At 57.3% G+C, this 57,671-nt stretch carries 47 protein-coding genes (1 of these 47 running past the window's edge); 33 read left to right on the top strand and 14 right to left on the bottom strand.

Translation table 11 applies throughout. From position 1 onward, the window contains the following. The 6 genes from G565_RS23660 to G565_RS0109615 form a co-directional block, all read left to right on the top strand. Window positions 1-272 carry the 3' portion of a GIY-YIG nuclease family protein gene (locus G565_RS23660; protein ID WP_245584161.1) on the top strand. 115 nt of this gene lie to the left of the window's left edge, so the window shows 272 of its 387 coding nt (coding positions 116-387); its start codon lies beyond the left edge, outside the window; it ends in the stop codon at window positions 270-272. A gap of 330 nt (window positions 273-602) precedes the next feature. Further along, window positions 603-2,165: a bifunctional UDP-sugar hydrolase/5'-nucleotidase UshA gene (ushA, locus tag G565_RS0109635; RefSeq protein ID WP_211227154.1), complete on the top strand. Its 1,563-nt coding sequence runs from the start codon at window positions 603-605 to the stop codon at window positions 2,163-2,165. Window positions 2,166-2,350: 185 nt separating this feature from the next. After that, complete coding sequence (locus tag G565_RS0109630) at window positions 2,351-2,728, top strand: DUF2750 domain-containing protein (protein ID WP_028670736.1); 378 nt, start codon at window positions 2,351-2,353, stop codon at window positions 2,726-2,728. A 244-nt stretch (window positions 2,729-2,972) separates the two neighbouring features. Beyond that, window positions 2,973-4,235 (top strand): serine hydroxymethyltransferase, encoded by a 1,263-nt coding sequence (glyA, locus tag G565_RS0109625; protein ID WP_028670735.1) that lies wholly within the window; start codon window positions 2,973-2,975, stop codon window positions 4,233-4,235. A gap of 280 nt (window positions 4,236-4,515) precedes the next feature. Beyond that, window positions 4,516-5,427 (top strand): DMT family transporter, encoded by a 912-nt coding sequence (locus G565_RS0109620; protein WP_028670734.1) that lies wholly within the window; start codon window positions 4,516-4,518, stop codon window positions 5,425-5,427. A gap of 133 nt (window positions 5,428-5,560) precedes the next feature. Then, a complete protein-coding gene (locus G565_RS0109615) occupies window positions 5,561-6,946 on the top strand; it encodes an L-serine ammonia-lyase (protein ID WP_028670733.1) in 1,386 nt (461 codons plus the stop codon). A gap of 301 nt (window positions 6,947-7,247) precedes the next feature. Here the strand turns inward: G565_RS0109615 and G565_RS0109610 are convergent, their stop codons facing one another. Further along, the gene (locus G565_RS0109610; RefSeq protein ID WP_028670732.1) at window positions 7,248-8,177 is read right to left on the bottom strand and encodes a hypothetical protein; all 930 of its coding nucleotides are present in this window, start codon (window positions 8,175-8,177) and stop codon (window positions 7,248-7,250) included. A gap of 168 nt (window positions 8,178-8,345) precedes the next feature. On the opposite strand from G565_RS0109610, the gene G565_RS0109605 reads away from it, so the two are divergent. The 6 genes from G565_RS0109605 to nusB all read left to right on the top strand — a co-directional run bounded on the left by G565_RS0109605 (window position 8,346) and on the right by nusB (window position 13,049). Then, complete coding sequence (locus G565_RS0109605; protein ID WP_028670731.1) at window positions 8,346-8,672, top strand: c-type cytochrome; 327 nt, start codon at window positions 8,346-8,348, stop codon at window positions 8,670-8,672. Between the two features lie 499 nt (window positions 8,673-9,171). Then, a complete protein-coding gene (nrdR, locus tag G565_RS0109600) occupies window positions 9,172-9,633 on the top strand; it encodes a transcriptional regulator NrdR (RefSeq protein ID WP_028670730.1) in 462 nt (153 codons plus the stop codon). A 7-nt stretch (window positions 9,634-9,640) separates the two neighbouring features. After that, a complete protein-coding gene (gene ribD, locus G565_RS0109595; RefSeq protein ID WP_028670729.1) occupies window positions 9,641-10,747 on the top strand; it encodes a bifunctional diaminohydroxyphosphoribosylaminopyrimidine deaminase/5-amino-6-(5-phosphoribosylamino)uracil reductase RibD in 1,107 nt (368 codons plus the stop codon). A gap of 126 nt (window positions 10,748-10,873) precedes the next feature. Continuing rightward, window positions 10,874-12,007: a bifunctional 3,4-dihydroxy-2-butanone-4-phosphate synthase/GTP cyclohydrolase II gene (gene ribBA / locus G565_RS0109590; RefSeq protein WP_028670728.1), complete on the top strand. Its 1,134-nt coding sequence runs from the start codon at window positions 10,874-10,876 to the stop codon at window positions 12,005-12,007. Between the two features lie 94 nt (window positions 12,008-12,101). After that, window positions 12,102-12,590, top strand: a complete 489-nt coding sequence (ribH, locus tag G565_RS0109585) for a 6,7-dimethyl-8-ribityllumazine synthase (RefSeq protein WP_425413970.1) — start codon at window positions 12,102-12,104, stop codon at window positions 12,588-12,590. Between the two features lie 3 nt (window positions 12,591-12,593). Next, window positions 12,594-13,049: a transcription antitermination factor NusB gene (nusB, locus tag G565_RS0109580; RefSeq protein ID WP_028670726.1), complete on the top strand. Its 456-nt coding sequence runs from the start codon at window positions 12,594-12,596 to the stop codon at window positions 13,047-13,049. 180 nt (window positions 13,050-13,229) lie between these two features. Here the strand turns inward: nusB and G565_RS0109575 are convergent, their stop codons facing one another. From G565_RS0109575 to G565_RS25990, 3 genes are all read right to left on the bottom strand, one after another. Beyond that, window positions 13,230-15,017: a hypothetical protein gene (locus G565_RS0109575; RefSeq protein ID WP_157600045.1), complete on the bottom strand. Its 1,788-nt coding sequence runs from the start codon at window positions 15,015-15,017 to the stop codon at window positions 13,230-13,232. 303 nt (window positions 15,018-15,320) lie between these two features. Beyond that, window positions 15,321-16,292, bottom strand: a complete 972-nt coding sequence (locus tag G565_RS0109570; RefSeq protein ID WP_028670724.1) for a serine/threonine protein kinase — start codon at window positions 16,290-16,292, stop codon at window positions 15,321-15,323. Between the two features lie 192 nt (window positions 16,293-16,484). Further along, window positions 16,485-17,207 carry a ComF family protein gene (locus G565_RS25990; RefSeq protein WP_051207706.1) on the bottom strand — a complete coding sequence of 241 codons (723 nt, stop codon included), beginning with the start codon at window positions 17,205-17,207 and terminating at the stop codon, window positions 16,485-16,487. Between the two features lie 242 nt (window positions 17,208-17,449). On the opposite strand from G565_RS25990, the gene G565_RS0109560 reads away from it, so the two are divergent. Both G565_RS0109560 and G565_RS25985 read left to right on the top strand, forming a co-directional pair. Further along, window positions 17,450-17,686, top strand: coding sequence for a hypothetical protein (locus G565_RS0109560; RefSeq protein WP_037338574.1), 237 nt, complete (start codon window positions 17,450-17,452; stop codon window positions 17,684-17,686). A gap of 40 nt (window positions 17,687-17,726) precedes the next feature. After that, window positions 17,727-18,671 (top strand): putative metalloprotease CJM1_0395 family protein, encoded by a 945-nt coding sequence (locus tag G565_RS25985; RefSeq protein ID WP_051207704.1) that lies wholly within the window; start codon window positions 17,727-17,729, stop codon window positions 18,669-18,671. A 58-nt stretch (window positions 18,672-18,729) separates the two neighbouring features. Here G565_RS25985 and G565_RS0109550 read toward each other — a convergent pair whose 3' ends face one another. Then, entirely contained in the window at window positions 18,730-19,485 is a 756-nt protein-coding gene (locus G565_RS0109550) for a helix-turn-helix domain-containing protein (RefSeq protein ID WP_028670722.1), read from the bottom strand. Between the two features lie 213 nt (window positions 19,486-19,698). On the opposite strand from G565_RS0109550, the gene G565_RS0109545 reads away from it, so the two are divergent. From G565_RS0109545 to G565_RS23645, 7 genes are all read left to right on the top strand, one after another. After that, complete coding sequence (locus tag G565_RS0109545; protein WP_157600043.1) at window positions 19,699-20,691, top strand: hypothetical protein; 993 nt, start codon at window positions 19,699-19,701, stop codon at window positions 20,689-20,691. Between the two features lie 409 nt (window positions 20,692-21,100). Then, complete coding sequence (gene carA, locus G565_RS0109540) at window positions 21,101-22,237, top strand: glutamine-hydrolyzing carbamoyl-phosphate synthase small subunit (RefSeq protein ID WP_028670720.1); 1,137 nt, start codon at window positions 21,101-21,103, stop codon at window positions 22,235-22,237. Window positions 22,238-22,308: 71 nt separating this feature from the next. Beyond that, the gene (carB, locus tag G565_RS0109535; RefSeq protein WP_028670719.1) at window positions 22,309-25,536 is read left to right on the top strand and encodes a carbamoyl-phosphate synthase large subunit; all 3,228 of its coding nucleotides are present in this window, start codon (window positions 22,309-22,311) and stop codon (window positions 25,534-25,536) included. Window positions 25,537-25,684: 148 nt separating this feature from the next. Then, complete coding sequence (gene greA / locus G565_RS0109530) at window positions 25,685-26,161, top strand: transcription elongation factor GreA (protein ID WP_028670718.1); 477 nt, start codon at window positions 25,685-25,687, stop codon at window positions 26,159-26,161. A gap of 221 nt (window positions 26,162-26,382) precedes the next feature. Next, window positions 26,383-27,495 (top strand): 3-oxoacyl-[acyl-carrier-protein] synthase III C-terminal domain-containing protein, encoded by a 1,113-nt coding sequence (locus G565_RS0109525; protein WP_028670717.1) that lies wholly within the window; start codon window positions 26,383-26,385, stop codon window positions 27,493-27,495. Window positions 27,496-27,793: 298 nt separating this feature from the next. After that, window positions 27,794-28,486, top strand: a complete 693-nt coding sequence (locus G565_RS0109520; protein WP_028670716.1) for an iron-containing redox enzyme family protein — start codon at window positions 27,794-27,796, stop codon at window positions 28,484-28,486. Continuing rightward, window positions 28,483-29,388, top strand: a complete 906-nt coding sequence (locus G565_RS23645; protein ID WP_051207702.1) for a DUF6999 family protein — start codon at window positions 28,483-28,485, stop codon at window positions 29,386-29,388. Before G565_RS0109520 ends, G565_RS23645 begins: the two co-directional genes overlap by 4 nt. On the opposite strand, the gene G565_RS0109510 is transcribed toward G565_RS23645, so the two are convergent. Further along, on the bottom strand, window positions 29,359-30,237 hold the full coding sequence (locus tag G565_RS0109510) for a helix-turn-helix domain-containing protein (RefSeq protein ID WP_028670715.1): 879 nt from the start codon (window positions 30,235-30,237) through the stop codon (window positions 29,359-29,361). The two genes, G565_RS23645 and G565_RS0109510, sit on opposite strands and share 30 nt — an antisense overlap. Window positions 30,238-30,491: 254 nt before the next feature. Here G565_RS0109510 and G565_RS0109505 point away from each other — a divergent pair, with 254 nt between their 5' ends. Beyond that, window positions 30,492-30,950: an NfeD family protein gene (locus G565_RS0109505; RefSeq protein WP_028670714.1), complete on the top strand. Its 459-nt coding sequence runs from the start codon at window positions 30,492-30,494 to the stop codon at window positions 30,948-30,950. 41 nt (window positions 30,951-30,991) lie between these two features. After that, window positions 30,992-31,924 carry an SPFH domain-containing protein gene (locus G565_RS0109500; RefSeq protein ID WP_028670713.1) on the top strand — a complete coding sequence of 311 codons (933 nt, stop codon included), beginning with the start codon at window positions 30,992-30,994 and terminating at the stop codon, window positions 31,922-31,924. A 526-nt stretch (window positions 31,925-32,450) separates the two neighbouring features. Here G565_RS0109500 and G565_RS0109495 read toward each other — a convergent pair. Beyond that, on the bottom strand, window positions 32,451-33,782 hold the full coding sequence (locus tag G565_RS0109495) for a deoxyguanosinetriphosphate triphosphohydrolase (RefSeq protein WP_028670712.1): 1,332 nt from the start codon (window positions 33,780-33,782) through the stop codon (window positions 32,451-32,453). Between the two features lie 127 nt (window positions 33,783-33,909). Here G565_RS0109495 and radA point away from each other — a divergent pair, with 127 nt between their 5' ends. Further along, window positions 33,910-35,295, top strand: a complete 1,386-nt coding sequence (gene radA / locus G565_RS0109490) for a DNA repair protein RadA (protein WP_028670711.1) — start codon at window positions 33,910-33,912, stop codon at window positions 35,293-35,295. A 73-nt stretch (window positions 35,296-35,368) separates the two neighbouring features. Here radA and G565_RS0109485 read toward each other — a convergent pair whose 3' ends face one another. Beyond that, window positions 35,369-35,650 carry a PA4642 family protein gene (locus tag G565_RS0109485; protein WP_028670710.1) on the bottom strand — a complete coding sequence of 94 codons (282 nt, stop codon included), beginning with the start codon at window positions 35,648-35,650 and terminating at the stop codon, window positions 35,369-35,371. Window positions 35,651-35,990: 340 nt separating this feature from the next. Here G565_RS0109485 and G565_RS0109480 point away from each other — a divergent pair, with 340 nt between their 5' ends. Next, window positions 35,991-37,730 (top strand): autotransporter assembly complex protein TamA, encoded by a 1,740-nt coding sequence (locus G565_RS0109480; protein ID WP_028670709.1) that lies wholly within the window; start codon window positions 35,991-35,993, stop codon window positions 37,728-37,730. After that, window positions 37,730-42,409 (top strand): translocation/assembly module TamB domain-containing protein, encoded by a 4,680-nt coding sequence (locus G565_RS23640; protein ID WP_037338569.1) that lies wholly within the window; start codon window positions 37,730-37,732, stop codon window positions 42,407-42,409. Before G565_RS0109480 ends, G565_RS23640 begins: the two co-directional genes overlap by 1 nt. A 38-nt stretch (window positions 42,410-42,447) precedes the next feature. Here the strand turns inward: G565_RS23640 and G565_RS0109470 are convergent, their stop codons facing one another. Next, window positions 42,448-42,645 carry a hypothetical protein gene (locus G565_RS0109470; protein WP_028670708.1) on the bottom strand — a complete coding sequence of 66 codons (198 nt, stop codon included), beginning with the start codon at window positions 42,643-42,645 and terminating at the stop codon, window positions 42,448-42,450. A gap of 377 nt (window positions 42,646-43,022) precedes the next feature. On the opposite strand from G565_RS0109470, the gene G565_RS0109465 reads away from it, so the two are divergent. From G565_RS0109465 to cydB, 5 genes are all read left to right on the top strand, one after another. Continuing rightward, a complete protein-coding gene (locus G565_RS0109465) occupies window positions 43,023-44,768 on the top strand; it encodes an ABC transporter transmembrane domain-containing protein (protein WP_028670707.1) in 1,746 nt (581 codons plus the stop codon). Next, entirely contained in the window at window positions 44,765-46,510 is a 1,746-nt protein-coding gene (locus G565_RS0109460; RefSeq protein WP_028670706.1) for an ABC transporter ATP-binding protein, read from the top strand. Before G565_RS0109465 ends, G565_RS0109460 begins: the two co-directional genes overlap by 4 nt. A 535-nt stretch (window positions 46,511-47,045) precedes the next feature. Beyond that, window positions 47,046-47,615, top strand: a complete 570-nt coding sequence (locus tag G565_RS0109455) for a GbsR/MarR family transcriptional regulator (RefSeq protein WP_028670705.1) — start codon at window positions 47,046-47,048, stop codon at window positions 47,613-47,615. A gap of 217 nt (window positions 47,616-47,832) precedes the next feature. After that, a complete protein-coding gene (locus tag G565_RS0109450; RefSeq protein WP_028670704.1) occupies window positions 47,833-49,242 on the top strand; it encodes a cytochrome ubiquinol oxidase subunit I in 1,410 nt (469 codons plus the stop codon). Next, a complete protein-coding gene (cydB, locus tag G565_RS0109445; RefSeq protein ID WP_211227153.1) occupies window positions 49,242-50,240 on the top strand; it encodes a cytochrome d ubiquinol oxidase subunit II in 999 nt (332 codons plus the stop codon). Before G565_RS0109450 ends, cydB begins: the two co-directional genes overlap by 1 nt. Before the next feature lie 26 nt (window positions 50,241-50,266). Here cydB and G565_RS0109440 read toward each other — a convergent pair whose 3' ends face one another. Further along, the gene (locus G565_RS0109440; RefSeq protein ID WP_051207700.1) at window positions 50,267-50,977 is read right to left on the bottom strand and encodes a cupin domain-containing protein; all 711 of its coding nucleotides are present in this window, start codon (window positions 50,975-50,977) and stop codon (window positions 50,267-50,269) included. A 92-nt stretch (window positions 50,978-51,069) separates the two neighbouring features. Next, window positions 51,070-52,074, bottom strand: coding sequence for a metal-dependent hydrolase (locus G565_RS0109435; protein ID WP_028670701.1), 1,005 nt, complete (start codon window positions 52,072-52,074; stop codon window positions 51,070-51,072). A gap of 222 nt (window positions 52,075-52,296) precedes the next feature. Between G565_RS0109435 and G565_RS0109430 the strand changes: the two genes are divergently transcribed. Continuing rightward, window positions 52,297-52,947 (top strand): response regulator, encoded by a 651-nt coding sequence (locus tag G565_RS0109430; RefSeq protein WP_028670700.1) that lies wholly within the window; start codon window positions 52,297-52,299, stop codon window positions 52,945-52,947. Continuing rightward, window positions 52,940-55,132, top strand: a complete 2,193-nt coding sequence (locus G565_RS0109425; RefSeq protein ID WP_028670699.1) for a sensor histidine kinase — start codon at window positions 52,940-52,942, stop codon at window positions 55,130-55,132. The genes G565_RS0109430 and G565_RS0109425 overlap by 8 nt, the downstream gene beginning before the upstream one ends. Before the next feature lie 3 nt (window positions 55,133-55,135). Here G565_RS0109425 and G565_RS0109420 read toward each other — a convergent pair whose 3' ends face one another. The 3 genes from G565_RS0109420 to G565_RS0109410 all read right to left on the bottom strand — a co-directional run. After that, window positions 55,136-56,653 (bottom strand): hypothetical protein, encoded by a 1,518-nt coding sequence (locus tag G565_RS0109420; RefSeq protein ID WP_169579635.1) that lies wholly within the window; start codon window positions 56,651-56,653, stop codon window positions 55,136-55,138. 159 nt (window positions 56,654-56,812) lie between these two features. Continuing rightward, on the bottom strand, window positions 56,813-57,346 hold the full coding sequence (locus G565_RS0109415) for a hypothetical protein (protein WP_157600042.1): 534 nt from the start codon (window positions 57,344-57,346) through the stop codon (window positions 56,813-56,815). A gap of 59 nt (window positions 57,347-57,405) precedes the next feature. Beyond that, window positions 57,406-57,671: integrase core domain-containing protein (locus G565_RS0109410; RefSeq protein ID WP_028670696.1), on the bottom strand; the 266-nt coding region annotated here is incomplete at its 5' end.

The following is a 57,671-nucleotide window of genomic DNA, read 5'->3' as shown; positions in this document are numbered from 1 at the left end:
AATGCGTCGACGGCACCCTCTATGCGGGCATCACCACCGACCTGGCGCGTCGATTGCGGCAACACAATGGCGAACTGGTCGGGGGTGCCCGTTATACGCGCCCCCGACGACCGGTTGTACTCGTTTACCGGGAAGCCTGCCGCGATCGAAGCCACGCTGGCCAGCGCGAGGCCGCCCTGCGCAAACTCACCCGCACTGGCAAGCAGGCACTGCTGGCGGGGCAGGAAAGCCCGATTCCGGCATCGCCCGAGCCTGTCACCCGAAAGACATAATTGTCAGTTAGCGTGCTGGCACTGGCGGGGTTCTTGCCTACACTCTGTGAGTGATCTGGCTGCTATGCGGCCAAAGTCGGGGGTGCCTGACTTTGGCCGGTGATGCTATCGGGGCCCAACCGAACGGTGCGGCTCGTCGAACGCACACCGTTAACCCGGGCACAGCACCGGAATGGGGCTGGATACCCGGTTTTTTGCACTGTTCTGGCGCCCGACTCAGACGCGTTGATTTTCGGGTTTCGGTTTGTCACAGAACGGGTTAAAGTGGAAATTCAGGGTTGACCAAAAGGTCAGGTCCTGCCAAAAAAAAGAATGAAAGGAGACTCAAACATGAAAACGCTAGTACCTGCCTCGCTGGGCTTGGCGGTCGTCCTCCTGAGCGGCTGCGCCATGATGGGTCCGAGCTATGAGCCGGACACTGACTATCAATTGACCATTTTGCACACCAACGATCACCACGGCCGCTTCTGGCGCAATGGAGACGGCGAATACGGTATGTCTGCCCGTAAGACGCTCATCGACTCCATCCGCGCTGAAGTTGAAGCCAGCGGTGGTGAGGTATTGCTGCTGTCCGGCGGTGATATCAACACCGGCGTGCCTGAGTCGGATTTACAGGATGCGGAACCTGATTTCAGGGGCATGGCGATGCTCGAATACGATGCCATGGCCGTGGGCAACCACGAATTCGACAACCCGCGCGACGTTCTGATGGAGCAAGCAGACTGGGCCGGTTTCCCGTTCCTGTCCGCCAATATTGTCTACAAAGACAACGGCCGTACTTTGTTTGAACCCTATGAAATGTTCAATGTTCAGGGTAACCGGGTAGCGGTTGTCGGCTTTACGACCGAAGATACGGTCAAAATTGGTAACCCGGAGTACATTGGCGATCTCGACTTCCTGAGTCCGTCGACCGTCGGCCGGACGTTGATTCCCGAGCTGAATGCCAAATCAGAACTGGTTATTGCGGTCACTCATATGGGGCACTATGCCAATGGCAATTTCGGGGGCAATGCGCCCGGGGATGTGACTCTGGCGCGCAACGTTGACGGCATCGATGTCATTGTCGGTGGTCACAGCCAAAACCCGCTGTTCGAGCCGGATGTAGTGAACGACACGCTGATTCTTCAGGCTCACGAATGGGGCAAATACGTCGGTCGTCTGGATCTGACCATTCGCAATGGTGAAATCGCCAGTTACGAATACGACCTGATTCCGGTCAACCTGAAAGAAGACGGTCAGTTACTGCGCCCTGAAGTGGCCCAGAACCTGGAAATGCTGGCCATGCTCGCCAAGTATCAGCAAGCAGGCAGTGCGGCGCTCGACACCATCATCGGTTCGGTCAATGGCGACTTCATTGGGGATCGCAGCGTGGTGCGCAACCAGCCGACCAACCTGGGTGTTCTGGTGGCACGTGCTCAGCGGGTTAAGACCCAGGCTGACGTTGCTGTCATGAACTCGGGTGGTATTCGTGCCGATATGGACGGTGGCGACCTCAGCTATAAGGATGTGCTGACCGTACAGCCTTTCGGCAACATGGTCTCCTACGTTGATTTCAGCGGTGCCGAGTTGATGGATTACCTGGACGTTGCTGCCTCCAAGCAGGCAGGCAGTGGTGCATTTGCTCAGTTTGATGGTGTGAATCTGCGCATCGCCAATGGCGAAGTGACGCGTGCCATCGTCAACGGTCGCGAAATCGACCCCAACGGCATGTATCGTCTGGCTGTGAACGCCTTTATGGCTGCCGGTGGCGACGGTTATCCGGTGCTCACGGATCACCCGAACTATGTGAATACCGGCTTTGTCGATGCTGACGTCATGGTTGAGTTCATTCAGGCCAACAGCCCGATGAACATTGACAACTACAACCCCGGGTTGTCAGTCGTACGTCGCTGAACGACACTTGTAACGAGAGAAGGGCCGCCTGGTGCGGCCCTTTTTTTTCGCTCTGTGTTCCGGCATGGCAATTTTCCGGTGTGCTGCTACTATGGCCGGCCTTTCAGTGGCGCTGCCTGCCAGGAGTCCGACCGATTCCCAGGGCGAACACTGACCGCTTTTACTTGTCCACCAGGGCCCAACTGATGACCAACTCCCTTTCCCCGGAAGAACTCCAAGACCTCCAGGCATTATCTCCTGCGGATCGTTATGACTACCTTATTGAACGGGTACAGGCCGGACAGAGCGTTTGGTCTTTGCGCAGTGACCAGGGCACGGTTCTGATGTCCAGTGACGGTCAGGATTGCCTGCCAGTCTGGCCCCATACCGAATGCGCCCAAGCATGGATCAACGGCGACTGGGCTGACTGCACGCCCCTCTCGATCGATGCTGCTGCCTGGGAGCAACGCTGGTTGCCCGGCCTTCAGGCTGATGGCGTCGCCCTGGCTGTTTTCCCAAGCCAGGATGACGAAGGCATTGTGGTTGAGCCTGATGATATGGCTGCTTCGTTAACCGCGGAATAACGCAGGCACTGTCAGTTCATTCAGATTGCCATGGTATGACTGACTTTTTTGGTCTTTGTTTGATCAATTTCCCGCCCGGGCGGTGGGAAACCGCTTCGCTTTAGGTACAATAGCCGCCCTCTGAACCCCCTGAAATCACTGACTAAAACTGTCTTTTTGGTCAGTTTCAGCCAGTGATTATTGAGTTGTTGCGACCCGTGCCAGGGTCGGTATCGGCAGCCCATCTATACTTGTGGAGAGTGACATGTTTGAGAAAAGCCAAACCATCGCCGATTTTGATGCCGACATCTGGCACGCCATGGAAGCCGAGCGCCAGCGCCAGGAAGAGCACATTGAACTGATCGCTTCTGAAAACTATACCTCGCCAAGGGTGATGCAGGCGCAGGGCTCCCAGTTGACCAACAAGTATGCCGAGGGCTATCCAGGCAAGCGCTACTACGGTGGCTGCGAGCATGTTGACGTGGTTGAAAATCTGGCGATTGAACGGGCAAAACAGTTGTTTGGTGCCGGTTACGCCAATGTTCAGCCACATTCCGGTTCACAGGCCAACGCAGCGGTTTTCATGGCGTTGTGCGAGCCGGGCGACACGGTTTTGGGCATGAGCCTGGCACACGGTGGCCACCTGACACATGGCGCTTCGGTTTCGTTTTCGGGTCGCATCTACAATGCGGTTCAGTACGGTTTGAACGCTGAAACCGGTGAAATCGATTACGAGCAAATGGAAGCGCTGGCGCGTGAACACAAGCCGAAAATGATCATCGCCGGCTTTTCAGCCTACTCCCGCATCGTAGACTGGAGCCGTTTCCGCACCATTGCAGACGAAGTCGGTGCTTACCTGCTGGTTGATATGGCGCATGTCGCCGGTTTGGTTGCCGCCGGTGTCTACCCGAGCCCGGTACCCTTTGCGGACGTGGTGACGACCACGACCCATAAAACCCTGCGTGGCCCTCGCGGCGGCCTGATTCTGGCGCGTGAAGACGAAGAACTGAACAAGAAGTTGAATTTCGCTGTCTTCCCGGAAAGCCAGGGTGGCCCGATGATGCACATCATTGCGGCCAAGGCGATCTGCTTCAAAGAAGCCATGTCAGATGATTACAAAGCCTATCAGGCACAGGTTGTCGACAATGCCCGGGCCATGTGCAACGTGTTCATTGAGCGTGGCATCAACATTGTTTCCAATGGTACGGATGACCACCTGTTCCTGGTCGACCTGATCGGTAAGGAATACACCGGTAAAGAAGCCGATGCCGCACTCGGCGACGCCAACATTACCGTGAATAAGAATGCCGTGCCCAACGATCCACGCTCACCTTTTGTGACCTCGGGTTTGCGCATCGGCACCCCGGCGATCACCAGCCGCGGCTTCCAGGAAGCCGAAGCAGCGGAACTGGCCGGCTGGATTTGCGATGTACTGGATGGCCTGGAAAAGGGTGACGCCACGGGCGTCATCGCTGAGGTGAAGGCCAAGGTACTGGCCATTTGCGCGAAGCTGCCGGTTTATCGCTGATCCGTTGCCTCAGCAAAGAAACGAAGGGAGGCCAGCGGCCTCCTTTTTTGTAGGTGGCTGTTAACTCGCGTTTCAGAGTTCGCCAAGCACTAGGCTAGCCCCGGCTGCCAGGTAGGCTCATCAAGGGGGGTCCGCAACATGGATGTTGCGGTCCAGGCCTCATGGATGGGTTTACGCCGACCCTTGAGGAGTCTACCTGGTAGCCGGGGCGGGTTATTGGCAACCAACCCTTTTGCGAACTCTGGAACGTGAGTTCCCCGATGTTAGGAAATGACAAACCATGGATAACCTGGTGTTGCGCAGCCATCTGGCATTGCTGTTGGCGATGGTGTTGTGGGGCAGTTCCTTCATTGCGCTGAAGCTGGCAGTGACTGACCTGTCGCCGATGATTGTGGTGTTTATGCGCATGGCCATTGGTGCCATTGCCTTTCTGACGGTCTGGCCCTGGTTGCGGCATGGCTTTGTGTATCAGCCCGGCGACTGGAAGTACCTGCTTGGTATGGCGTTGTTTGAGCCCTGCCTGTATTTCATCTTTGAAGCTCAGGCGCTGCGATACACCAGCGCGGGGCAGGCCGGGATGATAACCGCCATGTTGCCGCTGATGGTTGCCATTGCGGCTTTCTTCATTTTGAAAGAGCGCAGCGGCTGGCGTCAGTGGTTGGGTTTTGGCATTGCCGTGACAGGCGTGATCTGGATGACGCTGACGGGCGAAGACAGCGAGCAGGCGCCCAATGCCTTGTTGGGCAATTTCCTGGAGTTTTTGGCCATGGTCAGCGCCGTGGGTTACACCTTGCTGGTCAAGCATCTGACTCGACGGTATTCGGCTTTTCTGTTGACCGCTTTGCAGTCGTTTGTGGGGACTCTGTTCTTTTTTCCGCTGGCACTGGCGTCGCCCTGGCCTGACCAGATCTCTCTGTCGACCTTTGGTCTGTTGATCTACCTGGGCCTGATTATTACCCTCGGCGCCTACGGTCTTTATAACTATTCGCTGACGCATTTAAAAGCAACGGTCGCGGCGGGTTACACCAATTTATTGCCGGTGTTCACCTTGCTGTTTTCAATGCTGTTGCTGGGTGAACGCCTGGTTCTCAGCCAGTGGCTGGCCATTGGGCTGGTGTTTGTTGGTGTGCTGCTCAGTCAGGATCGCAGCCATCGGATACCGCCGGAGGTTCCGCCCGCCGTAACCGGCTAACCGGGCAGGTAGAAAGCCGCTGTACAATCGTCGGGACAACGCAGGGCGTGGCTAATTGTCACCGGCGCATTGCCCTGACGTCAGCTCTGAGTCACTTTGGTTTTGGTTCGACTCATATTGCGGAGATGACAGCGTGCAACCCTATTCAGTTCTGGATCTGTTCAAGGTCGGCCTCGGGCCGTCTTCTTCTCATACACTCGGCCCGATGCGAGCGGCCGAACGATTTGTCCAACACCTGAAAGAACAGGGGAAGCTGGATACTGTCGTACAGATTAGAGCCGACCTCTATGGTTCGCTGGCGCTGACCGGGGTCGGGCATGGAACCGACAAAGCGGTTGTGCTTGGCCTGTGCGGTTTGGACGCCGCCACGGTCGACCCGGAAGTCGCAGACCACACCTTTCTGCAGGTGAAAACGGATGAACGGCTTCCGCTACCCGGAGGTCCGGTTCTACGGTTTACGATGGGCGAATGCGTCCGCTTTTTTACTGATGTGTTTTTACCAGAGCATCCCAACGGCATGCGGTTCACCGCAGAAGATGAGTACGGCATCGTTTTGCTCAGTGAAACCTGGTATTCGGTGGGTGGTGGTGCCATTGCCAACGAACTGGCGAAAAACTCGGCCAAGCGCGATCTGCTGACCGAGTTTCCGGATCAGCGACCCTATCCCTTTTTTAATGCCACCGAGCTGTTGCATCAGGCCCAGGCCAATAACCTGACGATTGCGGACATTACGCTCGCCAACGAGGTCGGACTGGGAACATCGGAAGGGGATGTGATGGGCTGGGCTGACCACATTAATGAGGCCATGGTCAGTTGCATGAACCGTGGCATGGATCTCGAGGGGCCGTTACCTGGCGGTATTCAGGTGCAGCGCCGTGCGGCACGGATGGCCCGTTCACTGCGCCAGCAGGCAGCCGAAGATCAGCTCGGTGTCATCGACTGGGTCAGTGTTTATGCGTTGGCCGTCAATGAAGAAAACGCGGCGGGCGGGCGTGTGGTCACTGCCCCGACCAACGGCTCAGCCGGTGTGATACCGGCGGTGTTGGCCTACATTCATAACCACATGCCCCGATTAACTGCTGATGACGAACGCCGTTTTCTGTTGACGGCGGCGGCCATCGGTTGGCTCTACAAGCGTAACGCGTCCATTTCGGCAGCGGAGATGGGGTGTCAGGGCGAGATTGGAGTTGCCAGCTCGATGGCCGCCGCTGGCCTGGCTGAGGTCATGGGCGGGACGGCCGCGCAAGCAGAACACGCCGCAGAAATAGCCATGGAGCACCACCTGGGCATGACCTGCGACCCTATCGGCGGCCTGGTTCAGGTGCCTTGCATTGAGCGCAATGCCTTTGGTGCGGTCAAAGCCATTCAAGCGGCGCGCATTGCCTTGCGTGAACCGGGTGATCACTGCGTATCGCTGGATGAAGTGATTGAAACCATGCGCCAGACGGGCGAAGACATGGCGTCCAAATATAAGGAGACCGCTCAGGGTGGGTTGGCGGTTAACGTTGTGGTTTGTTGAGGTCTGGTGGTTGCTTGGTGTTAGAGGCAATCATTCGTGTTGGCTACCGGGTAGACCTGGCCGGGGTCAGCGTGAATCCGTCCATGGAGCCTAGGCCGCAACATCCATGTTGCGGACTCCCCCGGCCAGGTCTACCCGGCAACCAGCACTCGTCTTGGTGGTACCACTAGAACCTTCTCATTCGTAGCAGATCAGTCCTCTGGGCGACCGGAAGAAAACAGCGTCTGCATTGAAACCGACAGGCGACGTTTAATGTCTGCCCGTTGCGCCAGCCATACCCCGTTCTTGTCTTTTGATCCACTTATTCTTCAACCGTAAACGCAAAGTCCGCAGGCTTAGTGACACAGAAATCCTCTGGAATTGTGTCTCCACCGGAGTTATTGGCACTCGATATTGTGTTGTTTTCAGACTTGATCGCTTCAAGCATGGTTATGAATTCCGCAATATTCTCATATGCCACCGAATTTTCAGTGATGGTTCCGTCGCCTGGGTGGCTCGGATTAACAATCCAATTGGGCAAGCTGAGGTTGCTTTCATCGATTCTGGTATCAACGTGTTCTAAAAAGTTGCGTCGACGAACGTTGAAGTCGTTCGTAGGCAACCGCAAATAGTCTCCTGGCTGGAACGGGTCTTCTTCGTCTGCTCGCACTCTCTGGTGACATTCTGCGCAGTCCTCCAGTGTATCGTCGATATTATCTTCATAGTATTCGAAGGTTGTTTGGCAGCCTGGTAAAGAAAATCTCATATCGTCGAATCGAACTGTAATCTTACCTAAAGGGCCTTCAGTTTCACCCACCATAAATATTCGATAGTCGCCGGGGATTGTTGCCCTCAGACGTTCGTCTGAGTTTGGGTCATCAGAGTCTTCGGCATAGACAAGTTGCAAATCACTTGTCGCACCCAGAGGTGTAAGCGTTTCGCGCTCCTTGTTACCGCGCAGAAATCCCCAGCTATACGCGCCACCATAGAGCCGTTCATAGGTTTCGCTGGCATCCAGTGTTATGCGGGCTTCGTATACTTCAGGATCGACACCTTCGTCACTGGTTCTGTAGAACTCCACGGAGAATTCGGGAGCGTCTATGGGGTCAAAGGTTTCTTTGGTGTCCCATGGGTCCCAGTACTGGTCTCCGTAGCGGCTGTTGGATTCGGGGCCGCAGGCGGCCAGCAGGAAGGCGGTCAGTGAAATGGCCAGGATAGACGCCTTTGACAGCAAGTAAGGGCGATCAGACATGGTAGGCATGCTCTACATCAAGGTATGAAGGTAAAGTCATTGTATGCTTTACTGAGTTCGAAACGGTGACCGGGTTCTAGGTTTGGAGCATTGCTGCTCCTAAATAGCGTTAAAACGGCCTTTTCTTTACTTGGGCCCTAATTTGCTGAATGACGAGAGAGAGTGTTGATGAACAAATCTGTTAAGGCGATGTTGATGGGTGTCAGTGCCCTGTTGGCCGTGAATGTTTGGGCTGAGGGCGATGTTGACGCAGGAAAGGCCAAGTCGGCGGTGTGTGCAGCCTGCCATGGGGCTAACGGCGTGTCTTCGGTTCCTATCTATCCTAATTTGGCGGGCCAGAAAGAAGCCTATCTGGTTAACGTGTTGGCTGCCTATAAATCGCAGCAGCGCCAGGGTGCCAATGCAGCGGTGATGTGGGGGATAGCGGCATCGCTTTCAGAACAGGACATCGCCAATCTGGCAGCCTACTACGCAAGTTTGCCCGCAGGCGGTTAAACGCTTTCTGGTGCGGATCACGCAGACAGTGGGTCGCATTTATTGTGAGGCTCGAACTAATGTAACCCGGGGCGCTGGTTCGCCCCTTTTTTGTGCCCGGGCAGATGGTGTCTGGCTTACCAAAAGGTGCCCACAGTAACTGTGGATAAGTCTGTGAATATACTCTTTACAGCTGGCTCGAATCGGCATGACAGTGACGTTGCGCAAGCTTGATCAAAAAATAAACAGCCATGAAAAAAATCAATAAAAACAGCTAGTTATGGTCTTCCAATGGTCAGGCTCAGGTTGTATAGACAGGCCTGGCGTGCTCGTTTTGAGTGCATTCGATTTTGTGAATAAACGCCCGCTCCAGAACCCGCATGATTGCCAGCTTTCTAAAATGTCAACGATTTTGTGGTGGTCGGTGTGTCGCCAAATAGTCGGTAGCAGAGTACACTTTAGCGGCTTGAAACACGGTTCAGATACCGTCCTTTCTTATTGTCCGAATGAGTTCTAACCGATGCACTGTCCATTCTGTAAAGCACAAGACACTAAGGTCATTGATTCCCGATTGGTTGCTGAAGGCGAGCAGGTGCGTCGCCGTCGAGAATGCCTGCAGTGCGGCGAGCGCTTTACCACCTATGAAGGGGCGGAACTGGTGATGCCGCGCATTGTTAAGCAAAACGGCAATCGTGAACCCTTCGATGAAGCGAAATTGCGGGCTGGCCTGCAGCGCGCGCTGGAAAAACGCCCCGTCAGTGTTGAAGAGGTCGAAGCGGCTCTGGCGCGAATCAAACAAAGCCTGCGCGCAACCGGTGAGCGTGAGCTGCCTTCTCGACGCCTGGGCGAAGTGGTGATGAACGAACTGCGTGAACTGGATCAGGTTGCTTATGTCAGGTTCGCGTCAGTTTATCGAAGTTTTCAGGATTTAAACGAATTTCGCAGTGAAATTGATCGGCTCGAAAAAAAGCGTACCGAATGAGGGTGGTGTGACAGAGACTCAATCTGACGAATTCTGGATGGCGCATGCACTGGGCCTGGCGGCGCTCGGCCTAACCACTACCATGCCTAACCCGCGGGTAGGGTGTGTGATTGTTCGGGATGGACAGAATGTCGGTGAGGGGCATCACGTTCGTGCCGGCACTGGCCATGCCGAGGTGCATGCACTGGCTGCGGCGGGCGATCGGGCCAGGGGCGCCACGGTTTATGTGACGCTTGAGCCTTGCAGTCACTATGGCCGCACGCCGCCTTGTGCTGAAGCATTGATTGCCGCCAAAGTGGCGCGCGTGGTCTGTGCCATCGAAGACCCGAACCCGAAGGTTGCAGGTCGGGGGCTGGCACGGCTGGCAGCAGCAGGAATAGATGTGCGGTCGGGAGTGCTCAGTCAGGATGCTGAAGCGCTGAACCGGGGCTTTTTCAAGCGCATGAGCACGGGCCGACCCTGGCTGACGCTCAAGCTGGCCAGCAGCCTGGATGGGGCAACGGCGATGGCCAGTGGTGAAAGCCAGTGGATAACCAGCCCGGCCGCGCGAGCTGACGTACAGCGGGCCCGGGCCGAACGCTGCGCCATTCTGACTGGTGTGGGGACGGTTCAAGCCGACGACCCGAGCCTGACGGTGCGTCTTGAGGGCACCGAACGGCAACCGGACCGGGTTGTTCTTGATACGCATCTGAACACACCGGCTGACGCTCGAATGCTGTCGCTGCCCGGAGCAACCTGGATACTGCACGGCAATGAGGCCCCCGAAGCGCGGCGGGCTGCGCTTACGGCTACGGGCGCACGCCTGGTGGTGCTGCCTCGGGATGCCGCCGGGCATCTGGATCTGACCGCTGTCATGATCTGGTTGGGCCAGCAAGCCTATAATGAGGTCTGGGCCGAACCGGGAGCGACATTGGCCGCTGCCTTATTGCAGTTGAGCCTGGTCGATGAGTTGTGGTTGTATCAGGCGCCGGTGCTGCTGGGTGCGGCAACCCGACCGCTGTTTTCGGCTCAGCTTGACCGGCTGGCTGAGGGGCTGGCTTTTTCCGTTATGGATGTGCGCTCCGTGGGGCCAGACCTGCGACTGCAGTTGCGGCCGAATGAGCCTGGCTTGTAACGCAGGAAAAACACCCGAAAACGAACCCCGGCGCGGCGAATTGTCGTGGCTTCTGGTACCATGGCGACTTTGAACGCCGGGCTGTCTGCTTCGGCGGTGACGATGAACCCGGCAGTGGGATTGAACGTGGCGCTGAACAGCATCGAAGACATTATTGAAGACATCCGCCAGGGTAAGATGGTTATCCTGATGGACGATGAAGACCGTGAGAATGAAGGCGACCTGATTGTCGCGGCGGAAAAAATCACGCCTGAAATCGTCAACTTCATGGCTGGCAAAGCCCGTGGGCTGATTTGCCTGACATTGACCGGAGAACGGTGTGATTTTCTGGGTCTGGAATCCATGGTCAAGAAAGACAATGGATCGGCTTATGGCACGCCGTTCACTATCTCGATCGAAGCCGCGGAAGGCGTGACCACCGGAATTTCGGCGGCGGATCGGGCGCGCACCATTCAGGTAGCGGTCGACTCAGCCAGCCAGCCCAGCGATATTGTTCAGCCCGGGCATATCTTCCCGTTGCGTGCCCAGCCCGGTGGCGTTCTCAGCCGTGCAGGCCACACCGAAGCAGGGTGTGATCTGGCCCGTATGGCTGGGCTGATTCCCGCAGCGGCTATTGTCGAAATCATGAAAGAAGATGGCACCATGGCTCGCAGGCCCGATCTTGAAGCCTTTGCGCAAGAGCATGGGTTAAAAGTCGGGACCATTGCTGACCTGATTCACTACCGGATTCTGAACGAGCGCACCATCGAAAAGATTGAACAGCGGTCGCTGAGCACTCGTGCCGGTGACTTCAGCGTTAAGGTGTATCGCGACAGCCTGTGCGGCGGTACGCACATTGCGTTGACGCTGGGCGGGCCGTTCAAGCCCGAGAGCCCTACGCTGGTTCGGGTTCATGTGGCGCAGACACTGCGTGATTTGCTAGGGGTTAATCCCGCCCGGGGCCATGGCTGGACGCTCGACGCCGCCATGCAGCGCGTCGCCGAAGAAGGCTCGGGTGTCGTGGTATTGCTGGATGTCCAGCAGGCGCCGGATGTGATGACGGAGCTGACCATGATGCAGGGCGACGACCGCGCCAATACTCGCAATCCGAACGTTGACAAATATGGCACCTACACCACCATCGGTACCGGGTCGCAGATTTTGCGCGAACTCGGTGTGGGCAAGATGCGCCTGCTCAGTTCACCGATCAAGTTCGGCGGCATTTCCGGGTTTGATCTGGAGGTGGTCGAGTATATTCCGGCCGCAGGCGATGAAGCCTGATAGCGGCTGATTCATTCATACCCACTTTTTGCCCAAAACACAGTGATCAACCGACGGCGAGCCTGAAGGGTCGTCGTTCAGACAGGATTAGACAATGACTGCTATGACTTCAAACATTACCACCCTGGAAGGCGATTTCTCGGCCAACGATGCCCGGTACGCCATTGTTGTTGGCCGCTGGAACAGTTTCGTGGTTGAAAGCCTCCTCGACGGTGCTCTCGACGCACTCAAACGTCACGGCATTAAGGATGAACAGCTTACTGTTATCCGTGCGCCGGGTGCCTACGAACTGCCTATCGTGTGCCAGAAACTGGCAGAAACAGAGCGCTATGATGCGATCATCGCTCTGGGTGCGGTAATTCGCGGTGGAACTCCGCATTTTGACTTTGTAGCGGGTGAAGCCGCTGGCGGACTCAACTCCGTGGCACTGACGGCCAGTATGCCGGTGGTGTTCGGGGTGCTGACGGTCGATTCGATCGAACAGGCCATTGAGCGAGCAGGAACCAAGGCGGGTAACAAGGGTGCCGAGGCGGCGTTGGTTGCCTTGGAAATGGTTAATCTGTTCAAACAGATCGAGGGCTAAGGCATGACCCAGCGTCCCAATATGGCGGCCCGCCGCAAGGCTCGCCGTCTGGCCATGCAGGCGTTGTATCAGTGGCATCTGTCGTCGTCTCCTGTCAATCAGATTGAAGCCGAGTTCATTGCCGATCATGACATGGCGAAGGTGGATCAGGAGTACTTCAGTGAAGTGCTGCGCGGTGTACCAAGCACACTGACTGAGCTTGATGGCAATATTGAATCAGTGACGGATCGCTCGGTTCGTGAGATGACGCCGGTTGAGCTGTCAATACTGCGCATGGGTGCCTATGAGCTGGTGCACCGGATTGATGTTCCCTTCAAGGTGATCATTAACGAAGGCGTGGAATTATCGAAACTCTTCGGTGCCAGTGAAGGCCACCGCTACGTCAATGGCGTACTGGACAAACTGTCGCAGCGGCTGCGGGCTACCGAAGTGACCGCTTCCCGGGCTCCTCGGGAGTAAGTACCTTTAGTTCGTGCCAGCCACCGGGTAGCAGGCGCTTAGCTGGGTGGTTGCCTACAACTCAAGTTGTAGAGTTCGTTGAGGTGACTAGCGGCTGCGGACCAATGCCACCCAGCCAAGCCAAGTAACTGGGCAAAAAAAAACCGCCAACAGGCGGTTTTTTTCTAACGTTTTTTAGTCTCAGGACTGGGCGTCGGACAGATCCATTTGCACTTCAATGCGGATCTGGCCACTTTCCGAACCGCTGTAACCGCGCACCTCAAGGGTGTAGGTTCCAGCGGGCAGGAACTCTTCCACGCGCGAGTTAGTGCCGTCGCCACCGTCGTCGTTCTCCAACGACAAGCCGGGTCCGACCAGGGTGATCAACGTATCAACGGCCGATGAAACAGCGTCGATGCTCACGGTGCGTGCTGCGTCGAGGGTGATGGTGTAGGTCAGGCTGCTGCCCATTTGCAGATCACCGTAGACAATGTCACCTGCTCTCAGTGTGCCACTGTTCATCAGTTCACCCTGAACTTCGCTGCTGTTGACGGTCAGGTCATAGAGGCCATTGCCGGAATAGGCACCCACTGTGAGTGAGTAGGTACCCGGCTGCAGGATAGTGGTGATCAGGGAGTTGGTATCCCCGCCGCCATCATCGTCGCTCATGTCCAAACCATTGCCCGATAGCGCCAGAGTCGTGTCGAAGGTGACGGAGTTCAGCGCAATGCTGACTTCGGATGGCTCGTCGATCGTCAGAGTGTAGCGGTTGTCATTGTCGGTGCGCATGCCGATCAGGCTGCTGCCCGGCGCGATCTCGCCGCTGTTGCGCAGGTCGCCCTCAAAGGGTGTGACCTGGGTATTCAGCGTATAAATGCCGTCTACCGGGTAGCTTTCATAGCTCATTGCCGTAACGGTGTAGCTGCCTGGCATGAGGATGGAAGAGACCTGGGAGTCGGTGCCATCGCCGTAGTCATCGTTGTCGAGCTGAACGTTGTCGCCGGTGATTGACAGCATGGTGTCGAAGTCTTCGGAGCCGAGGCTGAAGACGACTTCAGACGGATGTTCCAGTTCGAGCGTGTAGCGATTGCCTTCGGCAGACAGCATCAGACCCGAGAGGGTTTCACCGGCTTCGAGCAGGCCGCCGTTGCGAATACCATCAGGCAGGGTCGTGCTGGCGGTATCCAGTTGGTAGAAGCGGCCCTCGTCAACCAGAGCGTCGGAGCACAGGGGCGTTTCGGTTTCGTAATAGTCGTATTCATCCACCGGTTCAGTGGGCCGGCGGTCGGGCTGCAGAACCAGTTCGTAATCACCGGGCTCCAGATAGGCATCGAGCGTCAGGCTGCTGTCGCCACAGGCTGTGGCTTCTGCGTTGACGGCCGGGCCCGTCAGTTGCATGCCCAGAGAGCGACTGGCGTCGTTCAGGGTGAAACTGATCTGAGTGGGCGAATCGATACTCAGTGGGTATCGGGTCGGACTGTTGTCCGTTGCCAGGGAACCAACCAGTGACTGGTCAGTGCCCAGCGTGTCTGTCCGGCCGGCAATGGCCTGGTCGATCAGGCGGTAGGGCCCATAGGCTTCGTCGTTGGTGCCATTAACCACCAGCAACGAGCACTGGCCGGCATCCGGTCCCATCAGAATCGTGACGCCATCACTGGTCTCCGGGTTAACGCTGGCCTGATCAATTAGCCAGCCCTGGTCGTTGAACAGAGTCAGTTCGGCGGCAAAAGGCGCCTGAAAGCGATAAAACGCCAGGGGTTCAGCGTCGGTGGCGCAAAACCAGTGCGCTGAGTAGCGAGCGCCGTTATTCAGGTTGGTCGGGCTCGATGTGTTCAGTTCCGATTGCAGGCCTTCGCCGCTGACCAGCGCCGGAGCGTCGATAAAGCGGTCGGAACCGGTGGTTGCACAACCAGTGGCCAGAGCCATTGCAGTAAGGGCGGGCAGCCATCGGGCATTGCCGGGGGAAAGTCGAGGTGGAAAATGAGTCACGATTACGTCTCCATACGTTACTTGAAATCCTGCCTGTTCAGTCGGCACTCCGGTAAGGCCAGCCGCCGGGTAAGCAGATCGTCTGACTTCCTGGTCACACGCTCAAACCGGACGACCCAATGCGGTCGGAGCCCCGCCGGGCAGAATCGGCACTATAGGGCGGTTTTAAAGTCGGGTCCAGTCACTCGGACCCGGTTCGATCAGTAGTTCTCATTTTTTTAGTTATGTTTCGACGTTCGCTGTTATGACAAGCGCCACGGGTCAATGCCGCCCAAGCGACCCTAACCCTGGAGCCTCAGTTTCTTATTCCTGCAGCAGCGCCCATTGCTCGCGTAAGGCGAGCAGATGGTCGCTCCAGAAACGCTGGCTGTCGAACCAGGAGAAGGCGCGCGGGAAGGCCGGATCGTCCCAGCGCTGGGCAATCCAGAGGGTGTGTCGAATCATGTGCACGGTACGCAGGGGTTCGAGCAGCGACAGCTCCTTGCGCGGGAACGGCCTGAATTGCTCATAGCCTTCTTCCAGTTCGTTGATTTGCCGCGCCTGCTCTTGTTTATCGCCCGACAGCAGTTTCCAGATGTCCTGGGCGGCCGGTCCCATGACTGTGTCGTCGAGGTCGACGATCAGAAGCTGGTCATCCCGGCTGAGGATGTTACCGGCGTGAAAGTCGCCGTGAATGCGCAAAGACGCAGCCTGACGAAACAGAGGTTCGAAGCGGCGTTGAATCAACTCGGCAATGGGTGCCAGCGTAGCCAGGTAGTTAGCGCGCAAATCGTTGGGGAGTAGTGGGCTGTCGGCGAAAAAGCGCTGTGCCTGGATGATGGGCTCGGTCAACGACAGGTTCGGCCGGTGCTTGAATACAGAGGTCTCACCGACGTTGTGCAAGCGGGCCAGATGTTGCCCGATGCGATACATCTGGTCCGGATTGTCCAGCTCGAACGCGTGACCGGCGCGCATTTCAAAGCAGGCGAACCAGAAACCGTCTCGCTGATGAAGGGTATCATCGCCCAGTTTCATGGCCGGAACCACCGGGATTTCAGCGTCGTATAATTGCTCGGTAAAGGTCAGTTCTTCGCGAATCTGTGCTTCGCTCCAGCGTCCCGGCCGGTATGCCTTTAATACCACCGGAGACGCGTCTTCAATACCGACCCGATAGACCCGGTTTTCATAGCTGTTGAGGGGGTAAATTCGGTAATCGGATAAGGTCCCGAGCGACTCCAGCCAGTCGATGATGCGATCCTGACTGAGGCTGTCGAACGGGTGTGCAGAGGGTGACATGATGAGTCCAGAGTAAAGCGAGCGCCCATTGTAGTGTATTTGCCGCGCCTGTCATTGTTCGTCTGACAACGAGGGTAGCTGCTCTGGCTTCTTGTACGTAACAGCGTGTCGCCTGATGGACAGGTCAGCTGTCCTGGCTCAGTCAGGGTAGAGCGGTGTTTGGCGCTGGAATGCCCCCAGTAGTCTGCCTGGTTAGCGGTTCCCGAGGGGTGTCCGGGCCAGAGTCCAGAGCTCGACGTGATGAGCGCCGGCCCGCTGCAGGGATCGGGTCATTTCCGCAGCTGTAGCACCGGTGGTGAGGACGTCGTCGATGATGGCGACCCGCCTGGGCGGTGGTGTCAGCAGGGAGAAGGCTCCCTTGAGTGTCTGGCGCCGCTGAGCCCGGTTCAACCCTTCAAGCGGTGGCGTTGGCCGTTGTTTGATCAGGCCTGACCAGACCGGTACACCGGCTTGCTTCGACCAGTGACTGGCCAGCCATTGCGCCTGATTGAAGCCCCGTTGCCTGGCCTTGGCGCGATGCAGCGGGACGGGTATCAGTGCGTCTATAGTCGGTTGTTGTTGGGGCTGAAGCTGCCACCATTGATGCGCCAGAGCCAGGGCGCTGGCCAGATCCCGGTGATACTTCATGCGGTGAATGAGAAAGCGGGTCGCGCCACTGAGTTCCCAGGCGACGGTCGACGTCTGCCAGGGTGGCGGCCGTTGCTGGCAGCGGCCGCAGGTGGTGCTCAGGGTATTGGGGGCGGCGCAGCCCGGGCAGGGGTCTGGCAGAGGCTGCAGCCAGCCAGCACAAACGTCGCAGAGGTGGCTATTAGCCGAAGGCTGTTCGCACAGCGGGCACAGACTGGTCATAAACTGGTCGAGCAGACGGTTAAATGCCGGCGCCAGAGACCGGAGTTTGAGTGAATTCCCTTGCATGCCGGGGTGCTCCCTGACCTCCGGTGTCTGTTTGCCGTGAATCGCAATACGGCGTGGCTCTGATGTTTTCGGCCATCAGGAGGCTATTGTGAACAGTTTTTACAAAATGTTACAGCTTGGTCGGGTAAGTTGGTTAAAATGTAACCATGTTAGTCGGTTAAAAGACCGTTCCTGTGCCTGCTATGTGGGCACTTTCAGCGGATGTCGGGCCGCCCCGGTCAGGGCGGGCCAGTGGAGGTGAAATGATCAGTTCAGTCATGAACGCAGGCGTTGCCGGGATACAGGGCGGGCTGTACTCACTGAATCGCAGTGGTCAGCAGATTGCCCAGGCCAATGTGCCTCCCGCTGCGGGTGGCCCGGAGTCGATTGTGGAGCCTCTGGTGAATCAGATTCAGGCGAAGAACCAGGTTCAGGCCAGTGCCCGTGTCGTCGAGGCGGGTTCTGACATGCTGGGTACCCTGATCGATATCCGGGTCTGATGCCTTTTATTGTGCAGTAAAGCGGAGCAAACGCGAAACGATGTCAACTGTTACGGGTCTTTATCCCAATGCCATTACCCCAACGGTCAATCCGTTCGGGGATATGGCCCAGCGCGCGCAACAGCGCCGGGATAACGACGCGGCCGTGTTTGCTCCGGTTGAAGAGGCGGAAACAACTGCGCCGGGGCAGAATCGTCCTGACCGAAGCGACCGTCAGACGCAACCGGTACAGAACAACCCATCGGCCAGTCCGGCCTCGGTAGCCCAGGCAGAGAGCCAGGCCCAACCCGCCGATGAGACCCCTCCTGCGGCCGATGACACAAGTGCTTTCGCGCGCCAGCGAGATGAATCCCGCGCGGTACGTCAGGAAGCTGAGCAACGCCAGTTGGATCAGGATCTGCAAACGATTCGGGAGCTGGCAGCGCGGGACCGGGAAGTGCGTTCGCATGAACAGGCGCACCAGGCGGTTGGTGGTCAGTATGCCGGTGGTATGTCCCTGAGTTTTGAGCGCGGTCCGGATGGCAAGCGCTACGCAGTCGCCGGCGAAGTGCCGATCGATATCAGCTCGATTCCTGGCAACCCTGAGGCTACGATGGCTAAGGCCGAACAGGTTCGGCGAGCGGCACTGGCACCTGCCGAGCCATCCGCCCAGGATCGCTCGGTCGCCGCTGCGGCGATGCAGTTGAAAATGGATGCCCAGATAGAGCTGCGCCAGGAGTTCAGGGAAGATCTGTCACCACAAGAGACCGAAGCAGAAGGCGATGCAGCCACGGCCACTGACCGTGCTGGTGATGCCCCGGCCATAAGCGGCGCAGATCGGGCTGGTGCGGCTGGTCCCGAAGCGGACGAAGCCACGGAGCGGGCGTCAGACAGTGATCAGAGGAGCAGTGATCTGGCGGCTGCAACTCGTGGTCTGCTTGATGCCCAGTATCAGGCTCAGGCACGGGCCGATACCCTGGGTCGTCAACTCGACTTCATGGTGTAACACTACTCGACTTCATGGTTAACACTACTGCCGGATGGTTAACACTACTGCCGGGCGGTCAGAATTTTTTCAGGTTGGGTCCGCGTCTCATTTCCGCAAAGATACTCAATTCCCAGGGCCTCATGGCCAGCACCATACCGGTGCCAAAGGTGTCCTCAAGCGGCAGTTTGCCATCTTCCTTGCTCAGTTCATCGAACTCGCGGGCCAGCCTGCGAATGCTGTTTTGCAGGTGCATGTTCGACTGGCGTGACAGCATGCCAGCGACAAACACCAGCAACTCTCCGGCCTTGGGATCGAATTTGCAGTTAAAAAAGTCCCGCGCCACGTTTTGTTCAAAGAAGCGATAGACCGGTCCGTTATGGATCCAGCGAAAGTCACGCGAGAGCTTGGTTTTCACCCGGTTACCCGGCAGTAATTCAATGATGCCGAGGCGGTCGAGTCGGGCCAGCAGGCGAGTTGCCTCGAACTCGTCAATCACATAGGTTGAGGTGATGTCTTCGTATTCCCAGCGGTTGACCAGCAATTGGGCAACCAGCAGCAGTTTGGGGTCGGACACCAGCTCCCGCTCATCATCTTCACTCAATTCATCCAGCACCAGGGTGCCTTCATGCATCCGGGCCATCAGGTAGCCCAGATCTGCACCGGCCATGTCGCAGACCTCTTCGAGGCGGTTCAGTGTAAAGTGGCGTTTTGAAAACATGCGCTTCACGTTGGCTTCACTGAGGTGGAGCTTTTCAGCGACTTCGGCGTACGTGATTTTACGCTCGCGCAGCAGTTTTTTCAGGGTGTCTACAAGTTGTACAGTCTGAGACATGACGTCCTTGGCCTTGGTGAAGGTAGCGCAATATGCTACTAATGGTCGCACATCTTTCAACTTCATGTACAGCGCTTGTGGTTACCCTGAACGCGCCTACTATGGCTACTGGCCCGGACATCTTGGCTTGCGGCACGGAGCCGCCTGATGCGCCAGGCCCTACACATGTATGACGCCTGCGGAGAATGACCGTCAGGTCTTACGGAGTAAGCCATGCTGAAACTAAGAATAATGACAGGGCTTGGGTGGTTGATTAGCCGCGCTTTGCTGGGCCCGGTGCATGTGCATGGCAGTGACCCGCGAACAACAGACATCGATGTCATCCTGATGCCGCGCAGCCTTAGCCCTGCCGACGGCTGGCTGTTCTGGTCGCGGCTTAAAAGGCCGCCGTTGTTTGTCGATAATGGTCAGACGTCCAATGGCTGGGGTCGCTGGTGGCGGGGAGCGGGGCGTAACCCGCGTCTCGGTGGCGGTATTATGGAAGAGCGCCTGGCGGCGTTTCTGAATTCGGGCCGCTGTCTGGTCATATCGATCAATGGCGAATCGGCTGAAGACATTGAGGCGACCCAGCGACTGCTGCGCGGCCTGCACAATCATCACCGTCACCTGCGGGTGCAGGTGCTGACGTTTAACTACGATTTTCGCCACACCCTGGGCAGCCCGATTCACTGGATATGGCGTCCCGGTGCCATTGATATGGTGGTCGAGCCATTGCACATACTGAAGGAGTTGCAGCGCCTGCAAAAGCTGGCCTGGTCGATCAAGGGGTATCAGACACTGCCCCAGTGGCCGCTGATTTCCCAGTCAGGTCGGGTGCCGTCCAGCCTGTTGCTGTCGTGGCATGAGGTGCGGGCTCAGCGGCGCTGGCGCTGGCCAAGACCGCTGGCCTGGCTCTGGTTGCCCGGGGCTGTGGTTTCGGCGCTATTTAACGCGGTTCCCTTGTTGGTGGCTTACGGTGTCAGTCACAGCGCCCAACAGTGGCGCATTGAGCGACAAATAGCCTGGTTGGGCCCATTATATTTGATCAACCATGGGCTGATCTGGGTGGTATTGGCGTTGTTGTTGGGTCCCTGGGCCTGGCTCTATGGGCTGGTTGTCGCCATGGGGTTGCAGCCGGTCGGGCGCTTGGCCGATGCCATTTTGCAACAGGATGAGTTGGGCGGCTCACGTTCCGTGCGTGAGCGCATGGTCAATTATTTTGATTAGCCGCAGCGCGCGAGCCTGCTTAGCCCGGGTTCCCCTCAATTGTGCATCAGGCGGTCAATTGCCTGGACACCGGCGGTGCTTGTTCGGTAAAATCCCCGAAATTTGGGCACGGCACCCAGATCGTTCAACGCTTACCATCACCGGTTACTCTGGCCAGAATTGTTCAGCGCCTACGGTAATTGACGACGGTGACAACGAGCGTTAGCGGCAGCCTCCCGGTTTCTGAAACGCAAAAGTGATTGATGGGCGAGATGGGGGTTTCTTCATCTCGCTTTTTTGCGAAAGGGACTGGCAGAGTTGTCTGACTGGTCAGTTTAGCGGTCACCAACCGCCAAATAACCCAGGCCGTGCCTTGCCAGTGGCCTAGCGGTCATTGCCCACTCGCACTGCAAGATAGAGGAACGGATCTTTGAGTACGCCAGCCATACTCGCACTAGCTGACGGCAGTCTGTTTCGGGGGGTCAGCATTGGCGCTCCGGGAGAATCGGTCGGTGAGGTGGTGTTCAATACCGCCATGACCGGTTACCAGGAAATTCTGACAGACCCCTCCTATGCCCGCCAAATCGTTACCCTCACTTACCCGCACATCGGGAATACCGGCACCAATTCCGAAGATGAAGAATCGGAGCATGTCTGGGCCGCCGGCCTCGTCATTCGTGACCTGCCCTTGTTACACAGCAATTTCCGTAGCGAACAATCCCTTCAGGATTACTTGTTTGACAACAATGTGGTCGCTATCGCCGATATCGATACCCGCCGACTGACCCGGCTGTTGCGGGAAAAAGGCGCGCAAAGCGGTTGCATCATGGCAGGCGATTCCCTCGATGAAGCCCGGGCGCTGGAACTGGCGCGGGGTTTTGCCGGGCTCAAAGGTATGGACCTGGCCAAAGAAGTCAGCACAGAAGACGCCTACTTGTGGCGCGAAACCAGCTGGTCGTTGAACGACGGGCATCAGGTGCGCGGCGACGACGAATTGTCGCTGCATGTGGTTGCCTACGATTACGGCGTGAAGCGCAATATTCTGCGCATGCTGGTTGATCGGGGTTGCCGGCTAACGGTCGTACCGGCGCAGACACCGGCGGCCGATGTACTGGCGCTCAAGCCAGACGGTGTTTTTCTGTCCAACGGCCCGGGAGACCCGGAGCCTTGCGACTACGCTATTACCGCTATTCGCGAACTGCTGGAAACCGACATTCCGGTCTTTGGCATCTGTTTGGGCCATCAGTTGCTTGGCCTGGCCAGTGGAGCCAAAACCCTGAAAATGAAATTCGGTCATCACGGTGCCAACCACCCGGTGGAAGTCATGGCGGACAAAACCGTCATGATCACCAGTCAGAACCATGGCTTTGCGATTGATGCCGACTCTCTGCCGGACAACCTGGTCGCGACGCACCGCTCGTTATTCGACGGGTCACTGCAAGGTGTACACCGTACAGACAAGGCCGCCTTTAGTTTTCAGGGGCACCCGGAAGCGAGCCCGGGGCCGCGTGATTGCGCCCCCCTGTTTGATCACTTCATCGAACTGATGCAAGCGGATCGCCGATGAACGGACCACGCCAGACGCCTGTCAACGTCTCCCGTATTCCGTCCAGCCATCTGCTATGAGCGAAGCGAATCATGCCAAAACGTACTGATATCAAAAGCATTCTGATCCTTGGCGCTGGCCCTATTGTTATCGGCCAGGCCTGTGAATTCGACTACTCCGGCGCCCAGGCCTGCAAAGCCCTGCGCGAAGAGGGGTATCGCGTCATTCTGGTGAACTCCAACCCGGCCACCATCATGACAGACCCCGCTATGGCCGACGCTACCTACATTGAACCGGTGGTTTGGAGCGAAGTGGCCAAGATCATCGAGAAAGAACGCCCCGATGCCTTGTTGCCCACCATGGGTGGCCAGACCGCACTGAACTGTGCCCTGGATCTGGAGCGCGAAGGCGTGCTGGAGAAATTCGGCGTCACGATGATCGGTGCCAACGCCGACACCATCGACAAAGCCGAAGACCGCGAGCGCTTTGACGATGCCATGATCGCCATTGGCCTGGAAACACCCCGTCATGGCATTGCCCGGTCAATCGAGCAAGCCTGGGAAATTTTCGAAGACATCGGTCTGCCGTGCATCATTCGCCCGAGTTTTACCATGGGTGGTTCCGGTGGCGGCATTGCCTACAACCGCGAAGAATTTGTCGAGATCTGTGAGCGTGGTCTCGACCTGTCACCGACGCGCGAATTGCTGATCGATGAAAGCCTGATCGGCTGGAAAGAATACGAAATGGAAGTGGTTCGCGACAAAGCGGACAACTGCATTATCGTCTGTGCCATTGAAAACTTCGATGCCATGGGCGTGCATACCGGAGACTCCATTACCGTCGCTCCGGCGCAAACGCTGACCGACAAGGAATACCAGATAATGCGCGATGCCTCTTTGGCGGTGTTGCGCGAGATTGGCGTTGAAACTGGCGGCTCTAACGTCCAGTTTGGTGTCAACCCGGAAACCGGCCGCATGGTCGTGATCGAGATGAACCCGCGGGTGAGTCGCTCGTCGGCGCTGGCCTCCAAGGCGACCGGTTTTCCCATCGCTAAAATCGCCGCCAAGCTGGCCGTCGGCTACACCCTCGATGAGCTGCAGAACGACATTACCGGTGGCGTTACGCCGGCCTCGTTTGAGCCGAGCATTGACTATGTCGTGACTAAGATCCCGCGCTTTGCGTTCGAGAAATTCCCGCAAGCGAACGACCGTTTGACCACCCAGATGAAGTCGGTCGGTGAAGTCATGGCCATTGGCCGTAACTTCCAGGAATCACTGCATAAAGCCTTGCGCGGTCTTGAAGTGAGCGCCGCTGGCTTTGACAGCAAAGTCGACCTGAACACGGACGAAGCCAACGACATCATCGTCAGGGAACTGAAAGAACCCGGTGCCGAGCGTATCTGGTACATCGGTGATGCGTTCCGTGCCGATTTCAGTGTTGAGGAAGTGCATCGTCTGTCCGGGGTCGATCCCTGGTATCTGGTGCAGATCGAAGACCTGATTAACGAAGAGAAGGCACTGCAGGAATCCGGGATGAAAGATCTGGATGCCACTGCCATGCGTCGCCTCAAGCGCAAAGGCTTTTCGGACGAACGACTGGCCTTTCTGATGGGCGTCAGTGAAAAAGAACTGCGGAAAAAGCGCTGGGCGCAGGGTATACGCCCGGTCTACAAACGGGTGGATACCTGCGCGGCCGAATTTGCCTCGAACACCGCTTATATGTATTCCAGTTACGACGAGGAATGCGAAGCGGCGCCGAGTGATCGCGACAAGATCATGGTGATCGGCGGTGGCCCGAACCGGATTGGTCAGGGCATTGAGTTCGATTACTGCTGTGTGCATGCGGCACTGGCAGCGCGCGCAGACGGGTTCGAGACCATCATGGTCAACTGTAACCCGGAAACCGTGTCCACCGATTACGACACCTCAGACCGTTTGTACTTCGAACCGGTCACGCTGGAAGATGTGCTTGAAATCATCGAGCTGGAAAAACCCAAAGGCGTGATCGTGCAGTTTGGTGGCCAGACGCCACTGAAACTGGCACGTGAACTCGAAGCCGCCGGTGCGCCAATCATCGGCACCTCACCCGATGCGATCGACCGGGCGGAAGACCGTGAACGTTTCCAGGTTATGATCGAGAAGCTGAAGCTGCTGCAGCCCGAAAACGGTACAGCGCGCAGTCTGGAGCAGGCACTGACGATAGCGCGTCGCATTGGCTACCCGCTGGTGGTACGTCCGTCTTATGTGCTCGGCGGCCGGGCCATGGAAATTGTCTATGAAGAAGCCGAACTCGAACGCTACATGCGCGATGCGGTGAAGGTGTCCAACGACTCGCCGGTTCTGCTCGACCACTTCCTCGACTCGGCCATTGAGATCGACATTGATGCGGTCAGTGATGGCCAGCAGGTCGTGATCGGCGGCATCATGCAACACATTGAACAGGCCGGTGTGCACTCGGGTGACTCGGCGTGTTCGTTGCCGCCTTACAGCCTGCCGCAGAAAGCACTGGACCTCATTCACCAGCAAATTACCGACATGGCGCTGGAGCTGAATGTCATCGGCCTGATGAACGTGCAGATGGCCTGGCAGGATGAACAGCTCTACATCATTGAAGTGAACCCGCGCGCGTCACGGACGGTGCCTTTTGTGTCCAAAGCCATTGGCGTGTCGCTGGCCAAGGTCGCCGCTCAGGTGATGACCGGCAAGACACTGGCCGAAATCGGCTTCACCACTGAAATCATTCCGCATTACTACTCGGTGAAAGAAGCGGTGTTGCCGTTCAACAAGTTTCCGGGGGTCGACCCGATTCTGAGCCCGGAAATGAAATCGACCGGTGAGGTGATGGGCACCGGAGACACCTTTGCCGAGGCGTTTGCCAAGGCGATACTGGGCGCCGGCACCACCTTGCCAGAAAAAGGCACGGTGATTCTGTCGGTTAAGGATCGCGACAAGAAAGCCATTCTGGGTGTCGCGCAGTCGCTCGGTGAGCTGGGTTTCGATGTCCGCGCCACTAAGGGTACGGCCCGTTACCTGGAAGAGCACGGAATGGCGGTGTCGGTGGTGAACAAGGTGAAGGAAGGCCGGCCACACCTGGTTGATATGATCAAGAACCACGAAGTGGTGTTTATCATCAACACGGCAGAGGGTCGCCAGTCGATCATCGACAGTTCTGAAATTCGTCGTAGTGCATTGCAGCACAAGGTTTATTACACTACGACGATGGCGGGTGCAGAAGCGTCTGTAATGGCCATGCGCCTTGCCGAGCACACACCGGTGCGACGGCTGCAGGATTTGCACGCCACCCAAACGTCAACCGCCTGACCGGCGACTTGGCGACACTAAGGGGGTGCTTAACAGCGCCCTTTTTTTATTCAGTCTTATTAATGGTCCGCCGGGTAAGCACCCGGCTGTCTGTGTAGGTTCACCACACTGGCCAGGCTGGCCGGTTTTATCAGGGCAGGGTATCTCCATGCAACGCTATCCAATGACACTTGAGGGCGAACTGGCTCTGCAAAACGAGCTTCGCGACTTGAAGACAAACCAGCGGCCGCGTGTGATCAAGGCCATTGCCGAAGCACGCGAGCACGGTGACCTGAAAGAAAACGCCGAGTATCACGCCGCGCGTGAGCAGCAGGGCTTCATCGAGGGCCGACTTCAGGAAATCGAGATGAAGCTGGGCAATGCCCAGGTCATCAACATCCATGATATCCCTCACAGCGGCAAGGTTATCTTTGGCACCACGGTGACCCTGTTGAATCTGGATACCGACCAGGGCGTGACCTACAAGATCGTGGGTGAAGATGAAGCCAACGTTAAGGTCAACAAAATTTCGGTTACCTCTCCCATTGCCCGCGCACTGATCGGCAAGGAAGAAGGCGACGTGGTGGTGGTCAAAACACCGGGCGGCGACGTCGAGTATGAGATCGAACAGGTTGAGCACCGCTGAGTGATTCGGTGTGCCGGGATCTTAAGGCACAATAGTATTCTAAAAATCACTCTTTATCGGGTGTTTGTGTCAGGTGGTATAGTCAGGATATCCATTTAGCCTGGGAGTCTGTCGGAGTTAGGGAGGTTGAAGCGAGGGAGTGGGCTGTCGTTCCGCTTCCGCAGCCAATTTATCCCAAGTCCGACAGACTCCTACAGCCCGAGAACAGGAGTACGCCAGGGATGCGAACCGCCTACATCACCGGGGCAGGCAGCTGCCTGCCCGGCCCGGCCATCAGCAACGACGCCATGGAAGCCTACATTGGTACGCTCAGCCCGGTGCACAGCCGGCTAGGAAGGGCGACCTTGCGCCACAATGGCATTCAACAGCGCCATTACGCCCGCACGCCCGAGGGGCAAACGACTCACAGCAATGCCCAGCTAGCCACAGAGGCTATTCGGGCGGCGCTGTTGTCAGCCCGGTGCCGGGACAGCCGGCTCGATCTGCTGTGTACCGGCACTACCCAGGGTGACCTGCTGGTTCCCGGTTTCGCCAGTGCCGTTCAGGCCGAATTGGGGATTGCCAGTCTTGAAGTGGCTTCTTTTCAGTCGGTGTGTGCCAGCAGCCTGATGGCGTTGAAACACGCGATGATGGCGGTGCAGACGGGTCAGTCAGAAGCGGCGGCCGTGAGCGGCAGCGAGTATTCCAGCCGCTGGTTTCAACCCGCTTTTTACGCCGATTCGTACCGGGACAACCCGGATCCAGGTATAGAGTTTTTGCGCTACACCCTGTCTGACGGCGGCGCAGCGGTGATCGTAGAGCCGGAGCCCGTGCCCGGTCGTCGAAATTTGCGCATCGACTGGATTGAACAACGTTCGTTTGCCGACCGTTTCCCCAACTGTATGTATGCCGGAACCGCCACCAACCAGGCGGATGCCTTACCCTGGAGTGTGCACGCTTCACCGAGTGCGGCGCACCAGGCCGGGGCGATTGCCCTTAAGCAGGACTTCAAGCTGCTGTACGAGCTGTTTCCAGTCTGGATCGGTTACTATCTGGAGCTGCTCGACGCCCGGGGACTGCACCCGGCAGACATTGATGTGTTCTTGCCACATTACTCCGCCGAATCGCTCGGGCAGGAAATGAAGCGATTGCTGCAGGCAACCGGCGCCATGATTCCCGGGCAGCGCTGGTTCAATACCCTGAGTGAACGCGGTAATACCGGGTCCGCCTCGTTGTTTGTCATGCTTACTGACTGGCTCAACCGGGCCGACCCGAAACCCGGGCAACGACTGTTGTGTTTTGTACCGGAAAGCGGCCGCGCACTGGCGGCCTTTATGCATCTGACGGTGGTGTAGTGTCATGAGTCAGAAATTCGTGGCGATTAACCGACTCACTATCAAAGGACTGTTGGGTGCATCTACTTGGGGTCGTTGGACCGCATGGATGCGGTCTTCGAGCTTACAGGGACGTATTTACAGCGTACCCCAAGTAGATGTGCCCGACAGTCCGGGTGACACAGAAGCCATGGTTGACGACCAGTCAATTACCCTGCGAATTTCTGACTCATGACACTAGTGGGCCGGCCCTGCACATTCTGGCTGTGCTTCTTAGTACCCGAACTTCACGCATGAACCACTTAAAGGAGGTGTTGGTATGAAAAATGATGGTGGCGCCAACCCGGATGTTCAGCAAGTGATGCGCCGGCTGACTCGCATCTGGGGCGAGTTTGAAGGTCGACTGCGCTCTGTCTCCATTATCGCCGATGCCCATGCCGGGCGGATACGACTGTCGGACTACCGTACCCTGCTCAAAGACCATTACGCCCAGGTCATCGAGGGCAGCGGCTGGATCAGCCGGGCCGCTTCATCGGTCGGTCGTCCTTACCTTGAACAACGGTCACTGTTTCTGCGACATGCCGTCACCGAACACCGGGACTACGAAATGCTGGCCAGGGACTATGCCGCCTGTGACGGAGACCCGGCTGACCTCGACAATGCCCGAAAAAATCTGGGGTCGATGGCGCTGTCTGCCTGGATGTATCACCGCGCCAGCCAACCGAATCCCTTTGATTTGCTCGGTGCCATGTTCATCATCGAAGGGCTGGGTCAGTGGTTTGCCCGCTCCTTCGCGGATGCTGTGACCGGGAGTCTGGGCCTCAATGAAACCCAGACCGGGTTTTACCGCTACCATGCCGATCACGATCCGGACCATCTGGCTGAGCTGGAAGCGGTGCTGGGCAGTGGCGTGCTCGACATTCCGGAGGTGGCCGATACCCTGATAGAGACCGCCGCGGTGACCGCCCGGTTGTATGTGTTGCAACTGGAAGAAGTGGGGCATTACGGATGAACTGGGATCTGGATTTTGAACATCAGCGCATCGACCCACGGGATCCGAACCCCTGGCTGGCGTTGTACCTCGATCAAAGCCTCGACCTGCATGCGCCGGCAAAGAAAGCCTTACTGCGCGGTTACAATTCCAAATCGCGGCGGTACTTACTGCCGCTGATTCGACCGGTGGCCCGGTTGAGCATCATTCTGGTCAAACTGGTGCGCATGGTATTGCCCAAGCGCTGGGCCTGGCCGCGGGCACTGCATCGAACCATCTACTGGGGTCTGAGGCACTTCGTGCGACGCGACAGCAACTACCTGATTTTGCGCCATTTTCACATTGGTACCGAGATCCTGCGGTTCATTGCTGATAACGCCGGTGTCACCATCACCTCGACGCAACCGCTGCGTCCGCGCACGCTGGCCGATCTGAAAGAAGACGCCTTTCTGGTGCACGACCTGAATATCTACAATTTTCTACTGGAATTGAACGCAACACTCAGCGCTGAGGGCCGGACGCTGGAAGCGCCTGCACAGCTGAATTTCGATGCCATCACCGACGGTGAGTTTGATCTTGATCCCGGCAAGCAGGGGCGGTTTAACATCATCGATCTGCAAACCGCCATCGAATCCTATGTGCCTATGTATTCGCTGATGCTGACCGATCACGATTTCTGGCGCGCAGCCAATTCCTTGCAACTGGATGAGACCATCGCGATTTACCTGAGCCGGCTGCTGAACGATCCGTTGCCGGTCGGGCTGGTCAACAACCGCCACCCCATGGTGCCGGTCATCACCCTGCACTCGGGTTTCCGGTTGATGTTGCATGGCCTGGATGCCGAACTGATGCACGCCTATCTGCGCCAGATGAAGCGGGCGCTTGCGTCGACGTCAGAGCAAACGACCAGGCACCCGCAGTAGCTCGAAATGCTCAAGGCAGGTGCGTGTCAGGGACAGGACGGCATCGGCCTGCTTTGGTTTCAGACCCGTTACCCAGCTGTTCAGTTGCCATAAATTGTCGCGTTGCTGGCATCGGTAGTCATACAGGCGGGAGTTGACGGACATGGTGGTTGGGTCGATGTTCAGCGCCGATACCATGCCATACATGCTCTGCAGGCCAATGGCCGTGTTGTGTTGGGGTGATTCGTAGAGCCGGTAGCTCGCCTCGCAGATGCCGATCAGACTGGCCGCCTCCGATTGCGATAACCCCACCGCCAAACGAAAGGGCCTGAGGTTCTCGGCGATCAGCCGGTAGTAAGTCGGTACGTCGGGAAACTGTCCCAGGGGGTGTTTGTCCGCGGCGACCAGTTTTTTCGGGTAATCTTTATGGTGGTGCTGAATTAACGTCGACAGGCAATGTAACTGGTCGGGATTGGCCAGGCTGATATAACTGACCAGAGGTTGCCATTTCAAGCCGTGAATGGGGGGCAGTTTTGGCAAGTGGCGCGGATTGAGCAAAAGCCACTCGGTTGGCACACCGCAACTGAGAGACCAGCGAATGGCGGTATGCAGCTTTGGCAGTGAATGGCCGGTTTCATAGCGCCGGTACGCAGTCAGTGACAAAGACATGCAGCGCGCCGTCGCCGACTGAGACAAGCCGAGCGCGGAGCGGCGGCTGCGCAGGTTTTCACTGAAAACCTGCGCCAGTTGCAGGTTGTCGAGAGTCGGGAAAGCTTTGATAAACGCCTCGGGGGCTTCGCCCAACACGATTCGGGTCTGGCGGCGTATCTCCTTCAGTCGACTGGCATCGATAGTGTTGGACTCCTTCAATACAGCGTCCCTGACTGGATGTGAGCGATTAATGCCTGAAAGTCTAGGCGGTGCACTGCTAAGCGTCCATGCTGGTTTGGCAAGGCTTTACTTTCGGTCAAATATCGATCAACCGGAGGGTAGCCCTGTGATACACCCATCAGTCAGGCGGTTGCGAATCGATCAGACATGACCCCGGCTGAAGTGTTGGGGTAGACTGAGCGCCGACCAGTGCCGGGAACCGACCCGGGGCTGTAATCAAAAAGGAGAACATCATGAGTGCCGCTCTCGTCTGGATTATCGCCGGCATTGTCCTGATACTGACGGAACTGATTGCCACCAGTATTGTGGCTGTGTTTATCGGCATCGGTGCGCTCGTCACCGGTCTGCTGCTGCAACTGGGACTGATCTCATCGGTCACGATGCAATTGCTGACATTCAGCCTGGCATCAGTGCTGAGTCTGGTGCTTGCACGCAAGCAGCTGCAACAATGGTTTCGCGGTTCTACCGCTGACCGGGGATCGGCGCAAAACAGCTTCCAGCAGGAACTGGGTGAGCGGGTGACGGTAGAGCATGACTTCGATCAGGGTGCGGGCCGTGTGATTCTCAACGGGGTCGCCTGGGATGCCTTATCAGATGACGATCTGCACGCCGGGGAAGTGGCCTGGGTGGTTGCCAATGAAGGCATTCGTCTCACTGTTTCCCGACACAAAGCCCAACGCTCCCCTGAATAGAATTAACCTTTACGCACTTCACTTTTAAAAAGGAAATAGAAATGGATCTTTTCTCAGATTTTGGCAGTTGGTTTGCCGGCGGTATTGCACTGGCCGTAATCATCGTAATTTTCAAGACGGCACGGATCGTGCCGCAGAAAAGCAACTTTGTGGTTGAGCGTCTGGGTAAATACTCCCGCACGCTGGACTCGGGCTTTCACTTGTTGATTCCGTTCATCGACAAGGTAGCCTACACCCATACGCTGAAAGAAGAAGTGATCGACGTAGCGCAGCAAGCCTGTATCACCAAAGACAACATTCAGGTGGGCATCGATGGCGTCATGTACATTCAGGTAATAGACGCGCACAAAGCCAGTTACGGTGTTGATAACTACCGCAACGCAGCCAGCCAGCTGGCGCAGACCACCATGCGTTCGGTCATCGGCCAGACCGACCTCGACAAGACCTTCGAAGAACGCGCCAAGATCAACGAAGAAGTCGTTCGCGCGCTGGACGAAGCCGCCGCGCCCTGGGGCATCAAGGTGTTGCGCTACGAAGTGTCCGACATCGAACTGCCCAACAGCATCAAGGACGCGCTCGAACAGCAAATGCGCGCCGAACGTGAGCGTCGTGCGGCCATTGCCAAGTCTGAAGGTGAGCGCCAGGCGATGATCAACGTCTCCGAAGGCCAGAAGCAGGAAGTGATCAACCTGTCGGAAGGTGAAAAGCTCAAGCAGATCAACGAAGCCGAAGGTCGTGCCGAAGAAATTCAGCTGATCGCCATCGCCACCGCCGAAGGCCTGCGCAAGATCGCCGAAGCGATTCAAACACCGGGCGGCAAAGACGCCGTGAGCCTGCGCATCGCTGAGCAATACGTCAAAGAATTCGGCAACCTCGCCAAAACCAACAACACCCTGATCCTGCCGGCCGAACTGTCCAACGTCGGCGGCGCCGTCGCTGGCCTGGCCGAAGTGCTCAAACACGGGAAAAGTTGAGGGTTGTTTTTGGCTCGTGCCTTGAGTTCGTGACGGCCACCGGGTAGACCTGTCCGGGGTCGGCGTAAATCCGTCCCTGGAGCCTAGGCCGCAACATCCATGTTGCGGACTACCCCGGACAGGTCTACCCGGCAGCCGCCACTTGGCTTAGTGGTTGCCTCTGAACTTGTTTTAGTAGGAGGCTAGTCTCCTGGGTGGCAAGAAGAACGCAATTCCAGAGATCACGACCACAGATACAAGTCTTACTTTAACCAGACTCAAGTTTCGGAGTTTGCACAGTGTAAGCGTCGGCTGCCTGTGGCACCTCTGCGGGGTAGTCCGCAGCATGGACTAAAACGCCGGGAGCGTTTTAGCATGAGCGAAGCGAACCCGAAGGGTGAATCCCATGGATGGGATTCATATCCTGCGGTCTAGGCCCGAGACGTCGGACCGCCATGGACGGATTCACGCCGGCCCCGCATAGGTACCCCAGGTAGCCGGTGCGGGCCACAGCCTCCCAGAAAAATGAACTCCGAAACTTGAGCCGCTATACAAAGTGCGGCTGCGAAGGCCCGCCAATTTGTCTGGCCAGGTAGCTGGCGTAATTGTCTGTCATGCCCGCGATGTGATCGATCAGTCGGTGGTAAATCTCATCCGGTGACCAGGTGGCGGACGGTGCCTCCATGCCCATTAAATCGAAAACCCGTTTGGCGCGGTAGCTTAACTGCTGGTAATCCTGCTTGTTGTGCAATTCAAACCCGGCGGTCATGAAAGCCTGCAGCAACGTGCTGAGTACCGCATAGGCGCCGATTTCGGTTTCGGTTTTTTGGGTATCGAGAAACACCTTGGTGTGTGCCAGCGCTTTGGCCTGGGCGATGCCGTTGCGAATGTGGTCCGGGCACTGGCTGATCAGGTCGCCTTCGAAAATTCCGTTCATAATGGCCGACTGGTGCCGGACAAAGGTGTCGACCACGGCGTCGACCATAATGCCGATGGTTTTGCCGCGCAACGCCGCTAACTGGCGGTTGGGTGAAATGCCATTGTCGCCATCGTCGAGGTCGAGCCCCGACCCCCCCTGAATGTTCATGAACACCTTGCTGACTTCTTCGAAGTCGATGATGTGCAGTTCGACCGCGTCTTCAAGATCGATCAGGGCGTAACAGATGTCGTCTGCCGCTTCCATCAGATAGCTCAATGGGTGGCGTTGAAATCGGGTGGGTTCCCGGGTTTGCAGACCGAGGCTGTGGGCGAGGTTTTGCATGATCGCCAGCTCCGGTTCGAACACGCTGAACTTGCCCTTTTTGGTAGCGTGTTCGGCGGTCCAGGGGTATTTGATGCTGGCGCCGAGGGTGGGGTGAGTCAGGCGCAAGCCGCCCCGGTTCAAGTGGTATTCGACCTGGGCGATGATGCGAAAGCCCTGGGCGTTGCCTTCAAAGTGAGTCAGGTCGCGTTTTGTGGTGGCCTTGAGCGGTTCGAGCAAATAGGCGTTTTCCGGTTGCTTGAACCAGTCTTGTATGGCGTATTCACCGGCGTGCCCGAACGGCGGATTGCCGATATCGTGAGCCAGGCAGGCGCTTTGAACAATGACGCCGAGGTCGTCGGGCTCGATCCAGTCGGGCAGTTGGCTGCGAATGCGTTCGCCAACTCGAATGCCGAGGCTGCGTCCGACGCTGCCCACTTCCAGGCTGTGAATCAGCCGGTTGTGCACGTGGTCGTTTTTGGCCAACGGGTGCACCTGGGTTTTGCCGCCCAGTTTGCGAAAAGCGCTGGAGAAAACGATGCGGTCGTGGTCTTTGTGAAAGTGGCTGCGTCCCACTTCTTCGGCGCCCAGAGCCTGGTGTCCGTAGCGTTCGGTGGTCAGCAGTTGTGCCCAATCCATCAGTTGTATCCGTGTGCGTGGTTGTTGAGGGCTGATAGGGTATCATCGTCTGCTGTACAGCGCCTATAACAGGGACAGTGACCGTTGATGAAGGCGCTGTTAAATCGAACGACAAAGAGGGAAGGGTTTGGCCAAAAGCAAAACACAATTTGTATGTTCCGAGTGCGGAGCCGACTATTCCAAATGGCAGGGTCAGTGCGGCGAGTGCAAGGCCTGGAACACGCTTAAGGAATTTCGAGAGGCCACGGGCGTAGCAGCGCGACAGCCGAATTTTACAGACGACAAAGCCGGTGGTTTCAGTGGCAGTCGCAGTCAGATTCAGAAGTTGTCGGACGTCAGTCTCGAAGAGCAGGCGCGCATCCCAACCGGAATGGGCGAGTTCGACCGGGTGCTCGGCGGTGGTCTGGTCAGTGGCAGTGCGGTGCTCATTGGCGGGCACCCCGGTGCTGGCAAATCGACGCTGTTGTTGCAGACGCTCTGCCACCTGGCGCGTCAATTACCTGTGCTCTATGTCTCGGGCGAAGAATCGGTACAGCAGATTGCACTGCGCGCTCAACGGTTGAATTTGCCCATGGATGCGTTATCGATTCTGGCCGAGACCTCGGTGGCGGCCATTACTGAAACGGCCCGGGAAACCCGGCCCCGAATTCTGGTGATCGACTCCATTCAGGTGATGCACGCGCCGGATGTTGAATCGGCTCCGGGCAGTGTGTCTCAGGTGCGGGAATCAGCCGCCTGGCTAACACGATTTGCCAAACAAACCGGAACCGTTCTGATTCTGGTCGGCCATGTCACCAAAGATGGCAGCCTGGCTGGCCCCAAGGTACTGGAGCACATGATCGATGCCTCGGTAATGCTTGAAAGCTCGGGCGACAGCCGGTTTCGAACCCTGCGTGCGATCAAAAACCGGTTCGGTGCGGTGAATGAGTTGGGCGTGTTCGCCATGCTGGATGTCGGCTTGAAGGAAGTGAAGAACCCCAGCTCGATTTTCCTGAACAAGAGCAGTGAATCGTCACCGGGGTCGGTGGTAACGGTCGTTTGGGAAGGCACCCGGCCATTGTTGATTGAGCTGCAAGCCCTGGTCGATGGCACCAGCATGGGCCACCCCAGACGCATTGCGGTCGGGCTGGACGCCAATCGATTGTCGATGATACTGGCGATCCTGAACCGTCATGGTGGTGTTTTTACCGGGGATCAGGATGTCTTTCTGAACGTCGTTGGCGGCGTGCGGGTGACGGAGACCAGTGCTGATCTGGCGACGTTGCTGGCGGTGGTCTCCAGTCTGCGTGACAAGCCCCTGCCCAAAGACTGGGTCGTCTTCGGCGAGCTGGGGCTGAACGGTGAATTGCGCCCGGTGCCCAATGGCCTGGAGCGGATAACCGAGGCAGCCAAACACGGCTTTCGCAAAGCCATCATTCCAAAGGCCAACGCACCCAAAAAGCCCATCGAGGGTATGACGGTGATTGGCGCGAACCGCCTTGATGAGGTGTTCAGTGCCTGGGCCGATGCATAACAGGCTGTCGAGGGCTTCCGGAGCTTCAGCGGGGAGTATCGGCAGCCGTCGCCGCTGACCCGGGTGGCATTTGTCAGTCGCGGCCCAGAATGTCGAGGTAGACCTGGGCCTGAGAGTGGTGCTGCAGAATATTGGCCAGTGACTGGCCCTCGAGATTGGTGGCGTGAACGTTGCGACCGCGCTCGCGAAACAGGCTCACAAAACGGGCAAAAGTTTCTTCGTTCATGCGGGTATAAGCCCGGTAAAGGCAGTGGAAATCCGGGTTTGTGCCATCATAAGTACTAAAGTTGAGGTAGTCTTCGAGGTGGGCTTCACCCCAGACTTCGCCTTCAACCCGTTTTTTGTCGCGCTTCATCGAAGGTCCTTGCAAGGTTGGGCCAGAGCGGTGATTGGGTGGATGTACCGGCTTCAGGCGTGGTGTCAGGTTCGGTAATGTAGCCTATAGGCGATGAGTTTAAAGTTATAACTAGTCGGCGTGAAATTACTTGTGGGAATATATCAAGAGAGGCCAGCTATATGGGCTGGGCTGTCCCGCCAGGATCTCGGCCGCTTCAGCAGGGGTTCAGCCAGGTAAGCTAGCCTTGTGGGTATGGTTATCAACATATTTAGCCCGGCTTGCCCGGCGAATTGAATAAGGAGCCAGGACTATTTTAGAACGTCGACACTGCAGCATCCGGGCTCTGGGACTGAGCATTTTGCTGATACTGGCCGCACTGGCGACGGCTGGAGCCGAGGAACTTCCCACCGTGAAGCGGGGCGACATTGTCGTAGAGCCGGGTAACCGGGGGTTGCGCAATGATCTGCGAGACCAGCTAGAGAATTATCGGTCGTCCCTGCGCACCACGGGCTTGAACCCCCGAGCAAGTCGGTTGGCCCAGGGCGAGCGCGAACAGATGCGGCAAGTGATCGAATCGAACGGTTACTACGAGGCCCAGATCATTCACCGGGTGATCGAAGAGCCGGGCGAGGTCGAAGGCCAGGTTCAGGAACGCGTTCAATACCGCATTGATACCGGCCCGCGTTACCAGGTGCTGAGTGTCAGCGTGCAGGGGGCTGAGGTCACCTTGCCGGACACCTGGCCAACTTCCGGGGGAGGAGAGCCTTTGGTCGCCTCGGCGATACTCGCCGATCAGTCTGAACTGCAGTCAATCATTGATCGAACCAGCTGTTACTTCACCCTGAATGTCAGCCACGAAGTGCGCCTGCAGCCGGAACAGGATGGCGGCCAGGTCGTCTACCAGGTAGCAGCGACGGACCCCTCAACGCAGGGAACGGTCTCTTTTACCGGGCAGGAGGGCGTAGATGAAGCGTTTCTGCGCCGCCAGACTGGGCTGCGCACAGGCGTTTGTTTCAGCCGTGGCAACATTGATCAGGCGATCATTAACCTCTATGAAACCCAGCTGTTTTCCTCCGTGCGGCGCTCACTGCAACGCGCGGATGATGGCTCTGTTGCGGTCACGTTTGAGCTGACCCAACGCGAACCCAGAACACTCAGCGCAGGTATTGGTTGGGATACCGACCAGGGGTTTGGTTTGCGCGCCGGTTGGGAGCACCGCAATGTCGCTGGCCGCGCGCAGTGGCTGGAGTTGGGAACAGAATTGCAGCGAGATCGCCAGACCGGCAATATCCAGTTGACTCTGCCGGGCTTTCTGGATGCGCGAAACACCCTGGTATGGAACAACAGCCTGACCCATGAAACACCTGAGAACGATGAGTTCTATATTGGCGAAAGTCGCGCCACCATTGACCGGCGCGCCTCGCGCAACGATACCTACCGGTATGGTATCGCTTACCGGCGCAGCGATGAACGGGTGGGTGATGAATGGGAAACCTTCAGCCTGATCCGCTTGCCACTGTCGTACGAATTCGATTCGGTGCCTAACGAGTTTAATCCACAAAAAGGTCTGCGTTACAGCGTGGGGATCGAACCGGTTTGGAGTCTTAATGGGTCCAGTGATCCGTTTTACGTGGGGTCTCTGGGCTGGTCGAGTTTTCGCGATCTGACCGATGATCTGGTGATCGCCAATCGACTGGCGTGGACCTCGTTGTGGCCTTTTAACGACTCAGCCGACCTGGACCGTATTCCGACCTCGGATAAACTGCTTGGCGGCGGTGGCGGAACCTTGCGCGGTTACCCGTATCGCTCCATCGGACTTGAGGGGGCTGATATTGGCGGTAACCACCGGTGGCAGGGCAGCCTCGAATTGCGCGGACAACTGTCTGAGAACTGGGGCGCTGTGGTGTTCACCGATGCGCTCAGTGTGAGTGACGAATGGAACCCGACCACAGATCAATCCTGGTATTACAGCGGCGGGTTCGGGGTGCGTTATTTTACCCAGTTTGCCCCCATTCGTTTTGATCTGGCCTTTCCCCTTAGCCGGCGCGACAGCGACCCTGCGTTTCAAATTTACATCAGCCTCGGGCAGTCTTTCTAGTGGCCATTCGTATTCGGACCGTAGCGCGCAGAGCCTGGTTAATCGCACTGGGAACCCTGCTCACCCTGGTGCTGATTATCGTGCTGGGGCTCGGGTTTCTGCTGGGAACGGAAACCGGCCGTCTGACCTTGCTGGCCCAGGCTGAACGCTGGCTACCGGTTCTGACCGGGCAAACACTGAGCATCGACAATGCGCGCTGGGAAACGCTCGATCAACTGCGGTTTGACCGGTTGCTTTTTCAGGCTGGTGAGGCGGGTGCGAGCGTGTCAGTCGCGGGTGGATCACTGCGCTGGCAACCCCGGTACCTGTGGCAACGGCGTGTCTGGGTCGACGAGTTGGCGGCCGATCAGGTTCGCGTGACCGTGCCGCCAGCGGTAGCCGCTGAGGCTCCTCCCCGGGAATCAGCGACGAGTGACCCGCTTGGCCAGCTGCAGGCGATCTGGGGTCGCATTCCCCCGATTCAGCTGGCTCAGCTTTCGGTAGCTGAATTTGAACTGGCACTGCCGGACCGGCCGCCACTGACAACGGCAATTGATGCCCAGGCGGATATCAACTGGGGCAGTTGGCCGGCACGTTTGTCCCTGGCGCTGACGCAGGGTGACGCTCAGGCAGTCAACGTATCGGTAGCCGTTGAGGCGGCCAACTCACTGGACGTGCGCGGCGATCTCTCGGCCGCGGCCGAGGGTTTCTGGGCGCAATGGATAGACTGGCCTCTCGACGAGCCGATTAAAGGCGAGTGGGACGTGCAATTGAGCCAGGCTGAAACCCAGTGGCGGGCCGACATTGAACGCATCGCTCTGCCATGGCGCGAGCACCGTCTCAGTGTGTCCGGCCAGCTCAGCTACAGCCCCGCAGAAACACGGTTTTACGCGACGCCGCTTCGGGCTGACATCAACGGTCAACCGGCCCTGTTTAACGGATTTATCGGTCCACGCCGCGCCAATCTGGACATCGACATCGACGCACTGTCTCTGGCCTTGCTGAACGGGTTGATTCCCGTCTCCGACTTGACCGGTGAGGTCTCGGTTGCCGGTAAGTTCAGTGGCGGCTGGCAGCAGCCACGGTTTGACGGCACCGCTGAATTGGACGGCACCTTGCGCGGCGACCCTTTGAGCGTAACCACCCAAAGCCAGGCGAGTGTTGGTGGGGTAGAGCTCGAATCGGCGCAGTTGCGCTGGGGCGATGCACAGCTAGAGACTTCCGGGTCCGTGCAGTGGGATGCGCAAACGATGGACCTGTCGTTGTCCTGGCAGGGGGTGAATCAGAGTCGCTGGCAACCCTGGGTACCGGCATGGCCCGAGGCATTGGCTGTCGACAGTGCTGGCCAGGGACGACTCACCGGCACCTTTACTGCACCGCAATTTGCCGGTCAAACCGATACCCGCGGTAGCTATGAACAGACTTCGTTTGAAGTGACGGCCGATCTGACCGCGAGCCGCGAACAGGTTGAACTGAATACGCTGGATGTTGCAACTGAAGCGGGCGATTTGAAAGCAACGGGCCGGTTGCAACTGGATTCCCTGCAACTGGAAGCGACGACAGAACTGATCGACATTCGTTCAAGTTGGCTGGCTGTCGCCGGAGTCGAGTTGCCGGTCGAGCAGGACTGGGGGCTGAGTGGCCAGTTGCAGTGGCAAGGCACCGCGACGGATCCGGTGGCCAGTGGCTCTGTGAGCATTGCCGGTCGCTGGCAAGCTCAACCGCTGAACGCCGAGGTGCAAATTGAACGGCTCGACCTGACCCAGGTGCAACTCGGGCAGAGCACACTGACGCTGGCGGACACCGAGACCGAAGTGTCCGGGCAGGTTAACTGGCAGCAACAGCAAGTGGACTTGAACGCCCGCTTGCGCGCGTTGAGGCTGGCCACTTTGAGGCCTTTCTTGCCCGCATTGCCGGATATGGTGTCCGACCTGAGTGGCAATACCACCGGTGAAATCAGTATCTCCGGTCCCTGGCTGGAGCCAGCGGTCGATGCCGATCTGGCGTTTGACGGTCGCTGGCTGGACCAGCCGCTGACGCTGCAGGCGGCCGTGTCGGCTCAAAACCGGGAGCGCTGGGTCATTCGTGAAGCGCGACTGAACTGGTCGGAACTGGCGGTGAGGTTTGACGGTGACCTGCAACCGTTCGCCAGCCAGATTTCGGGCGAGTATCAGGTGTCGGGTCTGACGCTCACAGATACGCGCCGGCTACCGGTAACCTTACCGAAAACGCTTGATGGCTTGACCGGTACCGCCGGCGCGTCCGGCACGATCGAAGGTGATTTCACGGCGCCGGTGGTGACGGTCGATGCCCAATTTGACGGGGCATTCGATGAGACACCATTGGTGCTGGCGGTGACAGTCAGTGAACTGACGCCGGATCGGCTGACCCTCGACTCGCTGGAATTGCAGTCCGGGGAAGGGCGCTTGCAGAGCTCAGGCGTTATTGCCTTTTCGCCACTGAGTGTTGATCTGGAGGCTCAGTTGAGCAACCTTAACTGGGATCAGCTGACTCGCTGGGTGCCGGAGTCTGAAGCACTGGCGTTCGATACCCTGACAGGGCAGACCTCTGCAAACCTCAGTATTAATGGCGCCTGGCCTGACCTGGCGCTGGAGGGTCAGGTGCAATCGACAGGTGAGTACCTGAATGATCGCTACGAACTCGACTGGCAGGGAAGTGGCAGTCTGCGCGACCGGCTGATGCACGAAGCCCGCCTCAGTTGGGGCGAGTCGCGGATGCAGCTGGATATTGAAAACCGGGGTGAATCGGTGTCGGGTGAGATCAGCCTGTCGCGGGTCTCGCTCGACCGCTTGCGCGCCCTGGGTTTGCCAGTCAACCCGGATCTGACCGGTGAAATAAACGGACAGGCCAGCATAGCCGGTGAGCTGACGGACCCTGAGGTTGATATTTCCCTGAATGCCGGGGGCCAGTGGGCCGGTTTTATCGTGCAAGAACGCGATAGCGACCGGTGGTCGGTTGATCTGGTGGCGGCCGGTCGTCTGGATGACTGGGAAATCACACAAGCCCGTGCCGACCTGGGGCCGGGCGGTAACATTGATATCAGCGGGCGCGGTACCCGCCGGTCAGTGGATTTGCAGGCGCAGGTATCGATACCCGAAACACAACGCTGGCTTGGCGACGCCACCACCTGGGCCGGAGGCCTGGAGGGCTCTCTCAGTGTATCCGGTACTCCGGAGGAGCCTGCTGTTGCGGCAGATCTCGCCTGGACCTCCTCGCTCTGGCCGCTTGAGTTGCAGGTCGATGTGTCCACTGACGACAGTCAGCACCGGGTGAAAGCCACGCTGATGGAAGAGCAAACGCAACGCTTGCTGATCGACCTTTCCACCGATCAAACGCCGCTGGCCGATTGGGCAGCGCCTATTTACCAGCGCCCGTTCACCGCCGATGCTGAACTGGCGCTGGATGAAACAGCATTGGAACCCGTGCTGCGCAACCGGCCCGATCAGGACTTCGTCGGTACCATTGAGGGTCGACTGTCCGTGGTGGGTACCCTCGAACGTCCGGAATGGGAAGGCCGCATTCAGCTGGCCGATGGCCGCTACGAGAATGCGACCGGTGGCACCGTATTGTCCAGTCTGGAAGCACAGTTGTCGGCCAATAACCGAACCCTTCAATTCGATCTGAACGGCAAGGACACCAACGGCGGTCGGGTTACTCTGGGCGGCGACGTCAACTGGCCCGAAGACCGGGACGCCTGGTGGATGCCGGAGCTGGACCTGGCGTTTAACGCGCGCAATGCACGACTGGTTCGCCGCGCCGATGTAGACGCTACTATCGACGGGGAAATCACCGTAACCGGCCCCTGGCGTGATCTGCGTGTTGAAGGGTTAGTGGATGTTTCGCCGCTGATCATACAACTCAATTCGTTGCTGCAAAGCGGCGCACCAACCTTGAATGTGGTGCGTGAAGAAGCCGAGGAGGAAGCCGGGTCAGAGGAGCGTGAAGCCAGTGCCTTTGCGCCAGCGGGTGAATGGGAAGTGAGGTTACGCGCACAGCGCCGTGCTCAGATATACGGCCAGGGGCTTGCGGCCGAACTGTCCGGGGAACTGGACATTACTGACGAACTGGCCAGCCCGCAGGTTGGCGGTCGCTTCTCCGTGATTCGTGGTACTTACACCGCCTTCGGTAAAAACTTCGTGATCGAGCGGGGGAATATCCAGGTGCAGGGCAGCCAGTTGTTGCTGGATATTCTCGCGGTTTATGAAGGGCCTGATATTACCGTCAATCTGAACATTCAGGGTTCTCAGGATCAGTTGAGTTTAAGCCTGACATCGACACCGGCTCTGTCTAATGATGAGTTGCTGGCGCGGTTGCTGTTTGGTCGCAGCATCGCTGAAATGTCGGCGTTGCAGGCCGTGCAGCTGGCGACGGCGCTGAACAGTTTGCGCAACCCCGGGGGCGGTCTGGATGTGTTTGGAACCACGCGGGATCTGCTCGGGCTGGATGCCTTAACGCTCGATAGCGGAACCAATGAAGAGGGGGAATCCGGCGTGAACGTGCAAGCTGGCAAGTACCTCAGCGATCGTATTTATCTGGAAGTTGAGTCGGGCGTGGGTGCGCAACAGGGGCTGGAAGGCAGTTTGCAATTTCAACTGACGCCGCGGGTCAATGCAGAGCTGTATACGCGTGGTCAGTTCGGGGCGGGTGGTATTAATCTGAACTGGAAAAACGATTATTAAGCGGCCGTCTGGCCGCTTAACGGATCACCGGTTATCGATCAGTCTTCCAGCTCGTCCTCGGCTTCTTCAATGGAATCGCCGATCGCGTCACCGCTGTCTTCAAGTGCGTCACCTGCATTGTCTGCAGCCTCTTCGACGGCATCAGCGGCTTGTTCACCCTCACTCGGTTCTTCACAGGCGACCAGGCCCAGGGAAAATAGAACGGCGAGCAGTGCTGTCAGTATAGGATGTTTCATAGGAACTCCTTTTTGAGGTGATGTTGTTTGGCTTGATGATAAAATCGCCGAAAAAAACGCTGCTGCACATATCGGCGGGTGTTCCTAGAGATTAGGGCCTTAATGGCATTTCCAAGGGCGATGCTTGAATCAAACCGCTGGTGCTGGGATGCAGTGCACACTTTGTATGTGACCGGTTCGTGATTGAACCGAACGTCACACCACGACACTCAACTGTCGGTATTGTAGGGATACAAGATCGTTGGCGGGCAGCGTTGACTGCGGCCGTCCTGTTAGTCGAACACAACCGCCATAATTAATGTGAGCACTGCAGTGGCACTTCCCCGTGCTTTTGCCTATTCTGGCCCGCCTGTCTTTCCTGCCGCCTAGAGGTTGACGTGTCCGTATTCTGGAAATTGCGCTGGTTTTTCAAAGTTGAATGGCGTCGCTACTGCATCGCGGTGAGTGCGTTGGTCATCGTTGGATTTGCCGTACTGGTTCCGCCCTGGATCACCGGCCGGGTGGTGGATGGCATCGCTCAGGGCACGCTCACGTTAAACCAACTCTGGCTGAACGCAGGTATCGTCGTCGCCATTGCGCTGGTCAGTTATGTGATGCGAGTCGTGTGGCGGGTGTCTTTATTCGGTGCCAGTTACGCGCTGTCGAACCGGTTGCGCCGTGATATATACCGACACCTGACCCGACAGTCGTCTTCCTTCTTTCAAAAACACAACACCGGCGATTTGATGGCACGGGCCACCAACGACATTCAAGCGGTGGAAATGACCGCAGGCGAAGCGGTGCTCGCGTTATTCGACGGTGCCTTGACCGGCCTGTTGGTTTTGACAGTGATGACCACTCAGATCAGCTGGCAACTGACGCTCATTGCTCTGGTTCCTTGGCCCATCGTGGGTTTTTTCATGTGGCGTTTTGGTCAGGAGCTGCATGCCTCTTTTCGATTGGCTCAGGCGCGGTTCAGTGATTTGAACGACAAGGTTCAGGAAAGCATTTCCGGTATTCGTCTGATTCGGGCTTTCGGTCGTGAAAGTGTCGAAGACGATCAGTTCAACGCCATTGCCCGTGAAGCCAACGCAGCCAATCTTGCGGTCGCGCGCACCGACAGCAAATACGACCCGGCTATTTCTCTGGCCGTGGGCATGTCTTTCTTTTTGAGTGTGGCCGGTGGTGCCTGGTTTATCGTGCACGAACTATTAACCCTCGGTGAACTGACCAGCTTTACGCTGTACCTGGGGTTCATGATCTGGCCCATGTTTGCTGTGGGTTGGATGCTCAATCTGGTTGAGCGTGGCCAGGCCGCTTACGAACGTATTGACGAACTGATGCACACCGAGCCGACGATCAAAGACCAGGGCACATTTACCGGCGATGCCGATGCGTCGATACAGATGAACATTCAGTCGTTCCGCCACGCACCAGAGTTGCCGCCAGTTTTGCAGGAGCTGATGTTATCGGTAGCGGCCGGTGAACTGGTCGGTATTGTTGGCCCAACCGGTGCCGGCAAATCAACCTTGTTGGATTTGCTGGCGCGCCTTCAGGAAGGTGAGGGTGCTGACGTGCAGTTGGGTGGCCGGCCGATCGTTGATTTTACGCTCGACAACCTGCGCCGGCATTTGTCGGTGGTGCCGCAAACGCCGTTTTTGTTTACGGCCACCGTGGCCGAAAATATTGCGCTTGGCCAGCCTGATGCCAGCCGCGACGCCATTGAAGCGGCCGCACGTATTGCCCAGATTCACGATGATATTTTGCGCTTCAGCGACGGCTACGAAACCCTGGTTGGTGAACGTGGTGTGACGCTGTCGGGCGGTCAGAAACAGCGCGTTGCCATCGCTCGTGCGCTGTTGACCGACGCTCCGGTACTCGTTCTTGACGATGCGTTGTCGGCGGTCGATGTCAGAACCGAGCAGGGCATTCTCGCCCATTTGAAGGCAGCCCGTGCCGGTCGCACGACCCTGATCAGTTGTCACCGGCTGACGGCTATTGAAGAGGCCGACCAGATTCTGGTGCTTGACCACGGTCGGTGCATTGAGCGCGGTACGCATGCACAGTTGTTGGCTCTGGGTGGCTGGTACCAGCGCACCTTTGCCTATCAGCAACTGGAGCAGGTTGTGGAGGCCGGGCAATGAAAGGTACGTTCACGCGTTTGCTGCGTTACGGGTTGGCGTATCGCCCCCTGCTGATTCAGGCCGTGTTGTTGCTGACGCTGGCAACGGCGGGCAATGTGCTCGGCCCTTACCTGATCAAGGTGTTCATCGACAGCTTTCTGACGCCGGGCTACTGGGCTATTACGCCGCTGGTGGGTTTGGTTCTGGCTTATCTGACGGCGCAACTGATCTCGGCGGTGTGCTTCTTTCAGCAGGCCATCCGTTTTAACCGGATTGCGCTGGATGTCGTGCAAACCATTCGTGAACAGGTGTTTGCCAAGGTGATGCGGTTGCCGCTGTCGTTCTTTGATCATACCCCGACGGGTAGCCTGATCAGCCGCATCACCAATGATACCGAAGCGATCAAGGATCTGTACGTCAACGTCATTTCCGTGGTGATTCAGAACAGCATTCGCATGACCGGAATCCTGATCGCGATGGCCTTTCTGAACCTTAAATTAATGCTGATTTGTGCGGTGCTGGTGCCGGCGGTAATCAGCATCATGCTGATCTATCAGAAGCTGTCGACACCAGTTTTTCAGCAAGTCCGAACTCTGCTCAGTGATATCAATGCGCGCATGAATGAGGGCATTCAGGGCATGTCGGTGATTCAGCTGATGAATCAGCAGATACGCTTCAGTCGTGCTTTTGAAACAACCAGTACCGACCACTACAAGGCCAAGATTCGCAATGTCATGATCGACGGTCTGATGCTGCGTGCACTGGTTGATCTGGTGTACATGGCCTTGCTGGCGGGCTTGTTGTTCGCCTTTGGCTGGGATTTTCTGAGCCCGACCGGGGCGATTCAGGTGGGCGTCATCTACGCGTTTCTGAATTACCTGGGTAACCTGACCGAACCTGTCATCGACATGATTTCGCGGCTGAACATGTTTCAGCAGGCACTGGTATCGGCCGACCGCGTGTTCTCCTTACTTGATGAAACCACGGTTCCAGTGCCAGCTCATCCCGAGAGCCCGCGCGATGCCTCGGTGAAATTCGACATCGAAGCCTTCAGTTACGATGGCCGCACAACGGTATTGACCGATGTGACCCTCAGAATAGAGCCCGGTCAGTTTGTCGGTATCGTTGGCCATACGGGGTCGGGTAAGAGCACGCTGATGTCATTGTTGATGGGCTTCTACCCGGTCAAACTGGGCACGGTGCGCGTGGGCGACATCCCACTCGACCGTATCGACCCGGCCGAACGCAGCCGGCGCATGGGCCTGGTGCAACAGGATCCCTTCATTTTCATGGGCACCATTGCCGATAACATCCGGCTCGAGTGGGACCTGACCGATGCCGACGTTGAGCAGGCGGCGCGCCAGGCCCAACTGCACGATGCCATCATGCGCATGCCCAAAGGTTACCAGACGGTTCTGACCGAACGTGGCGGCAACCTCAGCAACGGTCAGCGCCAGTTACTTAGCCTGGCCAGAACGCTGGCGCGCAAGCCCGACATCCTGATCCTCGATGAAGCCACCGCCAACATCGACAGCCATACCGAGGCGCTGATCCAGCAGTCGCTGATGGCGCTGCGCGGTCACATCACCATCATCGCCATCGCCCACCGCCTGAGCACCGTGATGGAGGCCGATCAGATCGTGGTGCTGCACCAGGGTCACATTCAACAACAGGGCCACCACAAAGCGCTGATGGCCGAGGAAGGTCTCTACCGCCACATGTATGAGTTACAGCAGCAGAAGGATCCGGTTGGGGTAGTCTGATTCTTGTGGCATTGGTTTGGTGTAGTGCCTTGGTAGGCCTTTGCCCGGTTGGCTGCCGTGCCAGGCGTTCGGCCCCGACCGGTACTAACATTCACCCGGTTCTGCAGGCACATCCCTGTGCCCATCACCTATCGCGGGCATCCATGCCCGCTGTGAATGTTAGTACCGGTCGGAGCCTTTGAATCTGGTTACGCTGACGCTAGCAACTCCCAACTTTACGTCCCTGCCTCCTGAAAATCCTTGCATCTCATCTCAATCTTTCTAAACTTTCAGAAAATACTGAAACTTCGATAATCTCATGATCTGCATCAAGGTGCATGGCAAGGATTTTCTATAAGCGGGATTTGGAGTTTGCAGTGAGATAAGTGCCAGGTGCCGGGTGAGCCTATCCGGGGGAGTCCGCAACATGGATGTTGCGGTCTAGGCCCCATGGAAGGGTTTACGCCGACCCCGGATAGGCTCACCCGGTGCCTGGCACGGACTCCTGGCAATGTATCAAACTGAACCCCGATACCTGTCTTTAATAGAGGGCGCGATGAAGCTAACCACCGAACTTGAAAACATGATCCTGCATTTTGGCGAGATGGCCAGTCGCTGGGGCTTTAATCGGTCTGTCGGGCAAATGCTGGCCTTGCTGGTGTTCAATGAGGAACCCTTGTCTGCCGATGACATCGCCACCTCGCTGAGCCTTTCACGCGGCAATGTCAGCATGGCGTTGAAGGAACTGCACTCCTGGCGGCTGATTCGTACCCACCGTCAACCGGGCGACCGCAAAGACTATTTTCTGGCCAATGGCACGATCTGGGAACTGGCTCAGCAAGTATTGGAGGAGCGCAAAAAGCGCGAAGTGGACCCGACCTTGTCAATGCTGCGCAGCCAGTTGATGAACAGCGACCAGGATGACATGCCCAGCCACGCGCGCCAGCAAATGCATGAAATTCACGACCTGCTCGAACTATTTAATCACTGGTTCGATGACATGCAGCACATGAAACCCGAGCACCTGCAAGCGCTGATGCGACTGGGTTCCGGCGTGGGCAAGGTGCTTGAAATGACCGATCGGATGCGACCGAAAACAAAAAAGAAAGCCATCGGCAATGATTGAATTTTCAAGTTGTATAGCTAGTTGAATTAACGAGCAGCGGTCACCTGGTGTGCCTCTGTGGGGTAGTCCGCAGCATGGACGCTGCGGCCTAGGCTCCATGGACGGATCTACGCCGACCCCACAGGGGCATGCCAGGTGACCGATGCGGGCCAATGCCACCTAACTGGTCCGAACTCCGAATTTTGGCTAACTGTTTACCGTTTTCTGTGGAGGATTTATGGAGTCACAACTCGCCGATGTATTGATGCTGTCGCGCATTCAGTTTGCCGCCAACATCAGCTTTCACATTCTATTCCCGACCATCACCATTGCGCTGGCCTGGTTTCTGGTTTATTTCAAAGTGCGCCATGAGATCAGCGGCCACCCGGTGTGGATGCGGATTTACCGCTTCTGGGTCAAGGTGTTTGCGCTGAGCTTTGCGCTGGGTGTGGTCAGCGGCATCACCATGAGCTTTCAGTTTGGCACCAACTGGCCTGGCTTTATGGAAAAGGTGGGGAATATTGCCGGGCCCTTGCTGGGCTATGAAGTGTTAACCGCCTTTTTTATGGAAGCAACTTTTCTGGGCATCATGCTGTTTGGCAGTCAGCGGGTACCGAGCTGGGTGCACACCTTGTCAACGTTCCTGGTTGCCATTGGCACCTCGCTATCGGCCTTCTGGATCATCGCACTGAACAGTTGGATGCACACGCCAGACGGCTTTGAAATGATCGACGGTGTCGCTCACCCGCTCAGTTGGTGGGACATTATTTTTAACGCCTCCATGCCTTACCGGCTGACGCACATGATGATCGCCTCCGGTCTGACGGCGGCTTTTTTAATTGCAGGCTTGTCGGCTTATCGTCTGCTGAAAGGTGACCAGAAACTCGCGCCGCGTAAAGCGATGAGCGCCGGTATTGTAGTGGCGGCGCTGTTGATTCCAGTGCAGATTTTTGTCGGTGATCTGCATGGCCTGAATACTTTTGAACACCAACCACAAAAAGTCGCGGCAATGGAGGGCGTCTGGGAAACTGAACGAGGCGCACCCCTGCTGCTCTTTGCCTGGCCGGATGAAACAACCCGCTCGAACGCCTTTGAAGTGGGTGTGCCGGGGCTGGCGAGTTTGATTCTGACGCACGATCTGAACGGTGAAATTCCCGGGCTGAACGAGTTCGAGGAAGAGGGCCATCCGCCGGTCAAACCGCTGTTCTTTGGTTTCCGGGTGATGGTTGGATTGGGCCTGTTGATGCTGGCGGTCAGTTGGGTCAGTGTCTGGCTGTTGTGGCGTCGGGGTAATGTGCCGGTGTGGATGCAGCGGGTCCTGGTTGGCATGACGTTCTCCGGCTGGGTCGCTACCCTGGCTGGCTGGTACGTGACCGAGATCGGTCGCCAGCCTTGGCTGGTGTCTGGCGTGTTGCGTACAGCCGACGCGGTAACTACGGTTCCCGGTGCGCAAGTTGGTTTGTCGCTGACCCTGTATCTTGTGACTTATGCGGTGCTGCTTTTTGCCTACTTGCAGACTCTGTTTTATATGGCCCGCAAATCGGTTGAGGTCGAAGAGTTTGAGCGCCATGGCGACGTCGATCTTGATGAGTTGGAGGCTCGGGTTTCCGGGCAGAGCGATAACGCAACACCCGAGGAGGCTCGCTGATGAATCTGACCGACTGGTTACCCGAGATATTTCTGGTACTGATGGGCCTGGCGGTGCTGATTTACGCCGTGCTCGACGGTTTTGATCTGGGCGTTGGCCTGCTGCTGCCGATGGATAACGAACCGCAGCGCAGCCAGATGATCGCTTCCATTGGCCCGTTCTGGGATGCCAATGAAACCTGGCTGGTGCTGGCCGTAGGCATCTTGCTGATCGCCTTTCCCGAGGCACACAGCCTGGTACTTCGCGAGATGTACTTGCCGGCGGCTTTTTTGCTGATCGGCCTGATCTTGAGGGGTGTGTCGTTCGACTTTCGTGCCAAGGCGATTACCGGCCACCGGCGTCTTTGGGATTACACCTTTAAAGCCGGCTCGCTGATTTCATCAATGACGCTCGGGTATATGCTGGGCCGGTATGTGCTGGCGTTTCAACCCGGGTTGGTGGCCCAGGCGTTCGCTGTGCTCAGTGCTGTCTGTGTCACAGCGGCGTTTGCCTACATCGGCGGCGCCTGGTTGGTGATGAAGGCTGAGGGTGACTTGCAGATTCGGGCCGCATACTGGTCGCGACGTGCCGGTTGGGTTGCGGCCATTGGCATTGCGGCGATCAGCATCATGAACCCACTGGTCAGTGCCGATGTCGCCGAGCGCTGGCTGAGCATGCCAGCGGTGTTTCTGCTGATCCCGATCCCGTTGGTGTGCCTGTTGCTCGTCGTCCTGGTCGATCAATACCTGAAGCAGGTGCCCACCCGCAACGACGTGGGTTGCTGGTTTCCCTTTGTCGCCGTGGCATTGCTGTTTGTGCTCAGTTTTCTCGGCCTTGCCTACAGTTTTTTCCCGTACGTGGTGCCCGGGCAGTTAACCGCCGCCGAATCAGCCAGCGCGACGGCGTCGTTGCAGTTCATAGGGGTGGGGGTAGCGATTGTATTGCCACTGATTCTGGCCTACACCGCCTTTGCCTATCGGGTGTTCTGGGGTAAATCAACCGAGCTCAAATACTATTGACCAAGCAGGGTTAGCAAGACCGGGCATTAACCACCCAAATGCCCGGTCTTAACCCAGGCTTCGGCACTGCCCGCCAGTTCGATGGTCGACAGTGACGTTGCCGGTAACCGAATCCAGGTACCGGGCCCCCAGGGTCGGCCGGCATAGGTGCAGGCGCCGTTTAGCAACAACAACTCGATGCCTCCGGGGTGATCTTCAGCACTGAGGTTGATGATGTCGGCAGGGCGCAACAACTGCACCTGTTCATACCCGGAAAACAGCGTTGAGGATTCCCCCGTAGCAGTCGGTTCAATCACCAGTCGGGTTTGATCATCAGGCCGGAACTGCTGCAGTTTTACCAGGATCAGACAGCCCGTCTCGCTGAAAGGTTTGTGGTCCGAACCTGGCGGATTACGAACATAGGTGCCCGCCGGGTAGTCTCCGCTCTCGTCTGAAAACACGCCTGCCAATACCAGAAACTCTTCACCCAGAGGATGGGTGTGGCCGTCGAACCGACTGTTGGGTTCATAAGCCACCAGGCTGGTGGCCCGCGTCGTTTTCTCACCGCCATTGCGCTCCAGCATTATTCGCTGCACACCCGGAGCGGGTGAAGGCACCCACTGGGCGCGTTCGGTGTTTATGATGGCCGGTTGGGAGAGGTCTGCGTTCAGGGCGGTCACGGGGGTTTCACGGGCCGATAACGCGTTGTCGGGCCGGGATTCGTAGAGCCGGCGCCAAAAAGGGTCTAGTGCGATCATGAGCGATTCTATTTCCAGAAGGTATGTCTTATATACTCGTTCATGAATCGGGTGGATGCTAGTTTTCGTTTATTTTATGAGTCACGCTGTTGTCATTGAATGCGACCCAGCACCATATCCAAAAAAGCCTGTCGCGTTTCAACGTCGGTACGGCGGAAATGCTCAAAGGATACCGTGCCTTCAGCTGTGCGCCAGTTTGCCGGCAGACGTATGCCCCAGATAGGCGCGACCTCATGTGGCAGCATGGCATAGCGCACATCGCCAATCACACCGGGTTGTTCCGGATGCCAGACGAGATAGCCACTGGCGAAGCGATGGAATCGTTCAATGTCCTGAAAGAGCCGGCTGTCCGTTTCCAGCGGCGCGAAGGCCGATTGATAATCCAGAACAGGGGTTCGGTCGCCGGGAATAGCATCGGTTCCAAAGCCTGCGCGTATCGCATTGATGTAATAGTGGCCATCGAACTCATAGAGCGTGCGCCATAACACGAGGTTTCCCAGCGTCGGTTTGACGACCAGTCGCTCCGGCTGATGGCCCTGGCCAGCCGCTATCGACTGCACCTGAGCGCGGACCCGTTCGTGCTGTAGTCCGCCGACAGTGAGGTAAGTCAGCATCAGTGCCACGCCGACCCGTGCCGCACCAGCCTGCCGGCGAGTCAGAGCGATGCCAAAGCCAGCCATGAGCAACAGGGTCGCTACCGGGTCTACAACCGAGATCAGGTTCCAGGCTACCGGGTTGCCTGAAAAGGGGCCGAACAATTGAGTGCCATAGCTGGTGCAGGCATCGAGTAGCGCATGGGTCGCGTACCCAGCCGTCGTGAACAACGCCAGTTTGCGAAACGGGAGGGTGCGTCGTAACAAGGGCCACAGAATAAGGGCAGCGACCAGGCCGCCAACAGGAATAAACACCAACCAGTGTGTTAAGGCCCGGTGGACTTCGAGGTTCAGAAGCGGGTCTTCACTCGAGCGCACCAGAATATCGATATCGGCCAGTATGCCGCCAACAAAGCCAGCCAGACTGGCCACCAGCAAGCGGTGTTTTTTCGCCAGGCTCTGCGCCAGCGCTCCGCCTATCAGGCCGTGGGTGAGAATATCCAAGAGTGCCGGGCTACCTTGCGAACAGGGAAGCTGCAAGCCTAAGGGCTTATGGGGGCGTTGCCAACCAGTTGCCGTTGTCCATTCACCGTTGCCATATTGAGCCAGCCAGTACCTGTTGGTTATAACGCCGATTCCCATTCGGGGCGGATTGGATTCCTCGAAAGTTTGGGTGTATGGTCAAAAAATGGCTTTTTTGGGAGCCTTGACTAGGGATGCAACGATATGCAGACAGCACTGATCCTGGAAGATCACCCCGACAGCCGCAAATGGCTGGCCGGTATTCTGAGTGAAGCCCTGCCTGGCGTAACCATCGACGCTGTGGACAACCTTGAGCGGGCAAAAAGACAGTTGCAACAGGCGCGCTATGATCTGGCCTTACTGGACATCAGTTTGCCGGATGGCAACGGAACCAACCTGATCAGGCAGATCCGCGCTTTCAATGCCGACACCTATGTTGTGATGGCGACTATCTACGATGATGATGATCATCTCTTCGCAGCGTTGAAAGAGGGTGCGCAGGGGTTTCTGCTGAAGGATCAGCCGCGAGAGCGTCTGGTTGAGCAGATACAGGGCATAACTCGGGGCGAACCGCCGCTGTCACCGAGCATCGCGCGTCGCGTGTTGCGCCATTTCCGGAATGTTGCCACTGCGACTCCCTCACCCACAGCCGATCAGACCGGGCTAACAGCCCGGGAAGAGGAAGTTTTGCGGTTGCTGGCGAACGGTTACAAGCGCTGCGACATATCTTCGGCGCTCGATATCTCCAGTAACACCGTCGCCGCGCACACCAAACAAATCTACCGCAAATTGAATGTATCCGGGCGTGCGGAGGCAACCCTGCAAGCTGTGCGTCTGGGAGTGGTGGATGGCTAGCCACGCCCAGCCTGCTTTTCCGCCTTTGTCATTGCTTTCCCTGGTTACCTTTTTCGTTGTATTGGCAGTGGTTTGCGTTACTGGTCTTTCAATTCAGGGCCCTTGGCTGGGCTTGACGGTCGAGCCCGCTGGCGACCGGGGTTTAGCCGTTGTGAGTGTCCACCCGGAAGGGCCGCTGACCGGTGAGTTGTCGCCGGGTGAGCACCTGGTTGCGGTGACCGCACCGGATTCCGGGCAGGCGTTGTCATTGCGCACTTATGACCCGGCGTTCAACCCGCATTCGCAAAGCCGCTATCAGGGCTATAACGACTACATGCAGTATCAGGGGAAGATCGCATCAGCTTTACAGCACGATGCAGTCAACCTGGAGCTCAGCGATGGCTCGACGGTGACTGTGAATGCCTTGTCGTCTCGCCCCATCTCATCGCTACCGGTCGCCTTTTGGTTATTGAATCTCTTTGGTGCCATGGCCTGCCTGGTGAGCCTGTCTGTGTGGATGTTCAGGCCAGGTCACTGGCCGGCCAGGCTGTTGGCTTTATCGGGCAGTGGTTTCTTTTTTGCGACCTTGTTGCACAGTGTCTGGGAGGCCCGGGAACTGGCTTTACCCAGAGCAACCTTTGAACTCCTGATGCGCGGCAATCACATTGGGCTTCATCTGCTGCTGGTATCACTGCTGGTGCTGATGGTGATCTACCCGAGACGTCTGCCAACCGCGAAGTGGCTGGTCCCGGGGCTGCTGCTGTTGACCGTTGCTCAACAGCTCAATGAAAACCTGCAACTGTGGAATCTGCCCCAGCATACGTTCTATCTGCCGCTGGCGTTTTACTATCTGGCCGGTGTTACCGCTGCCGTGATTCAGTGGCGACTGGCCCGCTATCACCCACTGGACAGGGGTGCCTTGCGCTGGCTGTTTCTTTCTATTCTGATGGCCATGGGCGGCGGTATGCTGGTGTATTTCCTGCCTGCGTTGCTTGGCTATGCACCGCTGTCTGACCTTACCACCATGGTGGGAATTGCCAGTACGCTGTATATAGGGTTTGCGCTGGGTATCCTGAGGTATCGTCTGTTTCAGATTGAACGTTGGTGGTTCATCGCCTGGGCATGGTTTCTGGGCGGTTTTCTGGTGCTGCTGGTCGACCTGTTGGTGGTGTCATTTCTGGGCGTAAACCAGGGCTACGCATTAACGTTTTCAGTGCTGGCGGTCTGTTGGCTCTATTTGCCGTTCAGGCAATGGCTTTGGCGGCGGCTATTGCCGTCTTCGGAAGTCTATATGGAGCAATACCTGCCGGGTTTTGTGGAGGCACTGTTTACCAGTTTGCCGGGTAAGGAGGCTGAACACTGGCGCAGTATGCTGGTCACCGTTTTTCAGCCCCTGGCTCTGGAAACCGGAGAAAAACCAGTAGCGCGAACTGAGTTGGTGAGCAACGGGGCGCGGTTGTTGGTTCCATCGCTGAATGATGACGCTCCCGCTCTGAGTTTGCTTTACGGCCAGCATGGAAGACGCCTGTTTACCGAGCGTGACCGAAAACTGGCCGAGGCATTATCGGCCGTTGCATCCCGTGTTTGCAACTTGCGTGCAGCGAGAATGGCGGGCGCGGATCAGGAACGAAAACGTATCATGCGTGATTTGCACGATGACGTGGGCGGACGTTTGCTTACCCTGATGCATACCGCAACCGAGGAACGTTACGTCAATCTAGCCAGGGGCGCACTGTCAGCCTTGCGCGAGACGATTTATGCGCTTGATGAACGGCGCCGTTATAACCTTCAGGACATGCTGGACGAATTCCGCCTGGAACTGGAAGAGCGGGCAACTGCTGCCGGGCTGAATGTCGTATGGCGAGGCGTGCCTCCGGCGGGTTCCATCTCCCTACCGCCGCGCTACTTCATTAACCTCAGACGTGTTCTGAGTGAAGCGGTCAGCAATGCTGTGGTACATGGTGGCAGCGGCCAGCTTGATGTCTACTTTTCGGTCAATGCACACCAAATCGAATTTCAGCTGGAAAATGTTCTGCGGTGCGATACCTCGGAAAATTCGGACAGGTTCAGGGGGCGAGGCTTGAATAACATGTACACGCGCATAGCCGAGCTGGAGGGTGAGCTCAGTCTGTTTTGTCGTGTGGGTGAGGCACCACGCTTTTGCCTTCACGCAGTGGTACCGATACCCACAGACAAAGAGCTGTAAAACTTACTCGCTCTTGAACCCGAAGCAGGTTCCCGGGCATATCTCGCTTACAAACGCGGTACTGGCTGTCGTCCCGCTGGTGCGCCACACATCACCCATGGAGCTGAACAGCAAGGTGTCACCGCCTTCTGCCTGCAGTAGAGGTTTGCCGCCATTGCTGCCGGTAAAGCCTGAATGCAATAACTCGACATTGTTGCCTGTGGCTGTCCAGATTCCCTTATTGCTACCGGTGAAATCAGACTCGATATTGGGTCGGGTATGCACAAAGAACAACTGGCCCGTCGCTACCGCCATATCAATGCCACCGCCGAGCACGCTGTCTTCCAAGTCGACAAGCAAGCCACTTTCAGTGCTATCTGCGTACCAGAGCTGCAAGGCTTCGCCAGACGATTTGCTTCTGTCATTGACATAAAAATAGGCATGGTCACCGGCGGCCAAAAGCGGTTGGCTTATGTCTGTTGGCCCGCTACCACCCATCATTAACCGATACTCATCGTCATCTTCATCGAACACTTTTGTCGTGCCTGCGTCAGTGCCATCCGATACCCACACAGCACCATCATCGGTCCCGGTGGCGGGCTCGCGACGCGTCAGAAAAAACAGAGTGTCATCAGCGACAGCCAGATCAATAGGCCCGGTGTTGAAGGAGTCAGACATTTCCTTCACCTTCTCGGCATGGTCCAGCTCACCATTGGTTCGCCACAAGTCGCAGCCACCGCCCGAGCCGTCATTGGCGGAGAAATAGAGCATGCCGTCGAGCTCCACAAAGCCTTCAGTGCACGTGAAAAGGGAGCCCAGTCCGCCGTCAGTCTGGATATCGGCCACCATCTCGGTGTTTGCGTCCGTGCCGTCGCTGCGCCACAGTTCCGCACCATTCGTACCATCGTTGGCGCGAAAGTAGAGATGGTTTTTAAAGGGAGTCAGTAATGAGAGACCGTTGTCCAGGGTGACATCGGTGTCTGCCGGGCCGGTTCCGGCAATGGTGCCGTCGCTTTTCCAGATCCATATTTCACCGGATTCACTGCGCCCGCGAAAGTAGAGCATGCCATCGAATTCAGACAGCGTGGTCGCCGTTCCGGCATCAAGCTCCGTCGAATCCGTCAGCCGCAGGGTGCCGCTTTCGGTACCATCACTGACCCAAAGCTGCTGGCCGTAGCCTTCGTTGTCATCGGCGACGAAAAATACCTTGTCACCAACCGGTGTGATCTGTTCTATGTCAGCATCTTCGCCCGGTGCAACGGCTTTCACTTTTAGAGTGCCGGATTCTGTGCCGTCCGTCTTCCAGAGCTGGCTGCCATCTGATGTGTTGCCACTGCTGCCATCGTTGCCGATGAAATAGGTTGTGCTTGAAAAAGCGGAAAGGTTGCTGCTTCCGTTGCCCCCGTTGCCGCCATCACCGTTGCCACCGTTGTCTGTACCATCACCGCCACTTGAGCTTTCGCCACAGCCTGCGAGCACTGCAGGAATGATGGCCAGTATTGCTACCCAGGCATTGGGTCGAGTTAATTCCAGGTTAACCATGAATGCTTCCCTCTGGTAGTTGCCAACTTGAGAACCGGTTTGGCAGTTGACCGGCTTGCTGATTTGGTCAGTTTGAGCGCCGTGTCCAACCGAGGTCGCCTGCGAAGTAAGCATTTCTTGCGGCACCCAAGACTCACTGGCAGGCAGAGCGTTTTCCCGTCAATACAGATACACCGCACCCGACCGACTGCTGCTGGTATCCGTTAGATCACCATTGATGCCCGTCGCAGCGCTGGCTTCACGGGGCGAACCGACCGCCAACGACTGTCCATCTGCAGACAGGTCCAGTCCATTTGCGAACCTATTGCCGGTTCGTGTGTTGGTCGCTTTGACATAGGCTTGCTGGCTCCAGATCGCCTGATTGCGCGTAAACAGATAAACCGCGCCGCTGCCACTGGCGGAGGTATCTTCCTGGTCACCATTGATACCGGTAGCGTTGCTTTCTTCGCGCCTTGCCGCCACGGCCAGAGCATTGCCATCGGCCGAGAGTTTGACGGAGTGGCCGAACCATTTTCCCGGGCTGGCCATGGAAGAGGCCTTCAGGTATTCCTGTTGGCTCCAATTGGTTCCGGAGCGAGTAAAGACGTAAACGGCTCCTTCATTCGTGGACGGGGAAAAGTCGTTCGACGGGTCAGCACCGATGCCCGTTGATTGACTGTCTTCGCCGTAAGTGCCAACTATTGTGGACCCCACTGTCAAGACCACTAATGCATTAAATTAAGGTAAAATGCCCTATGGGTTAAATTGTATTCTTACGCGGCTTGCAGCCATTGCACAGCAGTGCCATGTACTTCTGCCGGTGTCCTGTTGTTGAGCGATTGATGCGGCCGCTCATGGTTGTAAAACCGGAAGTAGGCACTCAAGCCGTCCCGTGCTTCCTGCATCGTCTGATATTGCTTTAGATACACTTCCTCGTACTTGACGGAACGCCAGAGCCGCTCGACAAATATATTGTCCAGTGCCCGGCCCTTGCCATCCATGCTGATCTTTATTTCGTTAGCCTTGAGCACGCCGGTAA

Source organism: Saccharospirillum impatiens DSM 12546 (assembly GCF_000423605.1).
Classification (GTDB): domain Bacteria; phylum Pseudomonadota; class Gammaproteobacteria; order Pseudomonadales; family Natronospirillaceae; genus Saccharospirillum; species Saccharospirillum impatiens.
The sequence above is the reverse complement of the archived record's forward strand: the minus strand, read 5'-3'. Positions and strand labels throughout refer to the sequence as shown.

Excerpts from the sequence above, each read along its gene's own strand:
- carB (WP_028670719.1), top strand. The coding sequence starts at position 22,309 with ATGCCAAAACGTACTGATATCAAAAGCATTCTGATCCTTGGCGCTGGC.
- G565_RS0109425 (WP_028670699.1), top strand. The coding sequence starts at position 52,940 with ATGGCTAGCCACGCCCAGCCTGCTTTTCCGCCTTTGTCATTGCTTTCC.
- G565_RS0109460 (WP_028670706.1), top strand. The coding sequence starts at position 44,765 with ATGAAAGGTACGTTCACGCGTTTGCTGCGTTACGGGTTGGCGTATCGC.
- greA (WP_028670718.1), top strand. The coding sequence starts at position 25,685 with ATGCAACGCTATCCAATGACACTTGAGGGCGAACTGGCTCTGCAAAAC.
- G565_RS0109630 (WP_028670736.1), top strand. The coding sequence starts at position 2,351 with ATGACCAACTCCCTTTCCCCGGAAGAACTCCAAGACCTCCAGGCATTA.
- ushA (WP_211227154.1), top strand. The coding sequence starts at position 603 with ATGAAAACGCTAGTACCTGCCTCGCTGGGCTTGGCGGTCGTCCTCCTG.
- G565_RS0109520 (WP_028670716.1), top strand. The coding sequence starts at position 27,794 with ATGAAAAATGATGGTGGCGCCAACCCGGATGTTCAGCAAGTGATGCGC.
- nrdR (WP_028670730.1), top strand. The coding sequence starts at position 9,172 with ATGCACTGTCCATTCTGTAAAGCACAAGACACTAAGGTCATTGATTCC.
- G565_RS0109420 (WP_169579635.1), bottom strand. The coding sequence starts at position 56,653 with ATGGTTAACCTGGAATTAACTCGACCCAATGCCTGGGTAGCAATACTG.
- G565_RS0109570 (WP_028670724.1), bottom strand. The coding sequence starts at position 16,292 with ATGTCACCCTCTGCACACCCGTTCGACAGCCTCAGTCAGGATCGCATC.
- G565_RS0109455 (WP_028670705.1), top strand. The coding sequence starts at position 47,046 with ATGAAGCTAACCACCGAACTTGAAAACATGATCCTGCATTTTGGCGAG.
- G565_RS0109485 (WP_028670710.1), bottom strand. The coding sequence starts at position 35,650 with ATGAAGCGCGACAAAAAACGGGTTGAAGGCGAAGTCTGGGGTGAAGCC.
- G565_RS25985 (WP_051207704.1), top strand. The coding sequence starts at position 17,727 with ATGTCAACTGTTACGGGTCTTTATCCCAATGCCATTACCCCAACGGTC.
- G565_RS25990 (WP_051207706.1), bottom strand. The coding sequence starts at position 17,207 with ATGCAAGGGAATTCACTCAAACTCCGGTCTCTGGCGCCGGCATTTAAC.
- G565_RS0109495 (WP_028670712.1), bottom strand. The coding sequence starts at position 33,782 with ATGGATTGGGCACAACTGCTGACCACCGAACGCTACGGACACCAGGCT.
- G565_RS0109500 (WP_028670713.1), top strand. The coding sequence starts at position 30,992 with ATGGATCTTTTCTCAGATTTTGGCAGTTGGTTTGCCGGCGGTATTGCA.
- G565_RS23645 (WP_051207702.1), top strand. The coding sequence starts at position 28,483 with ATGAACTGGGATCTGGATTTTGAACATCAGCGCATCGACCCACGGGAT.
- glyA (WP_028670735.1), top strand. The coding sequence starts at position 2,973 with ATGTTTGAGAAAAGCCAAACCATCGCCGATTTTGATGCCGACATCTGG.
- G565_RS0109620 (WP_028670734.1), top strand. The coding sequence starts at position 4,516 with ATGGATAACCTGGTGTTGCGCAGCCATCTGGCATTGCTGTTGGCGATG.
- G565_RS0109605 (WP_028670731.1), top strand. The coding sequence starts at position 8,346 with ATGAACAAATCTGTTAAGGCGATGTTGATGGGTGTCAGTGCCCTGTTG.
- cydB (WP_211227153.1), top strand. The coding sequence starts at position 49,242 with ATGAATCTGACCGACTGGTTACCCGAGATATTTCTGGTACTGATGGGC.
- ribH (WP_425413970.1), top strand. The coding sequence starts at position 12,102 with ATGACTGCTATGACTTCAAACATTACCACCCTGGAAGGCGATTTCTCG.
- G565_RS0109525 (WP_028670717.1), top strand. The coding sequence starts at position 26,383 with ATGCGAACCGCCTACATCACCGGGGCAGGCAGCTGCCTGCCCGGCCCG.
- G565_RS0109560 (WP_037338574.1), top strand. The coding sequence starts at position 17,450 with ATGATCAGTTCAGTCATGAACGCAGGCGTTGCCGGGATACAGGGCGGG.
- G565_RS0109470 (WP_028670708.1), bottom strand. The coding sequence starts at position 42,645 with ATGAAACATCCTATACTGACAGCACTGCTCGCCGTTCTATTTTCCCTG.
- G565_RS0109545 (WP_157600043.1), top strand. The coding sequence starts at position 19,699 with ATGCTGAAACTAAGAATAATGACAGGGCTTGGGTGGTTGATTAGCCGC.
- G565_RS0109505 (WP_028670714.1), top strand. The coding sequence starts at position 30,492 with ATGAGTGCCGCTCTCGTCTGGATTATCGCCGGCATTGTCCTGATACTG.
- G565_RS0109450 (WP_028670704.1), top strand. The coding sequence starts at position 47,833 with ATGGAGTCACAACTCGCCGATGTATTGATGCTGTCGCGCATTCAGTTT.
- G565_RS0109440 (WP_051207700.1), bottom strand. The coding sequence starts at position 50,977 with ATGATCGCACTAGACCCTTTTTGGCGCCGGCTCTACGAATCCCGGCCC.
- nusB (WP_028670726.1), top strand. The coding sequence starts at position 12,594 with ATGACCCAGCGTCCCAATATGGCGGCCCGCCGCAAGGCTCGCCGTCTG.
- G565_RS0109430 (WP_028670700.1), top strand. The coding sequence starts at position 52,297 with ATGCAGACAGCACTGATCCTGGAAGATCACCCCGACAGCCGCAAATGG.
- G565_RS0109550 (WP_028670722.1), bottom strand. The coding sequence starts at position 19,485 with ATGTCTCAGACTGTACAACTTGTAGACACCCTGAAAAAACTGCTGCGC.
- G565_RS0109610 (WP_028670732.1), bottom strand. The coding sequence starts at position 8,177 with ATGTCTGATCGCCCTTACTTGCTGTCAAAGGCGTCTATCCTGGCCATT.